Origin of the sequence: Achromobacter arsenitoxydans SY8 (assembly GCF_000236785.1) — a bacterium.
In the GTDB taxonomy this organism is placed as follows: Bacteria; Pseudomonadota; Gammaproteobacteria; order Burkholderiales; family Burkholderiaceae_B; genus Achromobacter; species Achromobacter arsenitoxydans.
Genome location: NZ_AGUF01000085.1, coordinates 1 through 56,692 on the forward strand (window position 1 = coordinate 1; position 56,692 = coordinate 56,692).

Here is a 56,692-nt window from a genome sequence, read left to right on the forward strand (position 1 = left end):
AAGGGCATCCTTCTTCATTTGCCGTATTCGTGACGCCCCGGCATGCCGGGGCGGCAGAATGGCTTAGGCCAGCGCCTTGATGGCGGCAGCCAGGCGGCTCTTGTGGCGAGCGGCCTTGTTCTTGTGGATGATGTTCTTGTCAGCCACGCGATCGATCACGCTGGAGGCCTTCTGGAACACTTCGCCAGCCGCAGCCTTGTCGCCAGCGGCGATGGATTGGCGAACGCGCTTGATGGCGGTGCGCAGCATCGAGCGCAGGCTGGAATTGTGCTTGTTGCGCTCAACGGATTGGCGAGCGCGCTTGCGGGCTTGGGCGGTATTGGCCATGTTGCTTTGTAAGTTGAATTCGGCAAAGTCGAACATTGTAGCAAGTCCCTGAGGGAATGCAAGCTTTTAATGTTGCTTTAACCGATGGGGGCGCCCGTCAACCGGGCGGGGGGCGCTGAGGGGAGTGACTCCCGGGCTGGAGAACCCTTGCGGCTGGTCCTCAAATATTGCCTTGAGGAAAATCCGCGGCGCCTACTGGTAAAACACTGGATAAAAACGCGGTACCGATTATACAACGGAAGCGGCCGCCGGGGTCGTTATCGCGGCGACTTCGTTGTCAGGCGGCGACGTTGATGGAAACGAACCAGGGCGTAAACCGGCGCACCTGGATGGGCATCTGGTCGCGCAGGCTGTCCAGCGCGGCATCGGTGTCGTCCAGCGGGAAGTGTCCGGACACGGGCAGGCCGCCTGCAGCCATCGAAACGCGCAGCGTGCCGCTGCGATAGGGGCGCAGGGCTGCCACTACCTCGGCCAGCGGGCGGCCGCGGGCCTCGACCCAGCCGGATTCCCACGCGGCCTCGGCCATCAGTTCGGCCCGGGGCGTGTCGATACGGGCGTTGTCGAATCGCGCGCCGGTGCCGGCCCGGATGGTGCCGTGGGCCCCGGCCATGGTTTCGACTTCGACTTCATGTTCGTGCACCACGACGACGGTGCGCTGGGCCTGCTGGCGCACCATGTAGCGGGTGCCCAGGGCCCGGACCGTGCCTTGAGCCGTCTGCACCAGGAACGGGCGGCGCGAATCGGGCGCGACCGACACCGTGACCGCACCGTCCAGCAGTCGGACCTGGCGATAGGCCGGGGAGAAATCCAGGTTGACGCGGCTACGCGCGTCCAGCAGCAACTGGCTGCCGTCGGACAGGACGTAGCGGCGGCGTTCGCCGGTGGCGGTGGCGGCGTCGGCGGCCACGTTGTTCAGCGGATAGAACGCATTGCCAACATAGGCGGCGCAGGCGCCCGCACCGACGAGCGCAAGCGAGCCGGTCAGGAAACGGCGGCGCGCGGGCGCGATGGCGGGCGGAGGAGGGATCAGGGGCTGGGCCGCAGCGGCGTCGCCGGTGGCATATGCGTCACCGAGCCGGCCGAACGTCGACCCCGCCAGGGTGCCTGTCAACTGCTGCCAGGCGTTTTCATGGACGGGATCGGCCGCGCGCCAGGCCAGGAAGTCGTTGTAGTCCTGCGCGGTTGCCTTGCCTGACCGCAGCAGCAACAGCCAATTGATCACCTGGTCCGCCATGGGTTGTCCTTGGGCGTACTTCACTTCATGTTCCCGCAGGCATGGCCAGCGGGGGTCCTTTCTATGGCAATTTTTAAATAATAAGGGTTTTTTACCAAAGATTACGGCCTGGTTGTCAATTCTTGACGAATTTCATGCAAAAAGCCGACCTTTGGCCGGCTTTTGGATGGGAATGTAGCCCGTACAGCTGAAATTACCGCTTTGGACGCCGCCCGAAGTCTCTGGGGCGAAAGCCAAATAGTAACAACATTCCGAAGTACACCACCCCGCTGGCCGCCAGCACCCCGGCCAGCAATGCGGCCCGCTGCCCCGCATGGGCCTGCAGCGCCAGCCAGTCGATCCGGTCGCCCGCGTACCAGAGCAGCGCAGCCAGTGCGGCCAGAGCGGGCAGCAGGCGCAGGGTGAACGAGGTCCAGCCTGCGGCGGGCTGGTAGACGCCCCGGCGCCGCAGGCCGATCAGCAGCGCAAGCGCATTCAGGCAGGCGCCCAGGCCGATGGCCAGCGCCAGCCCCGCATGCGCCATCAGCGGCACCAGGACCAGGTTCAGGAGCTGCGTCAGCACCAGCACGGCGATGGCGATCTTGACCGGCGTGCGGATGTCCTGCTTGGCGTAGAAGCCGGGGGCCAGGATCTTCACCGCCAACAGGCCGATCAGGCCCGCGGAATACGAGATGACGGCCAGCCGGGTCTGCAGGACGTCCTGGGCGGCGAAGGCGCCATAGTGGAAGAGGGTGGCGACCAGGCCGTCGGACAGCAGCGCCAGGCCCACCGCGGCGGGCAGGCCCAGCAGCAGCACCAGGCGTAGTCCCCAGTCCAGCAGCGCGCTGTAGCCGCCGTGGTCGTCGCGCGCATGGGCCGCGGACAGGCTGGGCAGCAGCACCGTGCCCAGGGCCACGCCCAGCAGCGCCGTGGGAAATTCCATCAGGCGGTCGGCGAACGACAGCCAGGTCACGCTGCCCGGGGTCAGCCAGGTGGCGATGTTGGTGTTGATCAGCAGGGAGATCTGCGCCACGGACACGCCCAGCGTGGCGGGCGCCATTTGCTTGAGGATGCGCTGCACCGTGGGATCGGCCCACGCCTGCCGAAAACGCAGGGAAAAGCGCGGGGTCAGCCCCAGCCGGGCCAGGGCCGCCCACTGCACCGCCAACTGCGCCACGCCGCCGATCATCACGCCGATGGCCAGGGCGTAGACCGGCACGTCCATGCGCGGCGCAAGCCAGATGCAGGCGGCGATCATCGACAGATTGAGCAGGACTGGCGTGAAGGCGGGCACCGCAAACCGCCGCCAGGTATTGAGCACGCCGGACGCGAAGGCGATCAGGGACATGCAGAGGATGTAGGGGAACATCATCCGCGTCATCCAGACGGCCGCGCCGAATTCGGTGTCGCGGGCCGCCCCGCGCAGGCCGCTGGCCATGGCGGACACGACCCAGGGCGCCGCGACGATGCCGATCAGTGTCACCAGCATCAGCGCCGCGGTCAGCAGCAGGGCCACCCGGTCCAGCAGCGTGCGGACCTCTTCTTCGGAGCGGTTGTTGCGCGCGGCGCCCAGGATGGGCACGAACGCCTGGGCGAACGCGCCCTCGGCGAACAGGCGGCGCAGCAGGTTGGGAATGCGGAAGGCGACCCAGAAGGCGTCGGTGAGGGGGCCGGCGCCAAAGGCGCGGGCCACCAGGATGTCGCGGATCAGGCCGGAAATGCGAGACAGCAGAGTGAAGCTGCTGACCGTGGCCGCCGAACGGAACAGGCTCATGGATTGACTACAGGAGAAAGTGCGGGCCGGCGCGCCGCGAAAATGGGGGCGCAATGCCGGCCACTGGAAAGGTGGCCCATGCCGTGGGCCAGCCTTTGTACTGCATTTACTTTGGCGGCATGCGGATGGCGCCATCCAGGCGGATCGTTTCGCCATTGAGCATATCGTTGGTGATGATGCTCTGGACCAGCTTGGCGTAGTCTTCCGGGCGGCCCAGGCGGGCGGGGAAGGGGATGCTGGCGGCCAGGGAGTCCTGCACTTCCTGCGGCATGCCGAAGATCATGGGCGTGCCGAAGATGCCCGGGGCGATGGTCATGCAGCGGATGCCGGTCTTGGCCAGGTCGCGCGCGATGGGCAGCGTCATGCCCGCGACGCCGGCCTTGGATGCGGCGTAGGCCGCCTGGCCGATCTGGCCGTCGAACGCGGCGACAGAGGCCGTGTTGATCATCACGCCGCGTTCGCCGGTGGGTTCCGGGGTGTTCGCGCTCATGGCCTCGGCGGCCAGGCGCATCATGTTGAAGCTGCCGATGAGGTTGATCGTCACGACCTTCTGGAACAAGTCCAGCGGATGCGCGCCGTTCTTGCCGACGATCTTGGCGGCGGGCGCGACGCCCGCGCAGTTGACCAGGCCGAAGAGCGAGCCGAGTTCCAGGGCGGCGGCGACGGCGCTCTTGCCGTCGGCTTCCTGGGTCACGTCGCAATGCACATAGCGCTGGCCGAGTTCCTTGGCCAGGGCTTCGCCCGGGGCGTCCTGCAGGTCGGCGATGACGACCTTGGCGCCGTTTTCCACCAGCATGCGGACGGTGCCCGCGCCCAGGCCGGATGCGCCGCCGGTAACGATGAATACCTTGTTCGCGATTTCCATGTATCTATCACCAGATCAGTTCAAGGGAGAGAAGCCGGCGCGGCAGGCGCCGGATATGACAAGGCCTTCGGGCCGGGGCGGGACGCATCGCGTCCGGCCGGCGCCGAAGGCCTCTGGGCCATCGAGGCGCCGGTCAGCTCTTGACGGCCTCGAACAGGCGCGACCGGATTTCGTCGACCGCGCCCACGCCGGAGATCTTGCGGTACTTCGGCGCCGCGGCGGCGTCCTGCTGCGCCCAGGCCGAGTAGTAGTCGACCAGGGGGCGGGTCTGTTCGCGGTAGACGGACAGGCGATGGCGTACGGTTTCCTCGCGGTCGTCGTCGCGCTGGATCAGGTCTTCGCCGGTGACGTCGTCCTTGCCTTCGGCCTTGGGCGGGTTGAAGCGCACATGGTAGCTGCGGCCGCTGGGCTGGTGCACGCGGCGCCCGCTCATGCGTTCGATGATGTCTTCTTCGGGGACGGCGATTTCCACGACGTAGTCCAGCTTGACGCCGGCGCTCTTGAGCGCGTCGGCTTGCGGGATGGTGCGCGGAAAGCCGTCGAACAGGTAGCCGTTGGCGCAGTCGGGCTGCGTCAGGCGGTCCTGCACCAGGCCGATGATGATCTCGTCGGAGACCAGGCCGCCGGCGTCCATGACCTTCTTGGCTTCAATACCCAGCGGGGTGCCCGCCTTGACCGCCGCACGCAGCATGTCGCCGGTGGAGATCTGGGGAATGCCGAAGTGCTGCGTTAGAAACGCGGCCTGGGTGCCTTTGCCGGCGCCGGGGGGTCCGAGCAAGATGAGACGCATGAGTGCTCCTGATGGGGTTTATTTTTTGTGATCCGGGGGATTATGCCGCAACGCAGCAGCCTATGCGGGGCTGCGCCATGCGAAATAACCCTTATATAGGTTTGCTGTAGATCAACCGGACGCGCTCCAGGTCCGCCGGAGTATCGACTCCCGCGGCAGGAGGGGTGGATGCCCGGTGTACGACGATAGTGTGGCCGTGTTCCATGGCGCGCAACTGCTCCAGCGATTCAAACCGTTCCAGCACGCCTTGCGGCAGGGTCGGGTAGCGGCGCAGGAACGAGGCGCGGTAGGCATACAGGCCGATGTGGTGCAGGGCGGGCAGGCCGTCGGCCAGCACGCGTTCGCCGCCGGCCAGCGCGTCGCGCGCCCAGGGGATCGGCGCACGAGAAAAGTACAGTGCGCGATCGTCCGCGGCGCAGACCACCTTCACGACGTTGGGGTTGAACAAGGCCTGGGCATCGGCAAGCGGGCTGGCGCAAGTGGCGATGTCGGCCTGTGGGCAGGCCTGGAGCTTCGCCGCCACGGCGTCGATGAGTTCGGGCTCGATCAGGGGTTCGTCGCCCTGCACGTTCACCACGATGGCGTCATCGGGAAGGCTCAGCAGCTCGACGGCTTCCGCCAGCCGGTCGGTGCCGGTGGGGTGGTCGGCGCGAGTCATCAGGGCGTGCAGGCCGTGCGCCTGGACCGCCTGCTGAACCCGCGCGTCGTCCGTGGCGATGTACAGCCGGGAGGCGCCGGACTGAGCGGCCCGGTCGGCGGTGCGCACGACCATGGGCTTGCCGGCGATGTCGGCAAGCGGCTTGTCGGGCAGCCGGGTCGAGGCGGTGCGCGCCGGGATGATGGCGATGAAGCTCACGATGCGGCGGTCAGCGGGCAGGTGCCGCGTCGTCGAGCACGCGGGCTTCCGATTCCAGCATGACGGGGATGCCGTCGCGCAGCGGAAACGCCAGGCGGTCGGCGCGGCAGACCAGTTCGGCCTGTTGCCGGTCGTGTTCGAGGCGGCCCTTGCACAAGGGGCAGACGAGGATGTCGAGAAGGCGGGATTCCATGACCGGAATTCTAAAACAGTTTTACGGCGTCGCCGTGTCGGTCAGGCGCGCAAAAAATTCTGGCGGCGTCTCGCGCGGCTAGCGTGGCGCGGGGGTTCTGGCGCGCAGCGTCTGCGCCAGCCAATCGAACAGTCCGGCGTCGGAAAAGGCGGCCCGCACCGGCACTTCCCAGAGGCGGGCTTCGTTCAGCGCGCCGCATTTGATCGCGTCCTTGGACGTGACCAGGATGGCGTCGGCCTTCATGTCCTGGAACGGCGAGGTCGCGTAGTCGTAGTGGTCGGGCAGGGCGAGCGTGTCCGCCAGCGTGATTCCGGCGGCCCGCAAGGTGGCGAAAAAGCGCTCCGGATTGCCGATGCCAGCCGCTGCCGCGATCCGCGGCTGGCCGGCAAACTCCGAAAGGGGACGGGTCGCGTGCCCGCCGATCAGCCGGGCGTCGCCCGGTTCCAGCCACATGCGCACCTGGCGCGGGCCGCTGGCGCCGCGGGCGTCGGGTCCGGGGGCGGGGATGCCGGTGTTGGTCACCACGGCGTCCACCTCGGCGAGCCGGCTGGCCGGCTCGCGCAGGGGACCGGCGGGCAGGAGGCGGCCGTTGCCGATGCCGCGCTGGTCCTGCACCACGATCTCGACGTCGCGCGCCAGGGCCAGGTGCTGCAGCCCGTCGTCCGACACGATCACGTCGACCTGGGGATGGGCCTGCAGCAGCGCCTGGACGGCCAGGGGGCGCCTGGGATGGATGGAGACGGGCGCGCCGGTGGCGCGCGCAATCAGGGCCGGTTCGTCGCCGAAGCGGGCCGCTTCCAGGTCGCCCAGCCCTACGCGAGGATGCGGGCCGACCTTGACGCCGTAGCCGCGGCTGACAACGCCGGGGGTGTAGCCACGCGCCCGCAGGCCTTCGACAGTGGCGATCACCATGGGAGTCTTGCCGGTTCCGCCGACGTAGATGTTGCCGATCACGACGACGGGGACGGGCGCCCGGTAGGCGGCCGCCTCGCCGCTGGCGTAGCGCGCGCGCTTGCGCGCCACCGCCCGCGCGGTCAGCGCCGACAGGGGTAGCAGTGCGGTGGAGAGCCAGCCGCCGAGCTGCCATTGGCGAGCCAGCAGCGATGCGCGTTTCGAAGTCACCGGGTGGTCTGGGCGGCGAAATTGACGCGGCCGATGCCGGCCAGGCGGGCGGCTTCCATGATGTTGATCACGGACTGGTGCGTGGCCTGGGCGTCGGCGTTGATGACGACGAGAGGCTCGGTCTTGCCTGCGGCGGCCTGGCGCAAGGCGTCGGCGATTTCAGGCGGGGTGGAGACGTCGATCAGGGTGCCGTTCAGGGCATAGCGGCCGTCCTGGCTGACGGCGACTTCGAGCGCCGGCGGCGTGTCCTGTTCGGATGACGCCTGCGGCAGCGTCACCTTCAGCTGCGTGAAGCGCGCGAACGAGGTGGTCGCGGCCAGGAAGATCAGGATGACCAGCAGGACGTCGATGAGCGGGATCAGGTTGATGTCCAGCTCGTCGCGGTCGCCCCGGGATCCGCGGAAATTCATGGGCGTGCCTCGCGCGCGGCGCGCGCCGGCGAGACGGCGCGGATCAGGCGGGAAGCGGCCTGTTCCATGGCGCTGAGGTAGCCGTCGACGCGGCCGCGCAGGTAACGGTGGGCGATCATGGCGGGAATGGCGATGAGAATGCCGAAACCGGTGTTGTACAGGGCGATCGAGATGCCGCGCGCCAGTTGCGCGGGGTCGCCGCCGCCGGGCGTGTAGGAACCGAAGATCTCGATCATGCCGACCACCGTGCCGAACAGGCCCATGAGCGGCGCGACGACCGCGATGGTCCCGATGGCGGAGATATAGCGGCTGAGGTCGTGCGCGACCGCGCGGCCCGCGTCCTCGACGACGCTGCGCAGTTCTTCACGGGGAAGGTGGCGGTGGCGCATCACTTCGGCCAGCACCCGGCCCAGGGGCGAGTTGCGTTCCAGGCGATGGATGGAGTCCGGCGTGTCCTGGTGGTTGCGGAGCATTTCGGCAACCTGCTCGTTCAGGCCACGCGGCAGGACCAGGTTTCGGCGCAGGGACAGGAAGCGCTCGAAGATCAGCGCCAGGCCCAGCACGGATGTCGCCAGCAGGGGCCAGATCGGCCAGCCGGCCTCGCGCAATATGGAAAGCAAAGCGGTCAACTCCTGGGGGGCCGAGGGCGCCGGAGGGCGCGCATTGGCAACTGAACAAGCCGAAACTGTAACGGCGCGGCGCACTTGTGGCAAGGCGGGGTGACCCCGAATCTATCCACAGAAACTGTGGATAATTCTGTGTAAAACTCCGCCGAAAGGCTGATGGGCACAGGGCTTGCGCTTGTTTGCTTCAAAATCGCGCATCCCTTCTTCCTATAAAAACGTATAAAAATCAAATACCTGCACCGAATTTGCTTGTTATCTGGGCAGGCGCTGCAAATTCCTGGGAACGCGGTATCATTGCGGCCCGCTATGCATGCCCTGTGGACAGGTTCGCGTCGGAAAGCCCCATGACAATTGAATTCCCAGTCACAAACAACGCATTCACGCGGGATATCCTTACAGTTGCCCAGCTGAATCAAGCGGTGGGGCAGTTGTTGGAGCGCAGCATCCCGGCCCTGTGGGTTCGCGGCGAGATTTCCAACTTCACGCAGGCGGCTTCCGGGCACTGGTATTTCACGCTCAAGGACAGCCGGGCCTCCGTGCGGGCTGTCATGTTCCGCAGCCGCGCCAGCGCGGTGGGTTTTGTTCCCCGGGCGGGCGATCAGGTCGAGATCCGGGCGCGAGTGTCCCTGTACGAGCCTCGCGGCGATTATCAGCTGCAGGCTGACGCCATGCGGCGGGCTGGCTTAGGCAATCTGTACGAGGCCTTCCTGAGGCTGAAGGAGCAACTGGCTTCCGAAGGTCTTTTCGATCCCGCCCGCAAGCGCGAGCCGGTTCGCTTGCCGAGGGCGATCGGGGTCATCACGTCCCTGCACGCTGCCGCGTTGCGGGACGTTCTGTCCGCGTTGGCGCGGCGCGCGCCCCAGGTGCCTGTTGTCATCTATCCGGCCCCGGTGCAAGGGGCGGATGCCGCCGGCAGGCTGGCTGCGCAGCTGCGCGCTGCCAACGAGCGCGCCGAGGTGGATACGCTGCTGCTCGTGCGCGGCGGCGGCAGCATCGAAGATCTCTGGAGCTTCAACGACGAAGACCTGGCGCGCGAGGTGGCGGCCAGCGAGATCCCCGTCATCAGCGGCGTGGGGCACGAAACCGACTTCACCATCGTGGACTTCGTGTCGGACCTGCGCGCGCCGACGCCGACGGCCGCGGCAGAGCTGGCGTGCGCGCCGCGTTCCGAACTGCTGGGCCAGGTCATGCAGGCCGCGCAGTCCATGGCGCGCGGCCAGCAGCGACGCCTGGAGCGGGCCGCGCAGCGTCTGGACCGGGCGGCCGCGCAGCTGGTGTCCCCGGCCCAGCGGCTGGAGCATCAGCGCGAACGGCTCAACAGCCTGCGATTCCGGCTGGCCTCGGCCTGGTCGGCGCCGCAGGGCCGGCGTGTCGCGCGCGTGAACCTGCTTGCGCAGCGGCTGACGCACCGCGTACCCGACACCGGCCGCGCCGCCGACCGCCTGGCGGGCGCCGCGCGCCAATTGGGGCAGGCCCACGCGCGTCTGCTGGTGCAGGGCCGCAACCGCCTTGCCGCCGCCACCGCCCAGTTGCGCGCCCTTGATCCGGGCAACACGCTGGCGCGCGGCTACGCGATCGCGCGCGATGCCGACGGGCGCATCGTGCGCGACGCAGCCGGCCTGTCCGTCGGCCAGCCGCTGCACCTCCGCTTCGCGCAAGGCGGCGCGCAGGTGCAGGTTCAAGAAACGCGCAAGACGCGCGACGAGGCCTGACGCCTGGCGGCCGCCCGGCCGCAAAACAAAGACATCGGCGGCATATGCATGTGCCCGTTAACCCCGCGCCAGCGCGGGGTTAACACGGTATCCTCATTAGTTGCCGATACAATTGACCGGCTTGATCGTGCACTCAACAGAAGGAACCATCACATGGCACACACTCTTCCCCCCCTGCCTTACGAACTCGACGCGCTGGCGCCGCACATCTCCAAGGAAACGCTGGAGTTCCACTACGGCAAGCATCACCAGACCTACGTCACGAATCTGAACAACCTGATCCCGGGCACCGAATTCGAAACGCTGTCGCTGGAAGACATCGTGAAGAAGTCCTCGGGTGGCATTTTCAACAACGCAGCCCAGATCTGGAACCACACGTTCTACTGGAACAGCCTGGCTCCCAAGGCCGGCGGCGCGCCCTCGGGCAAGCTGGCCGACGCCATCAACGCCAAGTGGGGCAGCTTCGACGCGTTCAAGGAAGCGTTCAACAAGTCGGCCGCCGGCAACTTCGGCTCGGGCTGGACCTGGCTGGTCAAGAAGACCGACGGCACGGTCGACATCGTCAACACCAGCAACGCCGCCACCCCGCTCACGACGGCCGACGTGCCGCTGCTCACCTGTGATGTCTGGGAACACGCGTACTACATCGACTACCGCAACGCCCGTCCCAAGTACCTGGAGAACTTCTGGGCGCTGGTGAACTGGGAGTTCGCCGCCAAGAACTTCGCCTGATAAGACAGCTGTGGGCAGGCCAACGGCCTGCCTGCTGCGGTCCGCGATAAAAGCCCTTCAGCAATGAAGGGCTTTTTTTGTTGCCGTAATAATTTTGTATAGAAAATTATGTCGACTGTATATTTCATTTTGTCGAAATGAAGCGCGAACAGGTTTATTTTCCGGGTAATCCCTAGGTTCCTGGCCCGCTATCGTTGCCTGCTGCATGTGGCCGAGCCTCGGGTCGCATGAGGGCGGCAAGCCTGTAACAAGCCGGGGCACTTACAGGGAAGAAAAGCATGTTGCGGTTATTTTTGGGGTTGCGCATCGGTGCTCGCCTGACGGGCGCGTTCTTGCTGGTGGCGGTGATAGGTGCTGCGGTCGGGGCCTTTGGCATCTGGGGGCTGGCCCAGATCGACGAAATGAACGACCGGCTCTACTACACCGAGCTGCGCGGAATTTCCGATCTGAAAGAAGCCAATATCAATCTGATTTACGCGGGCCGTGCTCGCAGCGGCTACCTTGCTGCGTCCACGGAGCAAGAGCGTGAGGAGTTGCGTAAGGAGTTCGATACCGCCGTCACCAATATGGAGACGCTGCGCCAGACGGCCGCCGAGCATTTCTATTCCGAAAAAAACAAGCGTCTGTTGGCGCAATTCACGGAGAAGGAACAGAAGTGGAAGCGGGAGTCGGACGTATTTTTCGAGGTGGCCGGCTCCCAGCCGCTGACGCAAATCGAGCCGCGCCTGGCCGAAGTGGAAAAACGCGTCAATGTATCGTCGGATGAGCTGGACGCCCTGATGACCGACCTGGCCATGGGCAAGGAGGAGATGGCCGCACAAACTGTGCAGGAAGGCACGGATCTTTACGTCTGGGTCCGCCTCATCATGATCGTCCTGGTGGTGGCGAGCGTAGTCATCAGCATGCTGCTGGGCTGGCTGGTCACGCGCGGCATCGTGCGCCCGCTGGGGCAGGCGGTCCACACGGCCCGTCAGGTGGCCGAGGGTGACCTGACGACGGACATCACAATTGCGACGCGCGATGAAACCGGCGACCTGATGCGTGCGCTCAAGGCCATGAACGAGAGTCTGGTCCGCATCGTCAGAGACGTGCGTGACGGCTGTGAAAGCATCGCATCGGCATCGTCAGAAATTGCCGAGGGCAACTCGGATCTGTCGCAGCGCACTGAGCAGCAGGCTGCCTCACTGGAAGAAACCGCCGCGTCGATGGAACAGTTGACCAGCACCGTGCAACAGAACGCCAGCAATGCAGGTGAAGCGGACAGGCTGGTCGGTCAGGCATCCGGGGTGGCGATACGGGGCGGCGAGGTGGTCGATGCCGTGGTTCAGACCATGAACGCGATTTCGGAAAGCTCGCACAGGATTGCGGAAATTACAGGCGTAATCGACGGAATTGCATTTCAGACCAACATTCTTGCGCTGAACGCCGCCGTGGAAGCGGCGCGGGCGGGCGAGCAGGGGCGCGGGTTTGCTGTCGTTGCTGGGGAAGTGCGCGCGCTGGCGCAGCGTTCCGCCGTGGCCGCCAAGGAAATCAAGGCCTTGATCGACGAATCGGTCACACGCGTCGAGAGCGGAACGCGCCAGGCGGACGAGGCGGGCAGCACAATGCGCGACGTGGTGGCCAGTGTGCGTCAGGTGGCCACCCTGGTGCGCGAGATCGCGAGCGCGTCGGAAGAGCAGTCCTCTGGCATCGCTCAGGTGAATCAGGCCGTGTCGCAGATGGACAGCGTGACCCAGCAGAACGCGGCGCTGGTCGAAGAGGCGGCGGCCGCCGCCGCCAGCATGCAGGATCAGGCGGGCCGCCTGGCTCAGGAAGTGCGCCGCTTCAAGGTGGATGCGGACGCCGATCATGCGCAGGCGCGGCTGATGCCCGCGGGAGCCCCGCCGGCGCGCAAGCCCGTCGTGGCCAAGGCTCGCCCGGTCCAGCCGCAGCGCACGCTGGCGAGGGCGGCGCAGGACGACGACTGGTCGGCTTTCTGACCGACGCGGCCGCGGGCTTTAGGCTACGGGTCAGGACGGGATGGTAAGGTTAGCAACCTTCCAGCCGCCCTAGCTCTGTCCATGAGTCTGCCCGACCCCGTCCGCCGAGTCATCGCCAGTACACGACGTCAGGCGCGCCGCAAGGTGCGCCAGATCAATCGCCTGTCTCGCAAGAGCGTGCAACTGGCGCTGCTGCTCGGCGGGGCCGCGCTGGTGGCCCTGATGTCGCTGGGCTTCGCCTATCTGGCCGACACGGCGCTGGCCTGGAACCGGCAGTGGGTGGCCTACAACGGCTGGCTGGCGCTGCTGGTGCTGCCTTTCAGTCTGGCCGCCTTGCGCTGGCTGACGCTGCGCTTTGCCCCCAACGCGGCTGGCAGCGGCATCCCCCAGGTGATCGGCGCGCTGTCCCTGCCGCCGGGCGCCAGCCAGAACAGCCTGGTGTCGCTGGCGCAGACGCTGTGGAAGATCCCCCTGGCTTTTTTCGGCATGCTGGCCGGCGCGTCCATCGGGCGCGAGGGGCCATCGGTGCAGGTCGGCGCCGCGCTGATGCTCGCCTGGGGCGACTTCTGGAAGCGGCGCGGCGTGCAGCTGCGGGGCTTCCACGCCAACGAACTCATCGCTGCGGGGGCCGCAGGCGGCCTGGCCGCCGCGTTCAATGCGCCGCTGGCCGGCGTCATCTTCGCCATCGAAGAGCTCGGTCGCGGCACGGTGCTGCGCTGGCAGCGGCTGGTGCTGATCGGCGTGCTGGCCGCCGGTTTCCTGGTGGTGGCGGTGGAAGGCAACAATCCCTATTTCGGAGTGTTCGCCGGGGCGCCCCTTTCAGAAAACATGGTCATGTGGATCATCATCTGCGGGGCGCTGAACGGCGCGCTGGGCGGCATTTTCGCCCGCCTGCTGGGCAAGGGGCCGGTGGCCGCGGCCCCGCAGTCCTGGCGCGCCTGGATCCGCGCCCATCCCATCTGGACGGCTTTCGTCATGGGCCTTGCGCTGGCCGTGATCGGCCTGTGCACCGCAGGCAGCGTTTATGGCACCGGCTACGGCGTTGCCGCAGACCTGCTGAACGGCAAGGAGTCGGTGCCGGACGGCTTCGGACTGGCCAAGCTTGCCGCCACCGTCGCGTCGTACTGGGCCGGTATTCCTGGCGGCATTTTCACGCCCGCGCTAACTACCGGTGCGGGCATCGGACACCACATATGGGAACTGGCGGGCGAGGGCGTGGACCAGCGCGTGCTGGTCCTGCTGTCAATGGCCGCCTTCCTGGCCGCCGCCACGCAGGCGCCGCTGACGGCCAGCGTCGTGGTGATGGAAATGACGGGCAGCCAGCCGATGCTGTTCTGGCTGCTGGTGGGGTCGCTGCTGGCCTCCGGCGTGTCGCGCCAGTTCTGCCCGCAGCCCTTCTACCATCTGGCGGCGGGTCGTTTCCGCCGCCAGGCCATCGTGGACGCGGGGCGCGCGGCCAAGTCCGCCACGCACTGAAATCGGGCATCGCGCTGCCCGATTCGGTGCGCGACGCCGTCCGCTATATGTGAACGGCCATTGGACACTGTCCGTGCTGCGGACATCGCCGCCACGCACCAACTTGGCGCGAAAGCCCTGCGTTAAGATCGGCTGATTCCGAGTTTCCTCACTTCACTCCGAGCTTCCCATGACCGTGAATGCCTTTATTTGTGATGCGATCCGTACCCCCTTCGGCCGTTACGGCGGCGCGCTGGCTTCCGTGCGTCCCGACGACCTGGCTGCCGTAGCCATCAAGGCCCTGGTGGCGCGCAATCCCGGCGTGCGCTGGGAAGAGCTGGACGACGCCATCATGGGCTGCGCGAACCAGGCCGGCGAAGACAACCGCAACGTGGCCCGCATGGCCACGCTGCTGGCGGGCCTGCCGATCGAAGTGCCCGGCGCCACGGTCAACCGCCTGTGCGGGTCGGGCCTGGACGCCATCGGCACCGCCGCACGCGCCATCCGCGCCGGCGAGGCCGGTCTGATGCTGGCGGGCGGCGTTGAAAGCATGAGCCGCGCGCCTTTCGTCATGGGCAAGGCCGACAGCGCGTTCTCGCGCAACGCCGCCATCTTCGACACCACGATCGGCTGGCGTTTCGTCAACAAGCTGATGAAGGCGCAATACGGCGTGGACTCGATGCCTGAAACGGCCGAAAACGTCGCCGACGATTTCAATATCAGCCGCGCCGACCAGGACCTGTTCGCGCTGGCCAGCCAGCAGAAGACGGCTCGCGCCCAGAAGGAAGGCTTCTTTGACGCCGAGATCGTGCCTGTGTCCATCGCCCAGAAGAAGGGCGATCCCATCATCGTCTCCAAGGACGAGCATCCGCGTGAAACCTCGCTCGAATCGCTGGCCAAGCTCAAGGGCGTGGTCCGCGAAGGCGGCAGCGTCACCGCAGGCAACGCGTCCGGCGTGAACGACGGCGCAGCCGCGTTGCTGCTGGCTGACGAAAAGGCCGCAGCCCGCCACGGCCTGACCCCGCGCGCGCGCGTGGTCGGCATGGCCACCGCCGGTGTCGCGCCGCGCATCATGGGCATCGGCCCGGCGCCCGCCACGCAGAAGGTCCTGGCCCAGACTGGCCTGACGCTGGACCAGATGGACGTGATCGAACTGAACGAGGCGTTCGCCGCCCAGGGCTTGGCCGTGCTGCGCCAGCTTGGCATTGCCGACAACGACCCGCGCGTGAATCCCAACGGCGGGGCCATCGCCCTGGGCCACCCGCTGGGCGCCAGCGGCGCGCGCCTGGCCACCACCGCGATCAACCAGCTGCATCGCACGGGCGGCCGTTATGCGCTGTGCACGATGTGCATCGGCGTCGGCCAGGGCATCGCGCTGATCATCGAGCGCGTCTAAGCCGTCATGTCCGCGTTCCTGGCCGCAAGGCCGGGGCGCAATTGAAAAGGGAGCCTCGCGGGCTCCCTTTTTTCATGCGGCTGCTCAGGCGGCGGACCCGCCGCGCGTTCAGGGCAGCCCGTCGAGTTTCTTGCCGGCGGCGATGCCGTGCTGCTTGAACCAGCCCTGCGACATTTCCAGCGCGTAGCGCACCGGCTTCTTGGCGCAATGCGGGTCTTCGGTCTGCGGCGCCATGTCTTCGATGTTGACGATCGTGCCGTCGTCGGCGATAAAGGCAATCGAGAGCGGCAGCAACGTGTTGCGCATCCAGAAGCACTGCACGTCCGGCTGTTCGAATACGAACAGCATGCCGTCGTTGCCGGGCAGCTCCCGGCGGAACATCAGCCCGTCGCGGCGGGTGGCGTCCGTATTGGCGACTTCTGCGCGGATAATATGGATGCCGGCCGACAATTGCGTCGTGGGCAAGGCAGGCTGCGGGCCTTGGCGCTGGGCGCCGGCAGGCAGGGGCAGTGCGAAGGCCGCAGTGGCCAGCACTGCCGCGATTGCCGCCGATGCTCCCCGCCGGGTTGCGCGCCTTGCAGAGGCTGCTTGGGTAAACGTCGTTTTGAACAACGCATGAACGATCGGAAGCAATACGGCTTTCTTCAGCATGGCCAGGCGAGGTAATTAGAAAATAGCAAGGCGGGGCCCGAAAGCCCCGCCTGGATCAATGGCGCAACCTTACCGTTGCGCTTTAAAGGGTAACTCAGGCAGCCGTTATATTAAGCGCCTGTTTGCCTTTAGGCCCCTGAATAATCTCGAAGGCCACTTTCTGGCCTTCTTTCAGGGTTTTAAAACCATTCATCTGGATGGACGAGAAATGGGCGAACAGATCTTCACCGCCGTCGTCGGGCGTAATGAAGCCAAACCCCTTTGCATCGTTGAACCATTTGACGGTGCCCGTCGATTTGGGATTGTCCCCTTGGACGGCGGTTGCGGTCGTATCAGACATGCGGCCTGCCTCATTGAATCGTATGTTGACAGAAGGGCAATGCGGCCTAGACCCCTGTCCCCCCTCCGGCTTCCTGGCAGATTTTCGATGAATTGAAAACCCCAGAATGCGTGGATAATGCGCCGCTTTTCTTCGTTCAGTCAAGTATGGATACTACGTATTTCTGCGTGTAATTTTCAGTAAGTTGAGTGGTTGCCGTCCCCAGTTTAAATAGAATACCCGCCCTATGAGTTCTACCTTGGATACCCAGCATGATTTGGTCGTCGAAAAGGCGCCGGCTCGCGCTGCGCCGCCTCCGATGTACCAGGTGTTGTTGCTGAATGACGACTACACGCCGATGGAGTTCGTCGTGAAAGTGCTGCAGAAATTCTTCAATAAGAATCAGGAAGAGGCGACGCGGATCATGTTGCAGGTCCATCACGAAGGGCGCGGCGTGTGCGGGGTTTACCCGCGCGATCTCGCCGCGACGCGTATTGCGCAGGTCGGGCAATACGCGCGGGCGCGCCAGCACCCGCTTCAATGCGTGATGGAACCGGTTTGAAATAAAAAAGAAACAACGCCGCCAGCAATGGCGGCGTTGTGCTGCCCACTGTCTGGTGGGTTTCAGGGTCGACAGGTCCTGGCCGCGCAACGGGAAGCGCGCGGCGCACGTCGGGTCGGCAGCTCCGCCGCTAAGGAGCGTTGCATTCTAGTAAGGCGGGGAGGTTGGCCGTGAGTGGAAAGATCAGCAAGACCTGGCTGGCGGTAGCAGGTGTCGCGGTGTTGGCCGGCGCCATCGGCGTGGGCTGGTGGATGGGCAAGGAGCGCCAACCGGTGAATCCGGCGCCCGCTCCGGTCGCGCAGGCAGCGGCGGGCGCCGCTCAGCAAGCAGGCACGCCGGCGTTGCCCGCCAGCGCCGTGGTCGGCAACGCCGATCCTTTCGCGGCCTTGAACTGCCAGCCGCGTCAATTTAACGACGCGCTATCTCTGGCCGTGACCTTCACCCAGCCGGTCGATGCCAAGGCCAATCTGGATTCCTTCCTGCAGGTCACGGACACGGGATCGACCGTCGGCAAGTCCGACCAGGACAGCGAATCGGCCGCCTCCGCGGGCCAGCAGCCGGCCTCGGTCCGGCCGGGCGATTCCGCGCCCAAGGGCAAGATCGTCAAGGGCAACTGGGTTGTCGGCGACAACCCGCGCGTCGTCTACTTTCCTTACGTGCAGCCGCAGCGCTCCTACTCGATCACGGTGCGCTCGGGCCTGCCCGGCGCAGGCGATAAGGTCGCGCTGGCCGAAGCCTCGCATTGCGACGTCAGCACGCAGGCCATGCCGCCTTCGTTCTATTTCGCCAGCCGCGGCGTGGTGCTGCCGGCCGGCCAGAATGGCGGCCTGCCCGTCGCCACGGTGAACGTGCCCGAGGTGGACGTGCAGTTCCTGCGCGTGTCCCCCGAGCGTGTGCCCGAACTGTTTGAAACCGTGCTGGGCGTCGGCCGCAGCGCCGCCCAGGCGGAAGACGATGACGGTGGCGACTATGACGAAAACGACTGGCGCTACGCCGGTAACCGCAGCCTGAAGGGCTCGGTCAGCAATTGGGATCTGGACCGGCTCAACACGCTCACGACCAGCGTCTACCAGGGCCGCTTCGTCACCGACGACAAGCCCAATCGCCGCCACGTCACGTTCCTGCCGGTCGAAGGCATCAAGGAATTGCAGGAGCCCGGCATCTACGTCGCGGTCATGAGCCAGCCCGGCCGTTTCCGATACGAATACCAGGTCACGTATTTCTATGTCAGCGACATCGGGCTGCATGCGCGTCGCTACAGCGACCGCATCGAGGCCTATTCGGTGTCGTTGAAGTCGGGCCAGGCGATTTCTGGCGCGGTGTTCGAACTGGTGGACGGCGCGGGCAAGTCGCTGGCCAAGGCCGCCGCCGATGCGCAGGGCCACGTCCGCTTCGATGGCAGCTTTGCCAACGCGCGGGTCATTCGCGCGTCGCGTGACAAGGAAATGACGGTCCTGGCGTTGGGCGAACCCGCGCTCGACCTGTCCGAATTCGACACCGGCGGCCACGCATCGCGCGCCAATAATCTTTTCGTCTATGCCGGCCGCAATCTCTACCGCCCCGGCGAAACCTTCAACGTGTCGGTGCTGCCGCGCGACCTGGACGGCCGCGTCCTGACGCCGTCGCCCCTGACCGCAACCCTGAAGCGTCCCGACGGCCGCACCGTCCAGACGGCGCTGTGGCAGCCCAGGAAAGATCTGCCCGGCTATGTCGAGCGCGCGATCGACCTGCCGCTGGACGCGCAGACCGGCACGTGGCTGCTGGAGCTGCGGGTCGATCCCGCCTCGAAAGCGGCGGACGCGTCCTGGAAATTCCAGGTCGAGGAATTCCTGCCCGAGCGCATGAAGATGACGCTGACGTCCGGGCAGCAGGTGCTGTCGCCCAACGAGGAACTGACGGTGGACGTGCAGGGCGACTACCTGTACGGCGCGCCCGCGGCGGGCAATCGCCTGCTGGCGACGTTCCAGGTCAAGCGCGACCGATATGCGCTGGCCCAGCAATGGCCCGGCTTCATCTTCGGCGACGTGGCGGACGACACGCGCCGCAGCTTCGGCGAATTGCCCGAGGCGGCGCTGGACAGCAAGGGCTACGCCCAACTGGAAGTCAATCCGAACGCGGACGGCGCGCATTCGCCGATGAAGGTCCGGGTGTCGGCCAGCCTGCTGGAATCCGGCGGCCGCCCGGTAGTGCGTTCGATCGAGCGCAGCGTCTGGCCCGCCAGCAAGCTGATCGGGGTGCGGCCGCAGTTCGACAGCGACGTGACCCGCGAAAGCGCGCCCGCCGCCTTTGAAGTGATCCGCGCGAACGCCGATGGCAAGATCGAACCGCTGGCCCAGGCCCAGATGCGCCTGTTCCGCGAAGAACGTCAGTACTACTGGCGTTTCGACGATCAGCGCGGCTGGAACAGCGGCTATACCGAGACCGAGGAACTGGTGGATTCGCGCGAGATCGCGCTGAAAGACCGCACCCAGCTCACCGTGGCGGTCAAGTGGGGCCGCTATCGCCTGGAGATTTCCGATCCGGAAACCGGCGAAACCATGCGCTACCGCTTCTATGCGGGCTGGAATGCTCAGGACGCCGATGCCATGGGCAATCGGCCGGACCGCGTGCAGATGAAGCTCGAGGGCGTGCCGGCCAAGCCGGGCGACAGCGTCAAGCTGACCCTCACGCCGCCGCATGACGGCCAGGCGCTGATCACGGTCGAAGGCGACCGCATGCTGTGGTCCAAGTGGGTCGCGGTGAAGGCGACCGGCACGGAAGTCGAGATTCCCGTCGACAAGGACTGGAAGCGCCACGACCTGTACGTCGCCGCGGCAGTGTTCCGCCCGGGCAGCGAGGGCGACCGCGTCACGCCGGCCCGCGCGCTGGGCCTGGCTTTCCTGCCGATCGCCAGCGCCGACCGCAAGCTGGACGTCAAGCTCACCGCCCCGCAGAAGGTGGTGCCCGAGACCAAAACGACCGTGCGCGTCAAGGTGGACGGCGCCCAGGGCAAGCAGGCCACCGTCACGCTGTCCGCGGTGGACGTCGGCATCCTGAACATCAACCAGTACGCCACGCCCGATCCGCTGGACTACTTCTTTGGCAAGCACCGTTACGCGCCCGAACTGCTGGACATGTACGGCAAGCTGATCGAGAAGATGGACGGCACCAAGGGCAAGCTGAAGTGGGGCGGCGACGCCGCGATGCGCGGCGACAGCAAGAGCCTGCCCAAGAAGGTCAAGCTGGTGGACTTGTTCTCCGGCCCGGTGGCGCTTAACGCTCAAGGCGAGGCGGACATTCCGCTGGACCTGCCCGACTTCAACGGCACGCTGCGCCTGATGGCCGTGGCCTTTACGCCGGACAACTACGGCAGCACCGACGCCGAAATGGTGGTGGCGGCCCCGATAGTGGCTGAACTGAATACCCCGCGCTTCATCACGCCGGGCGACCAGGCCGCCATCGCGCTGGACGTGACCAACCTGAGCGGCGCCGAACAGAAGGTGTCGGTCAAGCTGGAAGCGCTGGATCCGCTGGCCATCATCGACGGCGTGCGCACCATTACCCTCAAGGACAAGCAACGGACCACGCTGCGCTTTACCGCGACCACCACGGGCTCGTACGGCCTGGGCCTGATGCGCCTGACCGTGGACGGGCAGGGCGGCGCCAAGCCGGTGCATATCGTGCGCGAATCGGTGCTGCAGGTGCAGCCTGCCCATGCGCCCGAGCGTCAGGTTCGTCGCCTGCGCCTGAACCCCGGCGAAACGCAGTCGCCGCAGGCCTCGTGGGTGGCGTCCTACTATCCGGATTCCACGACCGTCAGCCTGACGGTGTCGAACCGCCCGCCGTTCAACGTCAACCGTCTGGTCGAGGGCCTGCTCAACTATCCGTACGGATGCACCGAGCAGACCATCAGCGCGACCCTGCCGTGGGTGATGCTGGACGAAGACGCGGCCAAGCAGTTCGGTCTCAAGCCGCGCACGCAGGCTGAACGCGAGGCCAAGGTGGCGGGCGCGCTCGGCCGCCTGGCAGGCATGCGCAACGCCGTGGGCTCCTATAACCTGTGGAGCAGCTCGTCGTCTCGCGACGTGTGGCTGACGGCCTACGCCGTGGGCTTCATGCAAGATGCGCGCGACAAGGGCTTCGAGGTGCAGGAAGCCACGCTGGACCGTTCCCGGACCTGGCTGCTCGAACAGGTGCAGCAGGGCACGGGCGGCTTCGGCACGTGGTCGGCAAACCTGCGCCGCAACGTCGACGCGGGCCGCATCGACAGCGGCGACGCCAACATCCTGCGCGAAGACCACCGCCGCTTTGCCGGCCTGGCCACCGCCGCGCTGGTGCTGGCGCGCGACAAGAAGGCGCCGCTGTCGACCGTGCGCCAGATCTTCGACAACTACCAGGAGCGCGCGCGCTCGCCGTTGCCGCTGGTGCAGCTGGCCGCCGCCTTCAAGCTGATGGGCGACGAAGGGCGCATGAAGCAGGCGCTCGATCTGGCGATGAATCGCGCCTACGGCATCAACATCAACAACCGCAACAGCGCCTACTACGACGAGTGGATGGGCGACTACGGCAGCAGCGTGCGCGACTATGCGCTTGCCTATGCGCTGGTCGACCAGTACGAGCTTCGCCACGAGCGCAGCGAGAATCTGCTGACGCAGCTGTCGAGCCGCCTGGGCAACCGCTCCTATCTGTCCACCCAGGAACAGATGGCGTTGTTGCTGGCAGCCCGCGCCGCCGGCGGCAGCAAGAACACGCCGTGGGAAGCGGCGCTGACGGTCAACGGCCAGCGCAAGCCGCTGTCGGGCGGCAAGAGCGACCAGACTGTGGCGCTGACGGCGGCCGACCTGGCGAACACGCAGCTCCAGAACACGGGTAGCCAATCGCTGTTCGTCGAATACGACATCCAGGGCAGCCCGACCGCCACGCCCGCGCCGCGCAACGACGTCATCCAGCTCAAGCGCGGCTGGTATCGCCCGGACGGCAAGCCTTGGGACGGCGGCACGTTGCAGACCGGCGATATGCTGGTGGTGTGGGTGCAGGCCAGCGCCAATCAGAATATCCCTGACGGGCTGCTGGTGGATCGCGTGCCGGCCGGTTTCGAGGTCGAGAACCTGAACCTGTCGCAAAGCCCCGAGATGCAGGATTGGAGGATCGGCGGACGCCGCGTGGCCGACGCCATGTCCGATTCCAACATCAAGCATCGCGAATTCCGCGACGACCGCTACGTGGCCGCAGTGTCGCTGGGCCGCGGCAAGGTGGACGTGTTCTATCTGGTGCGTGTCGTCACGCCGGGCCGCTATGCGGTGCCGTCGACGGTGGCCGAAGACATGTATCGCCCGGAAATCCGGGGTGTAGGTGAGCAATGGAGCACGGTCGAAATCCGGGATCGCGGCGCCAAGCGTCCTTGAACCCCGATGTCGCTGCAACGGCGGGCGCCGCGCGCGCCCGCCGCTGGCGGCGGCGCGGGATCCTCGCGGCCAGCGCGTTGTCAGCGCTGGCCGCGTTGCTATTCGCGCTGGATCGCCTGTATCCGCTGCCGCCCATTGATTCGGGCGGGGCGGCGGTGGTCGTCGCCGACGACGGCACGCCGCTGCGCAACTATCCCAGCCGCGACGGCATCTGGCGCTACCCGGTCACGCCGGACCAGGTGTCGAAACCGTATCTGGAAACGCTGCTGACCTATGAGGACCGCTGGTTCTACTGGCATCCCGGGGTGAACCCGGTGGCGCTTGCGCGCGCGGGCTGGCAGTGGGCCACCAACCGCCGGATCGTGTCGGGCGGATCGACATTGACCATGCAGGTGGCGCGGCTCATCGACCCCCAGCTTGCCGGCAAGCCGTCGCGCTCGATGTCCGCCAAGCTGCGTCAGGCCTGGCGGGCCGTGCAGCTCGAGATGCACTACAGCAAGGATGAAATCCTGTCGCTCTATCTGACGCATGCCCCCATGGGCGGCATCGTGGAGGGGGTGGAGATGGGATCGCGGCTCTGGCTGGGCAAGCCGGCCCGCGACCTCGGTCCGGCCGAGGCCGCCATGCTGACTGCTTTGCCGCAGGCGCCTTCGCGGCTGCGGCCCGACCGCCATCCCGAAGCCGCGCAGGCCGCGCGCGACAAGGTGCTGGACCGCATGGCCGAACTGGGCCGCTGGACGCCGGAAAAAGTGGCGGACGCCAAGATCGAAACGGTGATCGCTCCGCCGCTGCGGGCGCGTTGGCTGGCGCCCCTGGCGGCGCAGCGGCTTCTGCAGGAGGCGGGCGCCGCGCCCGGCGCGCGCCGTCCGGGCGTGCGGCCGCCGCTGGTGACGTCCACGCTGGACGCGGATATGCAGGCCTCGGTGGAGCAAATGCTGCTGGACCGGGTCGATGGTCTGCCGCCTAAGGTGTCGATGGCGGTGTTGGTGATGGACAACGACAGCCTGGAGATCAAGGCCTACGCGGGGTCTGCGGACTTCTCCGACGATACCCGCTACGCCCATGTGGACATGGTGCGGGGCGTGCGGTCGCCGGGTTCCACGCTCAAGCCGTTCCTGTATGCCCAGGCCCTGGACGAAGGGCTGATCCATTCGGAAAGCCTGCTGATCGACGCGCCGATGTCGTTCGGCGGCTACGCGCCGGGCAATTTCCAGGCGGCTTTCTCCGGCCCGATCAGTGTGGCGCAGGCCTTGCAGCGGTCGCTGAACGTGCCGGCGGTGGACCTGCTGGACCGCGTCGGCCCCGTCAGTTTTGCCTCGGTCATGCTGTCGGGCGGGGTCAAGTTACGTTTGCCCGCTGGCGCGGAACCGAATTTGAGCTTGATTTTGGGCGGGGGCGGCACCACATTGGAAGAACTGGTCGGCGCTTATCGCGCGCTGGCCCGTGGCGGCGTCTCGGGGCGGCCGCGGCTCAGGGCGGAGCAGCCCAGGGTCGAGTCCCGTATGATGAGTCCTGGTGCGGCCTGGATCGTTCGAGATATCCTGGAAGGCGGCGGTCACCCCGACCGCCCGTTCTATCAGCCGGGCAGTCCCGGGCGGCAACTGGCCTGGAAAACCGGGACCAGTTTCGGATTTCGGGATGCCTGGGCCGTCGGAGTGACCGACAGATGGACGATCGGCGTCTGGGTAGGACGCCCGGACGGCACGCCGAACCCGGGGTTTTTCGGGGCGAATGTGGCGGCGCCGCTACTGCAGGACATCGTGTCGGCGTTGCCGGAAGGCGCCCAGCAGGTCCGCGTCAAGCCCGAAACGGTGCAGGCGGCCGTGACGTGCTGGCCCTTGGGTTACCGGCTGGGTAGCGTGCCCTCGGGAACGTGTCCCGAACAGCGTGCGGCCTGGACGCTCAACGATACGGCGCCGCCGTCGTTCGCGGGCTACGCCGATGCCGCCAAGGGGCCCTTGCGCCTGGGGGGCGTCGCCAGCGGCTCGGTGCTGCGGCCCGTGCCCGGCATGCGCCAGGTGGCGGTGGACGTGGACGTCCAGGGCGCAGAAGGCGAAGTATGGTGGATGCTCGATGGCCGTGTCGCGAGTCACGGTCAGGCGGGTCATCCGTTTAATTTGGTGCTGGCGCGGGACGGTCGGTATACGCTAACCGTCATGGATACACATGGCCGCCACGACAGCGTGGTTTTTGAAATCGCTGGCGTTACGCCATGATCGGCATAGAATATGAATCGTGTATTTGCCCGCTTCGATGCGTTACGGAGGAAGCGTGATTTCTCAAGAGCTTGAAGTCAGCCTGCATATGGCTTTCGTCGAGGCCCGTTCGGCCCGGCACGAATTTATTACCGTCGAGCATCTGCTGTTGGCGTTGCTCGACAACGCTTCGGCAGTCGAGGTTCTGCGCGCATGCGCCGCCAACCTTGACGACTTGCGCCGCAACCTGCGCCAGTTCGTTTCGGAAAACACTCCGGTGATTCCCAGCGGCGCCGAAGTCGACACGCAACCGACATTGGGTTTCCAGCGCGTTATCCAGCGCGCGATCATGCATGTTTCGGCCGGCGGAACGGGCAAGAAGCCCGTTACCGGCGCCAACGTGCTGGTGGCCATTTTTGGCGAAAAAGACTCGCATGCCGTTTATTACCTGCAACAGCAGGGCGTGACGCGGCTGGACGTCGTCAATTTCCTGTCTCATGGCATTACCAAACAGCCGCAGGTGGAGTCCGCCGCCGTGCAGAAAGAGCAACAGCCTAATGGCGAAGAGCAGGGCGACTCCCGCCAGTCGCCGCTGGATCAGTACGCCACCGACCTAAACGCCGCCGCGCTTGCGGGCCGCATTGACCCCCTGATCGGCCGCGAGCACGAAGTCGAGCGCGTCATCCAGGTGCTGTGCCGCCGCCGCAAGAATAATCCGCTGCTGGTCGGCGAAGCCGGTGTCGGCAAGACCGCCATCGCCGAAGGCCTGGCCTGGCGCATCACGCGCGGCGAAGTGCCCGAAGTCCTGCAGGCCGCCCAGGTCTATTCGCTGGACATGGGCGCGCTGCTGGCCGGCACCAAGTACCGCGGCGACTTCGAACAGCGCCTGAAGGGCGTGCTCAAGCAGATCCGCGGCAACCCCGACGCCATACTGTTCATCGACGAAATCCATACGCTGATCGGCGCCGGCTCGGCCTCGGGCGGCACGCTGGACGCCTCCAACCTGCTCAAGCCGGCTTTGTCGTCCGGGCAGCTCAAGTGCATCGGCGCGACCACCTACACCGAATACCGCGGCGTCTTCGAAAAAGACCACGCCCTGTCGCGCCGGTTCCAAAAGATCGACGTGCCCGAACCCAGCATCGAACAGACCGTGCAGATCCTGCGCGGCCTGAAGAGCCGCTTCGAAGAGCACCACAGCGTGCGCTATTCGGCTGCCGCGCTGTCGGCCGCCGCCGAGCTTTCGGCCCGCTTCATCAATGACCGCCATCTGCCCGACAAGGCCATCGACGTCATCGACGAGGCCGGCGCCGCCCAGCGCCTGCTGCCGCGTTCGCGCCAGAAGAAGGTGATCGGCAAGGTCGATATCGAGAACATCGTCTCCAAGATCGCGCGCATTCCGCCGCAGTCCGTCTCCAACGACGACCGCAGCAAGCTCGCCACGCTGGACCGCGACCTGAAAACGGTGGTGTTCGGCCAGGACGGCGCCATTGATGCGCTGTCGGCCGCCATCAAGATGGCGCGCTCGGGCCTGGGCAAGCCGGAAAAGCCGATCGGCGCCTTCCTGCTGTCGGGTCCCACCGGCGTGGGCAAGACCGAAGTCGCCCGCCAGCTCGCCTTCACACTGGGCGTGGAACTGCTGCGCTTCGACATGTCGGAATACATGGAACGCCACGCGGTGTCGCGCCTGATCGGCGCGCCGCCGGGATACGTAGGGTTCGACCAGGGCGGGCTGCTCACCGAGGCCATCACCAAGCAGCCGCATTGCGTGCTGCTGCTCGATGAAATCGAAAAGGCGCACCCGGATGTCTTCAACATCCTGCTGCAGGTCATGGACCACGGCACCCTAACCGACAATAACGGGCGCAAGGCCGACTTCCGCAACGTCATCCTCATCATGACGACCAACGCGGGCGCCGAGACCTTGAATCGTCCGTCGATCGGATTTGCGAATTCGCGCATGGTGGGCGACGAAATGGCGGAAATCCGCCGCATGTTCACGCCTGAATTCCGCAACCGCCTGGACGCGATCATCCCCTTCGCCTCGCTGAACCACGAAGTCATCATGCGCGTCGTGGACAAGTTCCTTATGCAGCTGGAAGACCAACTGCATGAGCGCCGCGTGGAAGCCGTCTTCACCACGCGCCTGCGTGAACACCTTGCCAAGGAGGGGTTCGACCCGCTCATGGGCGCGCGTCCCATGCAACGCCTCATCCAGGACACCATCCGGCGCGCGCTGGCCGACGAGCTGCTCTTCGGCAAGCTGGTCGACGGCGGTTCGGTCACCGTGGACCTGGACGAGTCGGGCAAGGTTACGCTGGACTTCGACGACAGCGGCAAGCCGCCGTCATCGGACGCGCCGGACAAGCAGGAAGTCGAACTGGTCGACTAATCTGATGACCGCGGACCGCCAGCCGCTGATCGAGTGCGAACACTGCGCGAGCATTTATCGCCGACATCAGCTTGAACCTGGCGAGACCGCCAATTGCGCCCGCTGCGGCGCCACCCTGTGGCGCTACAGCGGGCTTACTTTGTCCAATTGGCTGGCGCTCGCCATCTCCGCCCTGATCGTCTTCGGGGTGGCCAACGCCTACCCGGTCGCTTCGATGTCCGTCCAGGGCATGGTCCAGCAGGCGTCCTTGCTGGATGCCATTTCCATCACCTGGCGCCAGGGGCACTGGGTGGTCGCCGTCATGACCGGCCTGGCCGGCTTTGGGCTGCCGCTGCTGCAGCTCTCGGTGTTGCTTTGGGTCCTGGGGCCGCTGTCGCAGGGCCGTGAACCGGCCGGCTTTCACGGCGCCATGCGGCTGCTGGGCTTGCTCAGGCCGTGGTGCATGGTCCCGGTGTTCCTGCTGGGCGTGCTGGTGGCCGTGGTCAAGCTGGCGGGCATGGCGGCCGTATCGCCGGGCATCGGACTGGGCGCGTTCGGCGTCCTGACCATTCTGCTGACCATGCTGGGCCGCCTGTCGCCTCACGTGATATGGCGCTACGCCGAAAGCGTTGACGTGGTGCCCGTGCATGTGCCGGAGGCCGGGCCGGACGTGGTCCTGACCAGTTGCCACGTGTGCGGGCAGGTACAGGCGCTTCCACGCGACGCCGATCCCGAAGCGCACCATCATTGCGTGCGATGCGACGCGGTGGTGCACTTGCGCAAGCCGGATCACCGGGCACGCGCCTGGGCGCTGCTGCTTGCCGCCGTGGTGTTCTACATACCCGCCAATGTGCTGCCGGTGATGCAGGTAAGTTCGGTGCTGGGCGACAGCGCCCACACGATCCTGGGCGGCGTGGTGGAACTCTGGGAAATGGGTTCCTGGGATATCGCCCTGATCGTCTTCATCGCCAGCGTGGCGGTGCCGCTGACCAAGCTGCTTGCGCTTATTCTGTTGCTGCTGACGGAGCAGTGGCGCAGCACGACCAACCTGCGGCCGCGCACGCGTCTGTATCAAATGGTGGAATTCATCGGCCAGTGGTCAATGCTGGACGTATTTGTCGTTATATTGCTGGCGGCGCTGGCCGATTTTCAGGGCTTGATGGAAATCAGCGCGGGCGCAGGCGCCGCCGCGTTTGGCGTCGTCGTGATCCTGACCATGTTGTCGGCCATGAGCTTCGACCTTCGCCGCAGCTGGGACCTTGAAGGCCAGAGCGAAATCGAATCAGCGCCGGTGCAGGCCCGGCGTTCGCCGGCGCAGGTCGCCGGCAAGGAAATGGGCTAGGAAGGCCGTTATTCCCCGCTCAATAAAAGGAAGAGTAGATGTCCGAGCAAGCACCCGGATCTGGTGAAGAGAAGTACGCGTCGCCCTCGATCTCGCGCAAACAGAAAAGCCGGGTCTCCTGGATCTGGCTGGTGCCTGTGGTTGCCGCGCTGATGGGGCTGTCGCTGGTCGTTCGGACGTGGATGCAGGCCGGACCCGATATCTCGATCTCCTTCAATACCGCGGAAGGCCTTGAGGTCGGCAAGACCCAGCTCCGCTACAAGGACGTGAACATCGGCACGGTCAAGTCCATCGGATTCAATAGCGACCGCAGCAAGGTGGTCGTGCAGGCCGAGCTGGCCAAGGAAGTGTCCGACCTGGCGCGCGAAGGCACGAACTTCTGGGTCGTGCGGCCGCGCCTTGACGTCAGCGGCGTGTCCGGCCTGGGCACGCTGTTGTCCGGCGCCTACATCGGCGTGGATGCGGAAGAGGGTAAGGGCGAGTCCAACAGGGCCACCAAGCGCAGCTTCGAAGGGCTCGAAGTCCCGCCCGCCGTCACGCATGACCGCGCAGGCAAGCGCTTCAAGCTCCGGGCCTCCGACCTGGGGTCGCTGGATATCGGTTCACCGGTGTACTTCCGCCGCATCAACGTCGGCCGCGTGATCGGCTATGCCCTGGACAAGGACGGTGCCGCCGTGAATGTCGAGGTGTTCGTCGATGCGCCCAACGACCGGTTCGTCACCAACGGCACGCGTTTCTGGAACGCCAGCGGCGTGGATTTCAGCGTCAACGCGGACGGCCTGAAGGTGCGCACGCAGTCGCTGGTGTCGATGGCCGTGGGCGGTGTCGCCTTCGAGCCGGTGCAGACCGTCCGCGACGGCGGCGCGCAGGCGCCGGCCGATTCCAATTTCGACCTGTACCCTACCGAGGCGGCCGCCAAGGCCAATCCCGACGGCGAAGCCTTCCCGATCCGCATGCGTTACGACCAGTCCATCCGCGGCCTGGCGGTCGGCGCGCCCATTGATTTCAACGGCATCACGCTGGGCAACGTCACGCAGATCACGCTGGACTTCGATCCGGAATCCAAGCGCTTCTATTCGCTGGTGGACGCCACGCTGTACCCGGAACGCCTGGGACGGGTGTACGAAGAAGTGCGCGAGCGCGCCCTCAAGGACGGCGATGTGGCGGGCGGCCGCCTGCTGGGCGTCATGATCAAGCACGGCTTGCGGGCGCAGTTGCGCACCTCCAACCTGCTGACCGGCCAGCTCTACGTGGTGCTGGACGACTTCCCCAATGCCAAGCCGGTCGAATTCAAGATGTCCGAGCCCGCGATGATTCCGACGGTGCCGGGCAATCTGGACCAACTGCAGCAACAGGTCAGCAACATCGTCGCCAAGATCGAGAAGATTCCGTTCGACAAGATCGGCGACGACCTGCGCACCACGCTGGCCAGCACCTCCAAGCTGATGAACCGCCTGGACAAGCAGGTGGCGCCCGAAGCGCAGAAGGTGCTCAAGCAGGCCAAGGAGTCGATGGCGAACATCAATTCGATGCTGGCCTCGGACGCGTCGCTGCCGGTCAACGCGGAAAAGGCGATGCAGGAACTGAGCCGTGCGGCGCGCTCGCTGCGGGCGCTGGCCGACTTCCTGCAATCCAATCCCGAAGCCTTGCTGCGCGGCCGGGGCGAGGATCCGATCCCCGGCGCTGGCCCTGTCAGGAACTAGATGCCCATGAAAAGCCGATTCTCACGCTGCGTCCGCGTCGCAACCCCGTCCCCGATGAATGGCGCGTCGCGGCCGCGAGCCGCTCTGGCGGCGCTGGTCCTGGCCGGGGCGCTGGCGGCCTGCGGTTCGTCGCCGCCCGTGCATTACTACACGCTGCAAACGCCCGCCGCAGGCCAGGCGGCGCAGGGCGCTCCGGCCGCGTCCTTTCTGATCGAGGTGCTGCCGGTCTCCATTTCGACCCAGGCCGATCAGCCTCAACTCATGGTGCGCACCGGCGACGGCAGCGTGTCGGCCCTGTATTCCGAGCGCTGGAGTTCGCCGTTGGGCGATGAGCTGCGGGGCGCCTTGTCGGACGCCTTGAAACGCGAGCTCGGCGCGCTGGACGTGCAGGTGGTCAAGCCCGGCCCGGGAGCGCCCGTCTGGCGCGTGCAGACTGACGTGCAGCGGTTCGAGCTGGTGTCCGGCAGCATGGCGCAGCTGGACGCGACGTGGCGGGTGCGTCCGGTCAATATGAAGGGCTCGGGCCTGCTCTGCCGCAGCGTCGTCACCGAACCGGTGTCGGATGACGCGGTGCCCAGCCTGATCGCCGCGCAGCAGCGGGCGGTGGTCAGCCTGGCCGGCGCGATGGCCTCGGCTATCCGGGGGCAGTCGCCTGCCGGCAGCGCCTCGGTACAGATGATGGGATGTTCCGCGCTGAAGGACTGAATTTAGGTCGGTACGGGATAAACCCCGCGATCTCAAGCGGTTAACTCCGGTTTAACCTAGGGTTAACCTTAATACAAACGCGGTTGCAACCTGTCTAGCATACGGTCCTACCCATACTGGGCTTCGTTCGGGCCCAGTGTTACCTTTGCCATGCGACAGGAAGCAATCTCTTATGGCCAGCACGACCCTCGGCGTCAAAGTCGATGACGCACTCCGCGACCGCCTGAAAGCCGCCGCCCACAAGCTCAACTGCACGCCGCACTGGCTGCATAAGCAGGCGATCCTTTCCTACCTGGACAAGATCGAGCGCGGCCATCTTCCCGCCGAGATGTCCCACTTGGGCGCCGATGCAGCCGCCGAGGAAGACAACGCCGAAGGCCATTTGGCGCCGACCCCGCCGTTTTACGAGTTTGGCCAGGACGTACAGCCGCAGTCCGTGCTGCGCGCCGCCATCACCGCGGCCTACCGCCGGCCCGAACCTGAATGCGTCCCGCTGTTGCTGGGCCAGGCCCGCATGCCCAACCTGGAAAAGGTGCATGCGATGGCGGCCGGCCTGGTCAGGAAGCTGCGCGGCAAGCGCAGCGGCGGCGGCGTGGAAGGTCTGATCCAGGAGTTCTCGCTGTCCAGCCAGGAAGGCGTGGCGCTGATGTGCCTGGCCGAAGCGCTGCTGCGCATTCCCGACCGCGCCACCCGCGACGCGCTGATCCGCGACAAGGTTGCGCGCGGCGACTGGAAGTCGCACATGGGCGGTTCGCAATCGCTGTTCGTGAACGCCGCCACCTGGGGCCTGATGATCACCGGCAAGCTGGTGGCCGTGAGCAGCGAGCAGTCGCTGTCCAAGGCGCTGACGCGCCTGATCGGCAAGGGCGGCGAGCCCCTGGTGCGCAAGGGCGTGAACATGGCCATGCGCATGATGGGCGAACAGTTCGTGTCGGGCCAGACCATTTCCGAAGCGCTGGCAAACAACCGCAAGATGGAATCCCGCGGCTTCCGCTATTCCTACGACATGCTGGGCGAGGCCGCCACCACGGCCGAGGACGCCGAACGCTATTACGCGTCCTACGAGCAAGCCATCCACGCCATCGGCAAAGCCGCCGCCGGCCGGGGCATCTATGAAGGGCCGGGCATCTCGATCAAGCTGTCGGCCCTGCATCCCCGCTATTCGCGCGCTCAGCGCGAGCGCGTCATGGCCGAACTGCTGCCGCGCGTGAAGGCGCTGACGGCGCTGGCCCGCAGCTACGACATCGGCCTGAACATCGACGCCGAAGAGGCCGATCGCCTGGAGATCTCGCTGGACCTGTTGGAGGCGCTGTGCTTTACGCCGGAACTTGAAGGCTGGAACGGCATCGGCTTCGTCATCCAGGCCTACCAGAAGCGCGCGCCGTTCGTGATCGACTACGTGATCGACCTGGCCCGCCGCAGCCGCCACCGCGTGATGGTGCGCCTGGTCAAGGGCGCCTACTGGGACAGCGAGATCAAGCGCGCCCAGGTGGACGGCCTGGAAGGCTATCCGGTCTATACGCGCAAGGTGTACACCGATGTGGCCTACCTGGCCTGCGCCCGCAAGCTGCTGGGCGCGCCCGAGGCCGTGTATCCGCAATTTGCCACGCACAACGCCTACACGCTGTCGGCCATCTACCAGCTGGCCGGCCAGAACTACTATCCGGGCCAGTACGAGTTCCAATGCCTGCACGGCATGGGCGAGCCGTTGTACGACGAAGTTGTCGGAGCGCTGTCGCAGGGCAAGCTCAATCGTCCGTGCCGCATCTACGCGCCGGTCGGCACGCACGAAACCCTGCTGGCGTACCTGGTGCGCCGCCTGCTCGAAAACGGCGCCAACACCTCGTTCGTGAACCTGATCGGCGATGACAGCATTCCGGTCGAAACGCTGGTGGCCGATCCGGTCGAAGCGGCCGCGCGCATCGTCCCGCTGGGCGCGCCCCACGAGAAGATACCCTTGCCGCGCGAGCTCTACGGCAATCCGCAGCAGGGCGCCCGCGCCAATTCCGCGGGCCTGGATCTGAGCAACGAGCATCGCCTGGGTTCGCTGTCCGCTGCGCTGCTCGCCAGCGCGGGCACGCCCTGGCGCGCCGCGCCCATGCTGGGCGAAGGCGGCGACGTCTGGGACGCCGCCCGCGCCATCGAAGTGCGTAACCCCGCCAACCTGCGCGACGTGGTGGGCCACGTGATCGAAGCCCAGGCCGACGAGGCGGAACTCGCCCTGCGCGCCGCCGCCAACGCCGCGCCTATCTGGCAGTCCACGCCGGTGGCCGAGCGGGCCCAGTGCCTGCGCCGCGCCGCCCAGCTGCTGGAAGAGCAGATGCAGACCCTGCTGGGCCTGATCGTGCGCGAGGCCGGCAAGTCGCTGCCCAACGCCATTGCCGAAGTGCGCGAGGCCGTGGACTTCCTGCGCTACTACGCCGACCAGGCCGAGCGCGAGTTCGGCAATGACACGCACCGTCCGCTGGGCACCGTGCTGTGCATCAGTCCCTGGAATTTCCCGCTGGCCATCTTCACGGGCCAGGTCGCGGCCGCGCTGGCCGCGGGCAATACCGTGCTGGCCAAGCCGGCCGAGCAGACGCCGCTGATCGCGGCGCAGGCCGTGGCCATCCTGCGCGCGGCGGGCGTGCCCGCCGGCGCGGTGCAGCTGTTGCCGGGCCGCGGCGAGACCGTGGGCGCCCAGCTGGTCGCCAACCCGGGCGTGCGCGGCGTGATGTTCACGGGGTCCACCGATGTGGCGCGCATCATCGCGCGCACGCTGGCCGATCGCCTGGACGACGACGGCCACACCATTCCGTTGATTGCGGAGACGGGCGGCCAGAACGCCATGGTGGTGGATTCGTCGGCCCTGTCCGAGCAGGTCGTCTTCGACGTGCTCAGCTCCGCCTTCGATTCGGCCGGCCAGCGCTGCTCGGCACTGCGTGTGCTGTGCGTGCAGGACGACAACGCCGACCACGTGCTGACGATGCTGCGCGGCGCCATGCGCGAACTCGCCGTGGGCAACCCCGACCGCCTCTCGGTGGACGTGGGTCCGGTCATCGACACCGAGGCGCGCAACGGCATCCAGCGCCACATCGAATCAATGCGTACTGCGGGCCATCGCGTCGACCAGGTCGAACTGGCCGGCGAATGCCGCCACGGCACCTTCGTGCCGCCGACTATCATCGAGATCGACCACATCAGCGAGCTGACCCGCGAAGTGTTCGGCCCGGTGCTGCACGTGGTGCGCTACCAGCGCGATGAGCTCGATGCGCTGCTCGACGCCATCAACGGCACGGGCTATGGCCTGACGTTCGGCGTGCATACCCGCATCGACGAGACCATTGCCCATGTGACCGGCCAGGTCCATGCCGGCAACGTTTACGTCAACCGCAACATCGTGGGCGCGGTGGTGGGCGTGCAGCCGTTCGGCGGCGAATGCCTGTCCGGCACTGGCCCCAAGGCCGGCGGCCCGTTGTACATGTACCGCCTGTTGGGCACGCGCCCGGCTGGCCTGCCGCCCGCGCTGGACGCCGCGGCGCCGCTGCCGCAGCGGATCGCGCTGCCGGGGCCCACGGGCGAGACCAACACTTATATGGTCGAGCCGCGCGGCGCGGTGTACTGCGTGGCGGCCACCGATGCCGGCGCGCGGGCCCAGTGGTCTGTCGCGCGGTTGACCGGCAACCATGCCTGGTTCGCCGACACCCCCGCGGCGCAGAAACTGCTGTCCGGCCTGGACGCCGAGCAGCAGGGGCAGGCGGGCATCCTGGCTGACGCCGAAGTCGACCAGGCGGACTACCACGCCGTGCTGTTCGAAGGCGACGGCGATGCGCTGCAGGCGCTGAACCAGCGCATCGCACAGCGCCCGGGCGCGATCCTGGCGGTGCATGGCCTGACGCCCGACGCCCTGGCGGCAGGCGCCGCCTACGTGCCGGAACGCCTTTTGACGGAGCGCTCCATCAGCGTGAATACGGCAGCGGCGGGCGGCAACGCCAGCCTCATGACCATCGGGTAGTTCCCGCCTGGGGCAACCCTTGGGCATCCAAGGGTTATCTCTAATATCGGGCTGGGTTGCACTGGATCGAAAATCCGGTCGCACCTCTGGCCTGGCTGTCGCAATCCGGCAGCCGGGCATTGCAGAAAATGCATACGCGGGACCTGGCGATCACCGGGCCCGCGGTAGTAAAAAGAACCAAAAGCCTGGCTAAAAGCTCAGGTATGACAAGGCCTTAAGTCCGACCTATTCGGAGGAGACCCCCATGAAGTTCCGCACCACTTTGAAGCTGCTTACCGCCAGCATCGCTGCTGCCGGCTTGACCGCCGCGGCCCAGGCCGCCGACATCAAATTCGGCTTCGCCGCGCCGCTGACCGGTCCGCAGTCCCACTACGGCGAGGACATGCAAAATGGCCTGAATCTGGCCCTGGAAGAAGCCAACAAGAAGGGCATCAAGGTTGACGGACAGCCCGCCAAGTTCGTGCTGGTGTCGCGCGACGATCAGGCCGATCCGCGCGTCGGCGTGCAGGTCGCCCAGCAGCTCGTCGACCAGGACGTGGTCGGCATCCTGGGGCACTTCAACTCGGGCACCACCATTCCGGCTTCGCGCGTCTACCATGAGGCGGGCCTGCCGCAGATCGCCATGGCCACGTCGCCGGAATACACCAAGCAAGGCTACGAAACCACGTTCCGCATGATGACCAGCGACACCCAGCAGGGCGCCGCGGTCGGCAAGTTCATGGTTGAAAACCTGAAGGCCAAGAAGGTCGCGATCATCGACGACCGCACCGCCTACGGCCAAGGCCTGGCCGACGAGGTCGAAAAGGCGGTCAAGGCCGCCGGCGGCCAGGTCGTGCGCCGCGAATACACCACCGACAAGGCCAACGATTTCACGGCCATCCTGACCAACATCAAGGGCTCCGCGCCCGACGCCATCTTCTACGGCGGCCTGGACGCGCAGTCGGGCCCGATGAAGCGCCAACTGGCCACGCTCGGTCTGAAGGCGCCGCTGGTTTCGGGCGAAATGACCCGCAGCGACACCTTCATCAAGCTGGCGGGCGACGCCGCCGACGGCACCTACGCATCGCTGGCGGGCGTGCCGCTGGACAAGATGGCCGCGGGCAAGGACTTCGAACAGAAGTACCAGACGCGCTTCAAGAAGGCGCCCGGCGTCTATGCGCCGTACGCCTACGACGGCGCGTGGAACATGATCACGGCCATCGAGCAGGCCGGTTCGGCCAAGCCCGAAAAATACCTGCCGGCGCTCGCCAAGCTGAACCGCAAGGGCGCCACCAGCGAACACATCTCGTATGACGACAAGGGCGACCTGAAGGAAATCTCGGTCACCATCTACGAAGTCAAGAACGGCAAGTGGGAGATGGTTGAAACGATGGTCAGCCAAGCCAACTGAGGCGGGTTGAACGAGGGGGGATCCTGGCTGCGCCAAGGTCCGCCCGCTCCGTCCGCGGGCGCCGTCCGGCGCCGCGGCGCGCGCACGCCAAGCCAGGCCTTTGCGCCCTGGCCGCAACGCGCATTATTTCCAGGCTTATTCAGCGGCCCCTATGGATATCTTCATTCAACAACTGATTAACGGCGTCACGCTAGGCAGCGTGTACGCCCTGGTCGCCCTAGGCTACACCATGGTGTACGGCATCATCGGGCTGATCAACTTCGCGCATGGCGATGTCGTCATGATCGGCGCGATGGCGGCTACGACGATCGCCATTTCGCTGGTGGGCGGCGATCCCGGCGCATCGGCCTTCGTGGTGCTGGGCATGGGCCTGCTGGTCTCGGTGCCGCTGTGCATGGCGGTGGGCTGGACGGCCGAGCGCGTGGCATATCGGCCGCTGCGGCGCGCGCCCCGCCTGGCCGCGCTGATCACGGCCATCGGCGTGTCCATCATCCTGCAGAACGTGGCCATGATGGGCTGGGGCCGCAATTACCTGAACTTTCCGCAAGTGCTGTCGCCGCAGGTGTTTGAGTTTGCGGGCGCGCGCATGAGCACGCTGCAGATCGCCATCGTCGTGATCGCGGCGCTGATCATGGGCGGCCTGCTGGCCGTGGTGCACAAGACCCGGCTGGGCACGGCGATGCGCGCCACCGCGCAGAACCGTGAAGTGGCCGGCCTGATGGGCGTGAACATCAACACCGTGATCTCGGCGGCGTTCCTGATCGGCTCTGCGCTGGCCGCCGTGGCGGGCATGATGGTCGCCACCTATTACGGCGTGTCGCAGTACACCATGGGCTTCATGCTGGGCTTGAAGGCCTTTACCGCGGCGGTGCTGGGCGGCATCGGCAACCTGGTCGGCGCCATGGCCGGCGGCCTGTTGCTGGGCATCATCGAATCGCTGGGCGCGGGCTACATCGGCGACCTGACCGGCGGGTTCCTCGGCAGCCACTACCAGGACGTGTTCGCGTTCTTCGTGCTGGTGCTGGTGCTGATCTTCCGTCCTTCGGGGCTGTTGGGCGAACGCGTGGGAGATCGCGCATGAGCACAACTCTCAAGAACAGCGGCTTCTCGACCCGCAACCTGATCGGCATCGCCCTCATCGGCATCGTACTGGCCGTGCTGCCCTTCGTGATCGGCATGGCCGGCCAGAGCTGGGTGCGCATCCTGAACTTCGCGTTGCTGTACGTGATGCTGTCGCTGGGCCTGAACATCGTGGTGGGGTTCGCGGGTTTGCTGGACCTGGGCTATATCGCGTTCTACGCCGTGGGCGCGTACACCTGGGCGCTGCTGGCGTCGCCGCACTTCGGGCTGCATCTGCCGTTCTGGGCCATCCTGCCGATCGCGCTGGCGGTGGCGTGCCTGTTCGGGGTGCTGCTGGGGGCGCCAACGCTGAAATTACGGGGCGACTACCTGGCTATCGTGACATTGGGGTTCGGCGAGATCATCCGGATCTTCCTGAACAACCTGAATGCGCCCTTCAACATCACCAACGGGCCGCAGGGCATCAACCGCATCGACACCTTCAAGGTGGGCGAGTTCGCGTTCGGCCGCACGCAGAGTCTGCTGGGCATCCGTTTCACGGGGCCGGAAAAGTACTACTACCTGCTGCTTGCGCTGACGCTGATCATCATCGTGGTCTGCGTGCGCCTGCAGAATTCCCGCATCGGCCGCGCCTGGGAAGCCATCCGCGAAGACGAGATCGCCGCCAAGGCGATGGGCATCAATACCCGCAACATCAAGCTGCTGGCGTTCGCGATGGGCGCGTCGTTTGGCGGCGTGGCGGGCGCGCTGTTCGCGTCGATGCAGGGCTTCGTCAGTCCCGAGAGCTTCTCGCTCATGGAGTCCATCTCCATCCTGTGCATGGTGGTGCTGGGCGGCATGGGCCACATCCCCGGCGTGATCCTGGGCGCGCTGATCCTCGCAGCCCTGCCCGAATTCCTGCGCGCGGTGGTCGAACCCATCCAGCACATGGTGTTCGGCGCCGTGGTGCTGGATCCCGAAGGCATCCGCATGCTGCTGTTCGGCCTGGCCATGGTGTGCGTCATGCTGTTCCGTCCGGCGGGCCTGTGGCCGTCGGCGGTGCGCAAGCGCGAACTGGTGACCAAGACGCAGGGAGGCGCGGCATGAGCAAACTGCTGCAAGCCCAGGGACTGGGCAAGCGCTTCGGCGGCCTGCAGGCCTTGTCCGACGTCAGCTTCGACATCGAGCAGGGCGAGATCTACGGACTGATCGGTCCGAACGGCGCGGGCAAGACGACGCTCTTCAACGTGCTGACCGGCCTCTACATTCCGGAAGAGGGCGCCTGCACCTTCAATGGCGAAACGATGACGGGCAAGAAGCCGCATGAGGTCGCCTTTGCCGGCTTGGCGCGCACCTTCCAGAATATCCGCCTGTTCGCCAACCTGAGCGCCATTGAGAACGTGATGATCGGCCGCCACATGCGCACCAGGGCCGGCGTGTTTGGCGCCGTGCTGCGCACGCGCGCCACGCGCGCCGAAGAGGCTGCTATCGAGGCGCGGGCGCAGGAACTGCTGGACTACGTCGGCATCGGCCATCGCGCCAACGACGTCGCGCGTTCGCTGCCTTACGGCGACCAGCGGCGCTTGGAGATCGCCCGCGCGCTCGCCACGGATCCCAAGCTGCTGGCGCTGGACGAGCCGGCCGCCGGCATGAATGCATCGGAAACGGTAGTGCTGCGCAAGCTGGTCGAGAAGATCCGCGCGGACGGCGTGACGGTGCTGCTGATCGAACACGATATGAAGCTCGTCATGGGCCTGTGCGATCGCGTGCTGGTGCTGGAGTACGGAAAAGTGCTGGCGATGGGCAAGCCCGCCCAGGTGCAGCGCGATCCCAAGGTCATTGAAGCGTATCTGGGCGCGGGCGCCGCCCAGGACCCGCTCATCCACAACGAGGGCCAGGCAACATGACGGCATCCCAACCCCTGCTGGAGCTGCGCGGCCTGCAGGTGTCCTACGGCGGCATCCGCGCGGTGCGCGGCACCGACCTGCGCGTGGACGAAGGCGAACTGGTCTGCCTGATCGGCGCCAACGGCGCCGGCAAGAGCACCACGCTGCGCGCCATCTGCGGCCTGGTGCCGCTGGCTGGCGGCGAAATCGTCTACGCGGGGCAATCTATCGGCGGCCAGAAGTCGCATGAACTGGTCCGCAAGGGCCTGGTCATGGTGCCGGAAGGCCGCGGCATCTTCGGGCAGCTCACCATCGAGGAAAACCTGGCGATGGGCGGCTACATCCGCCGCGACGCCGCGCAGATCCGGCAGGACACCGACCGCGTCTTCACGCTGTTTCCGCGCCTGGCCGAACGCCGCAAGCAGGCGGCCGGCACGCTGTCGGGCGGCGAGCAGCAGATGGTGGCCATGGGCCGCGCCATGATCGCGCGCCCCAGGCTGCTGCTGCTTGACGAGCCGTCGATGGGCCTTGCGCCGCTGATGGTGGAAAAGGTTTTCGAAGTGGTGCGCACGATCGCCAGCGAAGGCGTGACCATCCTGCTGATCGAGCAGAACGCGCGGCTGGCGCTGGAAAACAGCCACCGCGGCTACGTGATGGAGTCGGGCGAGATCACCTTGTCCGGCCCGGCTCGCGACATGCTGCACGATCCCAAGATGCGCGCGGCGTATCTCGGCGAAACCGAGTAGCCGCAAGGCGCGGGGCGGCGTCTGCCGCCCCGCGCCGCGTTCATTCAGGCGGGCTGCGCCACGACGCGCTTCCTGCCGATCATCAGGGCCAGCACGGCGGCGATGAGGCCGGTCGCGCCCGAAATCACGAAGGCCATCAGATAGCTGCCCTGCGCCTCGCGCAGCGCGCCGGCCATCCACGCGGCGCTTGCCGCGCCCATCTGGTGGCCCGCCACGATCCAGCCGAAGACGATGGAAGCATCGCGTTCGCCAAAGGCTTCCGTCGTCAGGCGCAGCGTCGGCGGCACCGTGGCGATCCAGTCCAGCCCGAAGAAAATCGCGAAGATGGACAGGCTGTAGAACGAGAAGTCGGAGTAGGGCAGGTACATCAGCGACAGGCCGCGCAGCGCGTAGTAGACGAAGAGCAGCTTGCGCGGATCGTAGCGGTCGGTGAGCCAACCCGACGCCGTGGTGCCGAACAGGTCGAAGATACCCATCATGGCCAGCAGGCCCGCCGCCTGCACTTCGGCCATGCCATGGTCGCCGCAGAGCGCGATGAGGTGCGTGCCGACCAGCCCGTTCGTCGTGAAGCCGCACACGAAGAAGGTGGCGAACAGGTACCAGAACGTGCGGGTCTTGGCGGCGCGAGCCAGCGTGCCAAAGGTGGCGGCGACCATGCCGGTGCGCGGTGCGGCGGGCGCGGGCTGGGCGTGCGGATCGCTGCCGAACGGGACGAGCCCCACGCTGGACGGACGATCGGGCACCAGCCACCAGGCCAGCGGCACCAGGGCGGCGGCCGCGCCGGCCACAGTCCACACCACCCGGGTCCAGTCGCCCGAGGAAGCCAGCGCGGCCAGCACAGGCAGGAACACTAGCGTGCCGGTGGCGGCGCTGGCGGTCAGCAGTCCCATCATCAGGCCGCGGTGCTTGACGAACCAGCGGTTGACGACGGTGGCGCCCATCACGATGGCGACCGCGCCGGACCCGATGCCCGAAAAAACTCCCCAGGTCATGATCAGGTGCCAGGGCTGGGTCATGTACGCGCTGACCGCGCTGGATGCGGCCATCAGGATCAGCGCGCAGATCAGCACGCGGCGCAATCCGAAGCGCTCCATCGCGGCGGCGGCGAAGGGGCCCACCAGTCCATACAGGAAGATGCCCAGCGCGGCGGCAAACGAAATGGAGCTGCGGCTCCAGCCGAAGGCTTCCTCCAGCGGCACCAGCAGCACGCTGGGCGAAGACCGCAGCCCAGCCGCGACCAGCAACGATAAAAAGATCACCGCGACGACCACAAACGCGTACTTCTGGCCGGCGCGCCGGAATGGGAAGGGAGGCTGGGCTATACTCATGTTACTGACCGGTACGTATTAGGGTTCGCGAATAGTACGTACCGGTCAGTAACATCGTCAAGCAGTTTTTGGCGACCCTGTTTTCGGGACTGGCCGCGCTGTTATCCGGCCCTCCCGCGGAAAAGGAGCCGACCATGGCCAGCAAGTTTCCCGCCGCCTCCGCCACCTCCGGCAAGCCCGGGGCCAAGCCGCTGCTTGCGGCGGACCGCATACGCAAGACCGCGCGCGAAATGTTCTACCGCGACGGCATACGCGCAGTGGGCGTGGACGCCATCGTCACCCAGGCCGGTGTGACCAAGCCCAGTCTCTACCGCAGCTTTTCGTCCAAGGACGAACTGGCGGCCGCCTATCTGCGCGACTACGACGCCGAGTTCTGGGCGCGATTCGACGCCGCGTGCGCCGCCCATCCGGGCGATCCCAGGGCGCAATTGCTGGACTATCTGTCCGGCCTGGGCGGCAGGGCGGTGCAGAACGGCTACCGTGGCTGCGGCCTGACGAATGCGGCGGTGGAGTATCCCGAGCAGGACCATCCCGCCCGGGCGGTCGCCGTGGCCCACAAGCACGAGCTGCGCCGCAGGCTGAACGCCATGGCGGCGGAAATGGGCGCCGCCGACCCCAACGCGCTGGCCGACGGCCTGCTGCTGCTGATCGAGGGCGCGTTCGTCTCCAGCCAGCTATTTGGCGAAGGCGGGCCGGCTGGCCGGGTGGCGGACATGGCCGACAAGCTGATCCAGGCCCACCTTCCCGCCTGAATGGAGGAGGGCTACGCACAAAACTAGTGCGAAATAGGGTGCCGCATGCACCGTAATGGTGGTGTTTGTACCCATTGCGCAACGCCAAAAAAAATGTTTGTTATTTTTATTGCGGCGCAACAAACGCGGATCTAACATGAAGTCGTGTTGTTCCACATCGCGCTTTCTCAAGGAGAGAATCATGAGCGATACCGCGTTGAAAAATGCCCGTATGTCGGATGCGCTGGAGCGGTCCCTGATCCGCGAGGCCATCAAGGCGGAAACCCTGTCCGGTCCGACCCCACGCTCGGCTTGGCTGCGCTTGAAAGTGCGCCTCGCGGCACTGGGTGGCGCAGTGGGTGAAGTCCTGCACGACATGGACGCGGGCCGCAGGCAGCATCCGGTGGTTTCCGCCCACCACTGAGCCCCAGCGTCAGCCTGAAAAAAACGCCAGCATTGCTGGCGTTTTTTTTGTTGGGCAACACTTACGCCACCATGTCCACCAGCAGATAGCCGTCCAGCACGATGATGCTCACGGTTGCGCCGATCGCGGCCCAGGCCCAGGCGCCGCGCAATACATGCTGGCCCATCAGGCTCTTGCGGCAGGCCAGCACCACCAGCGGCCCCAGCGCGAAAGGCAGCGCCAGGCTCAGGATCACCTGGCTCAGCACCAGCAGACCGTCCGGGTCCTGCCCGCCCGTGAAGGCCAGCAGGCCCACGGCAGCCAAGCCGGCCACCAGCCGCGTCGCCAGCGCGCGGCGACGGTCCGACCAGTTGCTGCGAACCTGGAATCCGCGCGACAGGATGCGGCCGGCCAGTACGCCGGTGATGGTGGAACTCTGCCCAGCGGCATAGAGCGCCACGGCGAACACGACGGCCGCGCCGACGCCCAGGGTGTGGCCGATCACCGCGTGGGCATCGTCCAGGCTGGAGACGGCCATGCCGGAGCCCGACAGGGACGCGGCGGCCACGATCATGATGGCCGAATTGATAAGCATGGCCACGCCCAGCGACACGATGGTGTCGTTGCGCGCCACGCGCATCGCAAAGCCGCGCGCGTCGGCGGGAAGATCCCGGGCGCGCTGGGCCAGCGAGCCGGAATGCAGGTAGAGGTTGTGCGGCATGAGGGTCGCGCCCAGAATGCCCAGGGCGATCAGGAAGCCCTGCGGGTCGCGCAGCGCCTTGCCCGTCTCCGTCACGCCGTGCGCCACCTCGGTCCAGGCCGGGTTCGCCTTGAACAGCAGAAACACGAACGACAGCGCCACGACGGACAGCAGCAGCGCGATCACGCGCTCGTGCCGGTCGGCATTGCCGCGCGTCATCGTCAAGACCGCGAATGTGCCGATGCCCGTGACGGCTACGCCGGCAATGAGGGGCAGGCCGAACAGCAGCCGCAAGGCGATCGCGCCGCCGATCAGTTCGGCCAGGGCCGTGGCAAGAATGGCGGCTTCGCCCGCCACCCATGCGGCTTTGGAGAGGCGGGGGGACAGATGCCGGGCCGTGAGCGTGGCCAGGTCTTCGCCGGTGGCCAGCGCCAGCCGCGATACCAGGACCTGAAAGCCCAGCGCCAGAAAGGCGGACGTGATGACGACCATCAGCAGTCCATAGCCGAAGCCGCTGCCGCCCGCGATATCCGTGGCCCAGTTGCCCGGGTCGATGTAGCCCACGGCGACCAGGATCCCGGAACCGACCATGCGGCGCAGGTTTGCCGTGACCCGCGCGTCATGGGCCACTGCGGCGTTGCCGCCCGATATCGCGTAGATGAATCCGGTCATGCGACACTCCTGAGAATGGTTCTCATTTTCCAGAAGCGGCCGTCGACCGTCAAATTGATTTTGACCAAGCCCGGAATAGGGCGGGCCAATGATCCGGCCCCATTCGGGACCGGACCGGACATGCTGCCAATCAGGACTTGAGTTTGGCGTCCATGGAGATCTTGGCGTTGAGCACCTTGGAGACCGGGCAGCCCTTTTCGGCCTTGCGCGCCGCTTCCTCGAAGGCTTGCGCGGAGGCGCCCGGGATGACGGCTTCCACGGTCAGATGGACGGCGGTGATCGAAAAGCCGTCATCAACCTTGTCCAGCGTGACTTCGGCCTTGGTGTCCAGGCTCTGCGCGACCATGCCGGCCTCGGACAGTATGTTGGACAGCGCCATGGTGAAGCACCCGGCGTGTGCGGCGCCCAGCAGCTCTTCGGGGTTGGTGCCCGGCGTGTCGCCGAAGCGGGTATTGAAACCGTACGGCTGGCTCTTGAGCGCGCCGCTCTGCGTGGAAATCGTGCCCTTGCCAGTCTTCAGATCGCCCGACCAGGCGGCGGTTGCGGTTTTCTTCATACGTGACTCCTGTGTAGGGACGCAGCCGCTTGCGGCGCGTCCGGGGTGGGTAGGAGATCCGCCAGCGGGGGCGGACAGCCTTGCCTCAGGCGGCATCGTCGATGATACGGCGCGCCCGGCCGCCTGACGCGGAAAACGGCCGTACGCAACGGCAAGCCGATGTAACGGACGAGCCGGGCCATGCGCCCATGCGGCCGCGCAAAAGCTGCGCGCCGTGCATCAGGCAAAATAGCGGCATCCCTCAACACCATCCCGAGAGCCGTTTTCATGTCCCGCATCCTTGCCCGCTACGCCTGCGCCGTTGCGCTGGCCGTTCCCGTCCTGTCCGCCCAGGCTGAAATCGTCATCGGCGTGGACGTGTCCACGACGGGCCCGGCCGCCGCCATCGGCATCCAGACCAATAACGCGATTCGCCTGTGGCCGAACACCCTGGGCGGAGAACCCGCGCGCTACGTGGTCCTGGATGACGGCACCGATGTCAGCCGCGCGGTGAAGAACATGCGCAAGCTGACCTCGGAAGACAAGGTTGACGCCATTGTTGGCCCCAACACGACGGCCGCCGCGCTGGCGGGCCTGGATGTGCTGGCCGAGACCAAGACGCCGATGATCGCCCTGGCCGCGTCCAGCGTCATTGTCGAGCCGCTGTCCGATCCCAAGCGCGCCTGGGCGTTCAAGATGCCGCAGAACGATTCGCTGATGGCGACCGTCCTGGTCGAGGACATGAAGAAGAAGGGCCTGAAGAACGTGGCCTTCATCGGCTTCGCGGATTCCTATGGCGATAGCTGGTGGAAGGAGTTTTCCGCCGCGGCCGGATCTGACCTGAAGATTGTGGCGCAGGAGCGGTTCCAGCGCACCGACGCGTCGGTGGTGGGCCAGGTGCTGAAGGTCATCGCCGCCAAGCCGGACGCCGTCCTGGTCGCCGGCGCGGGCACGCCGTCGGCCCTGCCGCAGAAGACGCTGCTGGAACGCGGCTACACGGGCGCCATCTACCAGACGCACGGCATCGGCACGCTGGAGTTCCTGCAGGTCGGCGGCAAGGACGTCGAGGGCACGCTGTTCCCGACCGGCCCAGGCGTCGTGGCGCGCGAACTGCCGGATTCCAACCCTGTGAAGAAGGTGGCCGTTGAATTCGCCGACAAATATGAGCGCCAGTACGGTCCCAACACGCTGACGCAGTTTGCCGGCGACGCCTACGGCGCCTGGATGCTGCTGGATTCGGCCGTGGCGCGGGCGCTGAAGACGGGCGCCAAGCCCGGGACGCCGGAGTTCCGCCTGGCGCTGCGCGACGCGCTGGAAAGCACGCGCGACCTGGTCGTGCCCAACGGCGTGCTCAATATCACGAAGGACAACCACCAAGGCTTCGACGAGCGCGCGCGCGTGATGGGCATCGTCAAGAACGGACGGTTTTCGTACGCCGAATAATAGGTGCCATATCTCCCTACCGTTTGTAACGTGTCCTAACCCGTCATAGGGCAACAGACCCCAAAAGCAGGCTTAGGCCTGCTTTTTTTCGTCTATATCATTCGTGTAGAAATCATTTAATAGCGTATTATTTTTAGTGAAGCCATGCACCTAGAAATAAATACGGGAGAAATATTCATGACCTTGCTTCGATCCAGACGACTGTTGTTGGCCTTGAGCCTGGGCGTCCTGGCCGCCTGCTCCGACTCGGGTTCGGACAAGCCGGCGCCCGCGGCCGGCGCTGCGCCGGCCGCGGGCGGCAGCACCCTTGAGGCCGCCAAGGCCGCTGGCAAGATCCGCATCGGCTATGCCAACGAGGCGCCGTTCGCCTATATGGACAGCAAGGAAGCCAAGGTGACGGGCGAATCCGTCGAGATCGCCCGCGTCGTGCTCAAGCGCATGGGCATCAATGAGGTCGAAGGCGTGCTGACCGAATTCGGCTCGCTGATCCCTGGCCTTGCCGCCAAGCGCTTCGACATCATCGCGGCTGGCATGTACGTCACCCCGGAGCGCTGCAAGCAGGTGGCGTTCTCGAATCCGACCTACGGCGTAGGGGAGGCCTTCCTGGTGAAACAGGGCAATCCGAAGAACCTGCACAGCTATGAAGACGTCGCCAAGAACCCCGACGCGAAGCTGGGCGTGGTGGTGGGTGCGATCGAGGGCGAGTACGCCGAGAAGGTGAAGATTCCGTCGGGCCAGGTCGTGGTGTTTCCGGACGCGGTCAGCGCCTTGTCCGGCGTCCAGGCCGGCCGCGCCGACGCCTATGCCGCCACCGCGCTGACCGTCAACGACCTGATGGGCAAGACGCAGGCCGGCAGCGGGCTGGAAAAGGCCGACCCCTTCACGGATCCCGTGATCGACGGCAAGGGCGTGCGCGGCTATGGCGCCTATGCCTTCCGCACCGACGACAAGGCTTTCGCCGACGCGTTCAACGCCGAGCTCGCCAAGTTCATCGGCACCGACGAACACAAGAAGCTCGTGGAACCGTTCGGTTTCACCGAGCAGGAACTGCCCCAGGGTGTCACGGCGGACAAGCTCTGCGCCGGCAACTAAGGGGCGCCGATGCAGCTGATCTCAGAACATATCGCGGAGCTGGTGCCGCCCCTGCTGGAGGGGCTGGCCGTCACGCTCCAGATCATGGCCGGGGCGGTCGTGCTGGCAGTGCCGCTGGCGCTCCTGGGCGGCATGGGCCGCCTGTCGTCCCTTCGGCCGGTGCGGTGGGCGGCGTCGGTCTATGTCGAAGTCTTCCGGGGCACGTCCGCCCTGGTGCAGCTCTTTTGGTTTTACTTCGTGCTGCCGCTGTTCGGCGTGCAGCTGCCGGCCATGCTGGTGGGCATCGTGGTGCTGGCGCTGAACGCCGGGGCCTACGGCGCGGAAGTGGTGCGCGGCGCCATCCGCGCGGTGGCGCCGGGCCAGCGCGAGGCAGGCGTGGCGCTGAACCTCACACGCGGCCAGATCATGCGCCGCATTGTGCTGCCGCAGGCGGTCCCGGCCATGCTGCCGCCCGCCGGCAACCTATTGATCGAACTGCTGAAGAACACTGCGCTGGTGTCGCTGATCACCATCACCGATCTGACCTTCCGGGGCCAGCTGCTGCGCAGCGAAACCCTGCGCACCACCGAAATCTTCACCCTGATGCTGCTGATGTACTTCGCGGTGGCCTTGCTGATCACGGCGGGCGTGCGCCTGCTTGAGCGGAGGGTCCGAGTCCGATGACACCGATATTCGATTGGTCCTTCGCGCTGGAAATCCTGCCCACCCTGGGTTCCGCGCTCGTCATCACGATCCAGGCCACCGTGCTGGGGATGCTGGTGGCCGTCACGCTAGGCCTGGCGCTGGCGATGTTGCGCCGCTCTCGCCTGCGCATCGTGTCCCTGCCCACGGCCTTTTTCATCGAGTTCGTGCGCAGCACGCCGCTGCTGGTGCAGATGTACTTCCTGTTCTACGTGCTGCCATTGACGGGGGCGCGGATGTCGCCGCTCATGACCGGCATCGTGGCGCTGGGCCTGCACTACGCCACGTATTGCGCCGAGGTCTACCGCGCCGGCATCGAGGCGGTGCCGCGCGGGCAATGGGAAGCGGCCACGGCGTTGAACATGTCGCGCTGGCGCACCGCCATCGGCGTGGTCTTGCCGCAGGCGATTCCGCCCGTGGTGCCCGCGCTGGGCAATTACCTGGTGGCGATGTTCAAGGACACGCCGCTGTTGTCGGCCATTACCGTGGTGGAACTGCTGCAGCAGAGCAAGATGATCGGGTCCGCCACGTTCCGGTACACCGAACCCCTGACGCTGGTGGGCGTGCTGTTCCTGGCGCTGAGCCTGGTCGCGGCCTGGGGAGTGCGCGGCCTTGAGGCCCGCCTGCAACGATATGGAGGAAAGCGATGAGCGCCAGCCTGAACATCAAGAATCTGCATAAGCGCTACGGGGAACTGGAGGTGCTGCGCGGCATCAATCTGGAGATTCCGGCAGGGCAGACAGTCGCCGTCATCGGTCCTTCGGGGTCGGGCAAGTCCACGCTGCTGCGCGTGCTGATGACACTGGATCGGCCCAGCAGCGGCGACATTGAGATCGACGGTCAGCCGATGTGGACGGACGAGCAGGGCCGTCCTGCGGGCCCGAACTCCGAGCATCTGCGCAAGGTGCGCGGCAAGATCGGCATGGTGTTCCAGCACTTCAATCTGTTCCCGCACATGACCGCGCTGGGCAACGCCATGGAAGCGCCGGTGCATGTGCTCGGCATGTCGCGGGACCAGGCGCGCGAGCGCGCGGTCGAATACCTGGACATGGTGGGCCTGGGCGACAAACTGGATGTCTACCCCGCGCAGTTGTCGGGCGGGCAAAAGCAGCGCGTGGGTATCGCGCGCGCGCTGGCGATGTGTCCTGAGATCATGCTGTTTGACGAAGTCACGTCCGCGCTGGATCCCGAGCTGGTGGGCGGCATCCTGCAGATCCTGCGCGACCTGTCGGCCCGCCGCAGCATGACCATGATCATCGTCACGCACCAGATGAAATTCGCCGAACGCAGCTCGGACCGCACCTTGTTCTTCGATCAGGGCAACATCGTCGAGGACGCGGAATCGTCCGTGCTGTTCAGCCAGCCCAAAGAGGAGCGCACGCGCCAGTTCCTGGATTGCGTGATCGAAGGGCAATAGTCGATGGCCGGGGCTGCGGAATTTAACCCTGCCGCAGGCCCCGGGATTGCCGCCATTTCGACGCGCGGGCGCTATGCTGTGGCGTCCAACGCTCCGGAGCTTCACCCATGAGTCACCTGTTCAGCACCACGTCAATCGGCAACGTACCACTGGCCAATCGCATCGTCATTGCGCCCATGTGCGAATACTCCGCGGAAGAAGGCCGTGCGACCGACTGGCACATGATCCATCTGGGGCACCTGGCACTGTCCGGCGCCGGACTGCTGTTCACGGAGGCCACCGCGGTGGAGCCCGACGGCCGCATTTCTCCGGGAGACCTCGGCCTCTGGTCCGACGAAACAGAGGCCGCGCTGGGCAAGGTGGTCGCCGCTGTGCGCCGTTACTCGCCCATCAAGCTGGGCATCCAGCTGGGCCATGCCGGCCGCAAGGCATCCAGCGACGCGCCCTGGAACGGCGGCCAGCTCGTGCCCGCCAGCGAAGGCGGCTGGCAAGGGTGGGCGCCGTCGGCCTTGGCGCACAATGCGCATGAACCCGCGCCCCATGCCCTGGACGCAGCGGGCCTTGAGCGCGTTCGCGATGCGTTCCTCGACAGCGCGCGCCGCGCCTTGCGCCTGGGCTTCGACGCCATCGAACTCCACGCCGCGCACGGCTATCTGCTGCACCAGTTCCTGTCGCCGCTGTCGAACCGGCGCGAAGACGCTTATGGCGGTTCGCTGGAAAACCGCATGCGCTTTCCGCTGGAAGTGTTCCAGGCCCTGCGTGAAATCACGCCGCCGGAGGTTGCGCTGGGCGTGCGCGTGTCCGCCACCGACTGGGTCGACGGGGGCTGGGACCTGGAGCAGACGCTGGTGTTTGCGCAGGCGCTGAAGGACCGCGGCTGCGAATTCATCGACGTGTCGAGCGGCGGCGTGTCGTCGCAGCAGAAGATCCCGGTGGGCCCGAACTATCAGGTGCCGTTTGCCGAAGAGATCAAGCGCAAGATCGGCCTGCCCACCATCACGGTCGGCCTGATCACCGAGGCGCAGCAGGCCGAGGACATCCTCGCGCAGGGCAAGGCCGATATGGTCGCGCTGGCGCGCGGCATGCTCTACGATCCGCGCTGGCCCTGGCATGCCGCCGCGCAACTGGGCGGCCAGGTCGATGCGCCGCGCCAGTACTGGCGTTCGCAGCCGCGCGAATTGAAGGCCCTGTTCGGCGAGACGCGCTTCGGCCAGCGATAGGCAAGGCCGGCGCCAACAAAAAAACGCCGCGATGCGGCGTTTTTCATGACCCGGTTCCGCGCGGCTTACAGGCGCGAATACGCGAGTTCCAGTTCGCGGTGCAGGACGTCGGCGAAGTCGGCGCTGGCGGGATCCTGCTGCGACAGCAGGCGGGCCAGCACGACGTTGTCTTCTTCGCCGTTCCAGATCTTGATGTAGGTGCCTTCCTTGTAGCCGTGCTGCTGGCGGAAGATGTTCAGGACGTTCTTCGACACGTATTGCGTGTAGGCGTCGTTCCAGCTCATGTCGCAGGCGGTCATGGTCTGTTCCAGGACCTTGAAGCTGGCGCGTCCGCACACCGCCAGGCCGCCGATGAGCTCCAGCAGTTCGGGCACGTTCAGCGCGTCCAGGGCGTAGGACTTGCCGTCCAGCGCGACCGTGGCGGGGGAGGCCAGGTCGGCCACCAGCGCGCGCGCGGCGGCTTCGACGTCGCCGCCCGCCTGGACGATGGTGTGCGACAGGTAGAAATGCAGGATGTCCACCAGTTCCATCTGCACCTGGGGCAGGTCGATGGTCTGCTTCTTCCACCACTTCCAGCCGTAGTGTTCCAGTGCTTCGGCCGACTCGACGAAGGCGGCGCGCAGGAAGCGGGCTCCGCCATTGATCCAGTCCGGATTGATCATGCTGTTCAGGTGGCCTTGCAGCTTCAGCATCGTGGCCGCCTGGGCCTGGTTCAATCCGACAACGTTGTTCACTTTCTCTCCGGGAATCGTGGGGGTCTTTGCGACTGGGCGCAGATGTTAGCACCATTGCGCCAGCCGCCCGCCGGGTTTCAGCCGCCGTCCTTGCGGTAGGAAGAGGGCGTCAGCGGCGGCAGTTTTTCCAGGGGCGTCTTGCGCGGATTGCGCGCGCCGCTGGCCGCCTTGAACAGCATGAAGGCAAAGAAAGCCAGGAAGATGGCGGGGATCATCTCGTCCATGTCGAACCGGGGGTTGTGCAGCGCACGGAACCCGATGTTGACGGCGGCCCAGCCGGCCAGCATGCCTGCAATCGTCAGCACAACGCCGATTTTGCGCTGGCGCGCATGCCGGGCCAGCGAAACCGTGCCTTCGTCGGCCTGCGCGGGCGCAGTGGCGCCGGGGGCGGTCCGCGACTGCAGCGGGGGCGGGGCGGTATTGCCCCAAGGGGCGTCGGACAGCGAGCCAGGCGCCGTGGGCGCCTCGCGGCGGGCGCTGCCAGTATCGGAAGCCCGTCCGGGCGCGGCGCCGCCCGCGCGTGTCAGGTTTTCGATGTAACGCGCGAAATCGCCGTTCTTGGGCTCGCCATCAATGGCCATCAGGCTCTCCGGTTCAGTTGCCCCGCCGTACCCGCACCGGTTGGCGGCGCTTGCGCAGCATGGCTAGCAATAGCCCGCATCCTAGCAAAACGGAGAGGCCCGCGCCGATCATCATGGCGATCTGCTGGGCGTTTTCGGCGGCGCCCAGGCTGCGCGCGGTAATGTAGCCCGGCGCCAGCATCAGCGGCATCCACAGCACGGCCGACAGCACGTTCGCCAGCTGGAACTTGCCATGCGCCATGCCCATCACCCCCGCGACGGTGGGGATGGTGGAGCGGATGGGGCCAAGGAAGCGGCCGATCAGGACCGACGCGAAGCCGTAGCGGTAGAAGAACAGCCGGGCCCGCGCCACGCCGGTGCGCTGCTGCTTGAGCGGCCAGCGGCGCAGCACGCCCGGCCCCAGCCAGCGGCCCAGCCCATAGGACAGGGCGTCGCCCACGATGGCGCCGGCGATACCCCAGACCAGGATGCCCCAGGGCGGCAGCGTGCCGGACCCGATCAGGCCGCCCGTCAGCAGCATCAGGGCGGTCGCGGGAATGAAAAGGCCCAGGAGTACCATGGACTCGCCAAGCGTGAGCAGAAAAGTGATCGGGCCGGCCCAGGCCTGGTTGGCTTCGATGAACTGGCCGATCGCGGTGATGTATTGGTCCATGAATGGGAAGTTGAAAATTAGCTGAACGCAATCGGGTATGTTAACGCCTGCGCGGGCCGCCCACAGGCGGCTAGGCCAAATGGCGGACGCTCAACGTTGGAGAACCATGGATTCAGTTACACAAGCGGTGCTGGGCGCCGGCATACAGGGCGCCATGCTGGGACGCGTCCAGGGCAGGCGGGCGCTGATCTACGGCGCGGCCCTGGCCACCCTGCCGGACCTGGATGTCCTGATGAGTTATCCCGATCCCGTGTCGCTCATGACGTATCACCGGGGTTTCTCGCATTCGGTCTTCGTCCTGACCGGGCTGGCGCTCCTGCTGGCCTGGCTGATCCGCAAATACTGGCCCCAGGCGCCCTATAGCGGACGAAGGCTCTTCCTGACCATCTGGCTGGTTCTGGTGACGCATCCCATCCTGGATGCGTTCACGGTCTATGGCACGCAATTGTTCTGGCCGCTCGCGACCATTCCAGAAAGCTGGTCGGCCATTTTCATCATCGACCCGGTCTACACCGTGCCCCTGCTGCTGGCCGTGCTGTTCGCCATCGCTTTCGGGCTGAAACGAACCGCGCGCCGGCTGCTGGTCGCGGCCCTGGTCTTCAGCACGGCCTACCTGGGGTTCGGCCTGGCGGGGCGCATGGCGGCGGAACACCGCGTGCGCGAGGCCATGCAGGGGCAGGGCATTGCCGTTGCCGAGCTCAGGGCCACGCCGATGCCCTTCAACACGCTGGTGTGGCGCGTGATCGCCAAGACCCCGGACGGCCACTATTACGAGGCAGTCAGCAGCCTTTTCGACCGCGAGACGCCGGAATGGGTGCGCCTGCCGCTGAACCTGGATATCGGCCAGGCCCTGGCGGGCGTGCCGCTGCACGAACGGCTGCGCTGGTTCACGGATGACTGGCTGCGCTACGACGCCATCGGCGATGCCCTGGTGGTGTCGGACCTGCGAATGGGCATGGCCGGGCACTACACCTTCCGCTTCAAGATGGCCGAGCGGGCCGCGGACGGCGCCTGGAAGCCGGTGACGCCTTCCGTCTGGCCGACCGACCGTGGCGGGTGGTCCGAACTGAAGCTGGTGCTGAGGCGCATTCTTCACGCCCAGCCGCCGTTGCCCCTGGCCCAATGGTCGGAGCTGGCGAAAGAATAGGAATAGCGGAATAGGAATAGCGCCCCGTTTTCGCGCTCCTTGCCCCAAGCCCCTTGTGTGAACAGCACCCCAAAAGTTGGATACCGGTCCAACTTTTGGGGTGTTTTTCATGGTCCGCGCGTATTGACCAGTTTCCTTCGCTTGCATTATTCTTGTTCTCTAATAAGGAACTTAGGTTCCGTTTTATGGAACAAGCATGAGTATTCTAGACGGCGTCCAACGCGTGCTCTCGCTCTATGCGGAAGGCGCGGCCGAGCTGAGCTTCACCGAAGTCGCCGCTCGCCTGGCCATGCCCAAGAGCACGGCGTCGCGCCTGCTCAACCAGATGCAGAACTACGGCATGCTGGACCAGGATGCGGCCACGCGCCGCTATCGCCCCGGCGCGCTGCTGACTCAGGCCGTGCGCGCGGGCATGGCGGCCACACCGCTGGATGAGGCCTGCCGCGCCGTGCTGGCCCGGCTTTCGGACGACAGCGGCCTCACCGCGTATCTCTCCACCCTTAATCAGCGCGAAACCGTCGTGCTGCAGCGGCTGAACGGTTCACATCCCGTGCAAGTGCTGTCGCCGCCCGGATCGCGCCGCGCCGCCTCGGGCACGGCGATGGGCCGGGCGCTGCTGTCGCGGCTGACCGACACCGAATTCCAGGCGCTGTATGGCTCGGATGCTTCGCTGCCCCTGCCGGTGGAAGGGCGCGATTGCCCCGCAACCGTCGGCGACCTGACCCGGCTGGTGGCGCAGACCCGCGCGGACCATTGCGGCGTCGCCATCGACCAGGCCATGCCTGGCATCGGCGCCGTGGCCGCGGCGGTGCGCGATCCGGCCACCGGCGAACTGCGCGGTCTGTGCCTGTCGTTTGTGTCCTTCCAGGCGGACGCCGCGCGGGTGGCGCGCCTGCGCGAATCCGTGCTCGACCAGGTGGCCGCGCTGGGCCGCGAACTGAACGATCCCTATTGGCTGAACTGACTACCTGAATCCGCGGAGGCGCCCGTCCGGGCCGCCTTCAAAAAATCTCCCTACCGGAAACCTTCTCCATGAACCTCCTGCTTCTCAGCAATTCCAGCAGCGACGCCGGCTACCTGGTCCACGCCATGGCCGACATCCGCGAACTGATCGAGTCCCTGCCGCAGGGCGCCCCGGCCGTGTTCGTGCCCTACGCGGGCGTCACGCGCAATTGGGACGACTACACGGCGCTGGTGGCGTCGGCGCTGGCTGATACCGGCCTGGATATCCAGGGCCTGCACCTTGCCCAGGATCCGGTCGCGGCGCTCGAAGGCGCGGCGGTCATCATCGTCGGCGGCGGCAACACGTTCAACCTGCTGGGCCAGCTGCGCCGCCAGGGACTGCTGGAAGTCGTGGCGCGCCGCGTGCGCGAAGGCGCGGCCTACCTGGGCTGGAGCGCCGGTTCCAACCTGACGTGCCCCACCATCTGCACGACCAACGACATGCCCATTACGGACCCGCAGGGCTTCGATGCGCTGGGCCTGCTGTCCTTTCAGATCAATCCGCACTACACCAACGCCCATCCTCCGGGCCACCGCGGCGAAACGCGCGCCCAGCGCCTGGCCGAGTTCTGCACGCTGAACCCGTCCATGCCCGTCCTGGGCCTGCCGGAAGGCGCCGCGCTGCGCGTGCGCGGCCACAAGGTCGCGCTGGTCGGTCCGCACGATGCGCCGCTGTTCAAGGGCCACGAAGAGCCGCGCATGTTCCGTCCCGGTCCCGTGGAGATCTCGGCATGAAGCAGGTCATCGACACCATCGAACTGCTGTCGTCGGCGCACGTCACGGGCGAGGCCGTCGCGCAGGTCCTGCGCGACGCAGGAGACTGCGACGTGGAGGTGACTCGCCTGGAGCGCGACGGCGCCGCCACGGAGTTCCTGTCCATCGTCATTCCCGGCGCCGATGCGTCGGCGCCGCAACTGGGCATCGTGGGCCGGCTGGGCGGCATCGGCGCCCGTCCCGCGGTGACTGGGCTGGTTTCCGACAGCGACGGCGCCGTGGTCGCCATTGCCGCCGCGCTCAAGCTGATGGCCATGGCCCGGCAGGGCGATGTGATGCCGGGCACCGTGCGCATCCGCACCCATATTTGCCCGCGCGCCGGCACGCGGCCGCACCATCCGGTGCCGATGATGCGTTCGCCGTTTCCCATGCGCGAAATGATGTCGCACGAAGTCGACCCCCGCATGGACGCCATCCTGTCCGTGGACACGACGCGCGGCAACCGCCTCGTCAACAAGCGCGGTGTCGCGCTCACGCCGGTCGCCAAGCAGGGCTACCTGCTGCGCATCCCCGAAACCATGCTCGACGTGATGGGCTGGGTCAGCGGCGAACTGCCGGTGACGCTGCCGCTGACCACGCAGGACATCACGCCTTACGAGAACGGCCTTTGGCACGTGAACTCGCTGATGCAGCCGACGATCGTCACGGACGCGCCTGTTGTGGGCGTGGCGCTGACGGCGCAGACCACCGTTCCGGGCTGCGCCACGGGTGTTACGAATGCCGTCGACGCCGACGTCGCCATGCGCTTCTGCATCGAGATCGCCAAGCTGTACGGCCAGCGCACCATGACTTTCTTCGACGACGCCGAATGGGGCGCGCTGCAAGCCCGCTATGGTTCGATGGCGCACCTGCAGACCGTGGGCCGCGCCGACGGAGCCGCGCAATGAGCGCGCGCACGCCTCGCCGCGTGGCGTTTTTCACGATCGGGCAATCGCCGCGCAGCGACGTCGTGCCCGAAATGGCGCCGCTGCTGGGCGCGCACGTGCGCATTGACGAATTCGGCGCGCTGGACGGCCTGGATGCGGCGGCGCTGGCCGCGCTGGCGCCACGCCCGGGCGAATACCGCTTCGCCACGCGCATGCGAGACGGCGCGCAGATCGAACTGGATGCGGCCGCCGCCGAGGCCCGCCTGGCGCAGGTGATGCGGCAGGCGGACGGCGAGGGCTATGACGTGCTGGTGCCGTTGTGCACCGGCACGGCTATCGCGCCGATGCGCACGCTGGTGGTGGAGCCGCAGCAGGTCGTGGACCACCTGGTCGCCGGGCTGTCGCAGCACTGCCGCAAGGTGGGGCTCGTGGTGCCGCTGGAAGCGCAGGTCGACGCCTTCCACATGGTCGTGCCGCTGGAATGCGAAACGCACGTGGTGCATGCGTCGCCGTACGAGGCCGACGCCGGGCAGGCCGCGCGAAATTTCGAGGCCGCCGGCCGCGACCTCGCGTCCTGCGATCTGATTGTCATGCATTGCATGGGCTACGCCGAACACATGCGCCAGGCCGTGGCGCGCGCGTCGGGCCGGCCCGTCTTGCTGTCCAACCGCATGGTCGCGCAATCGCTGGCGCAAATACTGGAATAACGCCGCCGGACGCAATCCCGAAGCCCCGGCCGCATGAACAGAGTGCGGCGGGTCCGGGCGAGCGGCGAGAGGAGACGAAGCTGTCTTCGTCAATCATTTGTTGGGAGTGTTTTTTTATGTTCAGCCGTACCCTGCACCGCGCCGCTGGCGCACTGTTCGCCGTTACCGCGCTGTCGGCCACGCCGGCGCTTGCCGCCGACGCCTGGAAACCCGCCAAGCCGGTGCGCCTGCTGGTCGGCTTCGCGCCGGGCGG

At 66.4% G+C, this 56,692-nt stretch carries 50 protein-coding genes (1 of these 50 cut by a window edge); 32 read left to right on the forward strand and 18 right to left on the reverse strand.

What is annotated here, in order from left to right:
• Positions 1–63: 63 nt before the first annotated feature.
• From rpsT to KYC_RS25725, 10 genes are all read right to left on the reverse strand, one after another.
• On the reverse strand, positions 64–327 hold the full coding sequence (gene rpsT / locus KYC_RS25680) for a 30S ribosomal protein S20 (RefSeq protein WP_006396042.1): 264 nt from the start codon (positions 325–327) through the stop codon (positions 64–66).
• A 277-nt stretch (positions 328–604) separates the two neighbouring features.
• Positions 605–1,561 carry a FecR domain-containing protein gene (locus KYC_RS25685; RefSeq protein ID WP_008167989.1) on the reverse strand — a complete coding sequence of 319 codons (957 nt, stop codon included), beginning with the start codon at positions 1,559–1,561 and terminating at the stop codon, positions 605–607.
• Positions 1,562–1,754: 193 nt separating this feature from the next.
• A complete protein-coding gene (murJ, locus tag KYC_RS25690; RefSeq protein WP_008167992.1) occupies positions 1,755–3,314 on the reverse strand; it encodes a murein biosynthesis integral membrane protein MurJ in 1,560 nt (519 codons plus the stop codon).
• 106 nt (positions 3,315–3,420) lie between these two features.
• Positions 3,421–4,179, reverse strand: coding sequence for a 3-hydroxyacyl-CoA dehydrogenase (locus KYC_RS25695; protein ID WP_008167994.1), 759 nt, complete (start codon positions 4,177–4,179; stop codon positions 3,421–3,423).
• Between the two features lie 133 nt (positions 4,180–4,312).
• Entirely contained in the window at positions 4,313–4,969 is a 657-nt protein-coding gene (adk, locus tag KYC_RS25700; RefSeq protein ID WP_008167996.1) for an adenylate kinase, read from the reverse strand.
• A gap of 91 nt (positions 4,970–5,060) precedes the next feature.
• On the reverse strand, positions 5,061–5,825 hold the full coding sequence (gene kdsB / locus KYC_RS25705; RefSeq protein WP_008167998.1) for a 3-deoxy-manno-octulosonate cytidylyltransferase: 765 nt from the start codon (positions 5,823–5,825) through the stop codon (positions 5,061–5,063).
• Positions 5,826–5,835: 10 nt separating this feature from the next.
• Positions 5,836–6,018 (reverse strand): Trm112 family protein, encoded by a 183-nt coding sequence (locus KYC_RS25710; RefSeq protein ID WP_008168002.1) that lies wholly within the window; start codon positions 6,016–6,018, stop codon positions 5,836–5,838.
• Between the two features lie 78 nt (positions 6,019–6,096).
• The gene (lpxK, locus tag KYC_RS25715; RefSeq protein ID WP_008168003.1) at positions 6,097–7,140 is read right to left on the reverse strand and encodes a tetraacyldisaccharide 4'-kinase; all 1,044 of its coding nucleotides are present in this window, start codon (positions 7,138–7,140) and stop codon (positions 6,097–6,099) included.
• On the reverse strand, positions 7,137–7,550 hold the full coding sequence (locus KYC_RS25720; protein WP_008168005.1) for an ExbD/TolR family protein: 414 nt from the start codon (positions 7,548–7,550) through the stop codon (positions 7,137–7,139). Before KYC_RS25720 ends, lpxK begins: the two co-directional genes overlap by 4 nt.
• Positions 7,547–8,170 carry a MotA/TolQ/ExbB proton channel family protein gene (locus KYC_RS25725; protein ID WP_008168007.1) on the reverse strand — a complete coding sequence of 208 codons (624 nt, stop codon included), beginning with the start codon at positions 8,168–8,170 and terminating at the stop codon, positions 7,547–7,549. The genes KYC_RS25720 and KYC_RS25725 overlap by 4 nt, the downstream gene beginning before the upstream one ends.
• Before the next feature lie 350 nt (positions 8,171–8,520).
• Between KYC_RS25725 and xseA the strand changes: the two genes are divergently transcribed.
• The 5 genes from xseA (at position 8,521) to pcaF (ending at position 15,450) form a co-directional block, all read left to right on the forward strand.
• Complete coding sequence (xseA, locus tag KYC_RS25730) at positions 8,521–9,888, forward strand: exodeoxyribonuclease VII large subunit (protein WP_008168009.1); 1,368 nt, start codon at positions 8,521–8,523, stop codon at positions 9,886–9,888.
• A gap of 153 nt (positions 9,889–10,041) precedes the next feature.
• Positions 10,042–10,620, forward strand: coding sequence for a superoxide dismutase [Fe] (gene sodB / locus KYC_RS25735; RefSeq protein WP_008168011.1), 579 nt, complete (start codon positions 10,042–10,044; stop codon positions 10,618–10,620).
• 278 nt (positions 10,621–10,898) lie between these two features.
• Positions 10,899–12,599, forward strand: coding sequence for a methyl-accepting chemotaxis protein (locus tag KYC_RS25740; protein WP_043519276.1), 1,701 nt, complete (start codon positions 10,899–10,901; stop codon positions 12,597–12,599).
• An 81-nt stretch (positions 12,600–12,680) separates the two neighbouring features.
• Complete coding sequence (locus tag KYC_RS25745; RefSeq protein ID WP_081478109.1) at positions 12,681–14,075, forward strand: chloride channel protein; 1,395 nt, start codon at positions 12,681–12,683, stop codon at positions 14,073–14,075.
• 169 nt (positions 14,076–14,244) lie between these two features.
• The gene (gene pcaF / locus KYC_RS25750; RefSeq protein ID WP_008168017.1) at positions 14,245–15,450 is read left to right on the forward strand and encodes a 3-oxoadipyl-CoA thiolase; all 1,206 of its coding nucleotides are present in this window, start codon (positions 14,245–14,247) and stop codon (positions 15,448–15,450) included.
• Between the two features lie 108 nt (positions 15,451–15,558).
• Here the strand turns inward: pcaF and KYC_RS25755 are convergent, their stop codons facing one another.
• Both KYC_RS25755 and KYC_RS25760 read right to left on the reverse strand, forming a co-directional pair.
• The gene (locus KYC_RS25755) at positions 15,559–16,101 is read right to left on the reverse strand and encodes a DUF192 domain-containing protein (protein WP_081478110.1); all 543 of its coding nucleotides are present in this window, start codon (positions 16,099–16,101) and stop codon (positions 15,559–15,561) included.
• 94 nt (positions 16,102–16,195) lie between these two features.
• Positions 16,196–16,441 (reverse strand): cold-shock protein, encoded by a 246-nt coding sequence (locus tag KYC_RS25760; protein WP_006220277.1) that lies wholly within the window; start codon positions 16,439–16,441, stop codon positions 16,196–16,198.
• A gap of 226 nt (positions 16,442–16,667) precedes the next feature.
• Here KYC_RS25760 and clpS point away from each other — a divergent pair, with 226 nt between their 5' ends.
• The 13 genes from clpS to KYC_RS25825 all read left to right on the forward strand — a co-directional run bounded on the left by clpS (position 16,668) and on the right by KYC_RS25825 (position 39,754).
• Entirely contained in the window at positions 16,668–16,982 is a 315-nt protein-coding gene (gene clpS, locus KYC_RS25765) for an ATP-dependent Clp protease adapter ClpS (protein ID WP_008168033.1), read from the forward strand.
• A 170-nt stretch (positions 16,983–17,152) separates the two neighbouring features.
• Positions 17,153–22,366 carry an alpha-2-macroglobulin family protein gene (locus KYC_RS25770; RefSeq protein WP_420796128.1) on the forward strand — a complete coding sequence of 1,738 codons (5,214 nt, stop codon included), beginning with the start codon at positions 17,153–17,155 and terminating at the stop codon, positions 22,364–22,366.
• The gene (gene pbpC / locus KYC_RS25775) at positions 22,321–24,582 is read left to right on the forward strand and encodes a penicillin-binding protein 1C (protein WP_238531995.1); all 2,262 of its coding nucleotides are present in this window, start codon (positions 22,321–22,323) and stop codon (positions 24,580–24,582) included. The genes KYC_RS25770 and pbpC overlap by 46 nt, the downstream gene beginning before the upstream one ends.
• Before the next feature lie 55 nt (positions 24,583–24,637).
• Complete coding sequence (gene clpA, locus KYC_RS25780; RefSeq protein ID WP_008168041.1) at positions 24,638–26,950, forward strand: ATP-dependent Clp protease ATP-binding subunit ClpA; 2,313 nt, start codon at positions 24,638–24,640, stop codon at positions 26,948–26,950.
• Between the two features lie 4 nt (positions 26,951–26,954).
• The gene (locus KYC_RS25785; RefSeq protein WP_008168043.1) at positions 26,955–28,271 is read left to right on the forward strand and encodes a paraquat-inducible protein A; all 1,317 of its coding nucleotides are present in this window, start codon (positions 26,955–26,957) and stop codon (positions 28,269–28,271) included.
• A 38-nt stretch (positions 28,272–28,309) separates the two neighbouring features.
• Positions 28,310–29,974, forward strand: a complete 1,665-nt coding sequence (locus tag KYC_RS25790) for a PqiB family protein (protein WP_008168045.1) — start codon at positions 28,310–28,312, stop codon at positions 29,972–29,974.
• Between the two features lie 54 nt (positions 29,975–30,028).
• The gene (locus KYC_RS25795; RefSeq protein ID WP_008168047.1) at positions 30,029–30,679 is read left to right on the forward strand and encodes a PqiC family protein; all 651 of its coding nucleotides are present in this window, start codon (positions 30,029–30,031) and stop codon (positions 30,677–30,679) included.
• A gap of 172 nt (positions 30,680–30,851) precedes the next feature.
• Positions 30,852–34,673 (forward strand): trifunctional transcriptional regulator/proline dehydrogenase/L-glutamate gamma-semialdehyde dehydrogenase, encoded by a 3,822-nt coding sequence (gene putA / locus KYC_RS25800; protein ID WP_008168050.1) that lies wholly within the window; start codon positions 30,852–30,854, stop codon positions 34,671–34,673.
• A 244-nt stretch (positions 34,674–34,917) separates the two neighbouring features.
• On the forward strand, positions 34,918–36,063 hold the full coding sequence (locus tag KYC_RS25805; RefSeq protein ID WP_008168052.1) for a branched-chain amino acid ABC transporter substrate-binding protein: 1,146 nt from the start codon (positions 34,918–34,920) through the stop codon (positions 36,061–36,063).
• Positions 36,064–36,292: 229 nt separating this feature from the next.
• A complete protein-coding gene (locus KYC_RS25810) occupies positions 36,293–37,144 on the forward strand; it encodes a branched-chain amino acid ABC transporter permease (RefSeq protein ID WP_420796129.1) in 852 nt (283 codons plus the stop codon).
• Positions 37,141–38,229, forward strand: a complete 1,089-nt coding sequence (locus KYC_RS25815) for an ABC transporter permease subunit (protein WP_008168057.1) — start codon at positions 37,141–37,143, stop codon at positions 38,227–38,229. Before KYC_RS25810 ends, KYC_RS25815 begins: the two co-directional genes overlap by 4 nt.
• Positions 38,226–39,029, forward strand: coding sequence for an ABC transporter ATP-binding protein (locus KYC_RS25820; protein ID WP_008168059.1), 804 nt, complete (start codon positions 38,226–38,228; stop codon positions 39,027–39,029). Before KYC_RS25815 ends, KYC_RS25820 begins: the two co-directional genes overlap by 4 nt.
• Positions 39,026–39,754 carry an ABC transporter ATP-binding protein gene (locus KYC_RS25825; protein ID WP_008168062.1) on the forward strand — a complete coding sequence of 243 codons (729 nt, stop codon included), beginning with the start codon at positions 39,026–39,028 and terminating at the stop codon, positions 39,752–39,754. The genes KYC_RS25820 and KYC_RS25825 overlap by 4 nt, the downstream gene beginning before the upstream one ends.
• Positions 39,755–39,798: 44 nt before the next feature.
• Here KYC_RS25825 and KYC_RS25830 read toward each other — a convergent pair whose 3' ends face one another.
• Positions 39,799–41,082: an MFS transporter gene (locus tag KYC_RS25830; protein ID WP_043519278.1), complete on the reverse strand. Its 1,284-nt coding sequence runs from the start codon at positions 41,080–41,082 to the stop codon at positions 39,799–39,801.
• A gap of 134 nt (positions 41,083–41,216) precedes the next feature.
• Here KYC_RS25830 and KYC_RS25835 point away from each other — a divergent pair, with 134 nt between their 5' ends.
• Positions 41,217–41,834 (forward strand): TetR/AcrR family transcriptional regulator, encoded by a 618-nt coding sequence (locus KYC_RS25835; protein ID WP_043519290.1) that lies wholly within the window; start codon positions 41,217–41,219, stop codon positions 41,832–41,834.
• Positions 41,835–42,015: 181 nt separating this feature from the next.
• Complete coding sequence (locus KYC_RS25840) at positions 42,016–42,237, forward strand: hypothetical protein (protein ID WP_008168065.1); 222 nt, start codon at positions 42,016–42,018, stop codon at positions 42,235–42,237.
• Between the two features lie 61 nt (positions 42,238–42,298).
• On the opposite strand, the gene KYC_RS25845 is transcribed toward KYC_RS25840, so the two are convergent.
• Both KYC_RS25845 and KYC_RS25850 read right to left on the reverse strand, forming a co-directional pair.
• On the reverse strand, positions 42,299–43,588 hold the full coding sequence (locus KYC_RS25845) for an Nramp family divalent metal transporter (RefSeq protein ID WP_008168066.1): 1,290 nt from the start codon (positions 43,586–43,588) through the stop codon (positions 42,299–42,301).
• 130 nt (positions 43,589–43,718) lie between these two features.
• Positions 43,719–44,144, reverse strand: coding sequence for an OsmC family protein (locus KYC_RS25850; protein WP_008168067.1), 426 nt, complete (start codon positions 44,142–44,144; stop codon positions 43,719–43,721).
• Positions 44,145–44,411: 267 nt separating this feature from the next.
• Here KYC_RS25850 and KYC_RS25855 point away from each other — a divergent pair, with 267 nt between their 5' ends.
• The 6 genes from KYC_RS25855 to KYC_RS25880 all read left to right on the forward strand — a co-directional run bounded on the left by KYC_RS25855 (position 44,412) and on the right by KYC_RS25880 (position 49,976).
• Positions 44,412–45,566, forward strand: coding sequence for an ABC transporter substrate-binding protein (locus tag KYC_RS25855; protein WP_008168068.1), 1,155 nt, complete (start codon positions 44,412–44,414; stop codon positions 45,564–45,566).
• 177 nt (positions 45,567–45,743) lie between these two features.
• On the forward strand, positions 45,744–46,658 hold the full coding sequence (ehuB, locus tag KYC_RS25860) for an ectoine/hydroxyectoine ABC transporter substrate-binding protein EhuB (protein WP_081478111.1): 915 nt from the start codon (positions 45,744–45,746) through the stop codon (positions 46,656–46,658).
• Between the two features lie 9 nt (positions 46,659–46,667).
• The gene (gene ehuC / locus KYC_RS25865; RefSeq protein ID WP_008168072.1) at positions 46,668–47,321 is read left to right on the forward strand and encodes an ectoine/hydroxyectoine ABC transporter permease subunit EhuC; all 654 of its coding nucleotides are present in this window, start codon (positions 46,668–46,670) and stop codon (positions 47,319–47,321) included.
• Entirely contained in the window at positions 47,318–47,989 is a 672-nt protein-coding gene (ehuD, locus tag KYC_RS25870) for an ectoine/hydroxyectoine ABC transporter permease subunit EhuD (RefSeq protein ID WP_008168075.1), read from the forward strand. The genes ehuC and ehuD overlap by 4 nt, the downstream gene beginning before the upstream one ends.
• Positions 47,986–48,756: an ectoine/hydroxyectoine ABC transporter ATP-binding protein EhuA gene (gene ehuA, locus KYC_RS25875; protein WP_008168077.1), complete on the forward strand. Its 771-nt coding sequence runs from the start codon at positions 47,986–47,988 to the stop codon at positions 48,754–48,756. The genes ehuD and ehuA overlap by 4 nt, the downstream gene beginning before the upstream one ends.
• A 107-nt stretch (positions 48,757–48,863) precedes the next feature.
• Positions 48,864–49,976: an NADH:flavin oxidoreductase/NADH oxidase gene (locus KYC_RS25880; RefSeq protein WP_008168079.1), complete on the forward strand. Its 1,113-nt coding sequence runs from the start codon at positions 48,864–48,866 to the stop codon at positions 49,974–49,976.
• A 65-nt stretch (positions 49,977–50,041) separates the two neighbouring features.
• Here the strand turns inward: KYC_RS25880 and KYC_RS25885 are convergent, their stop codons facing one another.
• The 3 genes from KYC_RS25885 to KYC_RS25895 all read right to left on the reverse strand — a co-directional run bounded on the left by KYC_RS25885 (position 50,042) and on the right by KYC_RS25895 (position 51,943).
• A complete protein-coding gene (locus tag KYC_RS25885) occupies positions 50,042–50,692 on the reverse strand; it encodes a dUTP diphosphatase (RefSeq protein WP_043519293.1) in 651 nt (216 codons plus the stop codon).
• Between the two features lie 95 nt (positions 50,693–50,787).
• Positions 50,788–51,291 (reverse strand): hypothetical protein, encoded by a 504-nt coding sequence (locus tag KYC_RS25890; protein WP_008168083.1) that lies wholly within the window; start codon positions 51,289–51,291, stop codon positions 50,788–50,790.
• 13 nt (positions 51,292–51,304) lie between these two features.
• Positions 51,305–51,943 (reverse strand): DedA family protein, encoded by a 639-nt coding sequence (locus KYC_RS25895; RefSeq protein WP_008168085.1) that lies wholly within the window; start codon positions 51,941–51,943, stop codon positions 51,305–51,307.
• Positions 51,944–52,049: 106 nt separating this feature from the next.
• Between KYC_RS25895 and KYC_RS25900 the strand changes: the two genes are divergently transcribed.
• The 6 genes from KYC_RS25900 to KYC_RS25925 form a co-directional block, all read left to right on the forward strand.
• Positions 52,050–53,090, forward strand: coding sequence for a metal-dependent hydrolase (locus KYC_RS25900; protein ID WP_043519280.1), 1,041 nt, complete (start codon positions 52,050–52,052; stop codon positions 53,088–53,090).
• Positions 53,091–53,286: 196 nt separating this feature from the next.
• On the forward strand, positions 53,287–54,054 hold the full coding sequence (locus tag KYC_RS25905; protein ID WP_008168089.1) for an IclR family transcriptional regulator: 768 nt from the start codon (positions 53,287–53,289) through the stop codon (positions 54,052–54,054).
• Between the two features lie 68 nt (positions 54,055–54,122).
• The gene (pepE, locus tag KYC_RS25910) at positions 54,123–54,827 is read left to right on the forward strand and encodes a dipeptidase PepE (RefSeq protein ID WP_008168091.1); all 705 of its coding nucleotides are present in this window, start codon (positions 54,123–54,125) and stop codon (positions 54,825–54,827) included.
• The gene (locus tag KYC_RS25915) at positions 54,824–55,753 is read left to right on the forward strand and encodes a DUF1177 domain-containing protein (protein ID WP_008168092.1); all 930 of its coding nucleotides are present in this window, start codon (positions 54,824–54,826) and stop codon (positions 55,751–55,753) included. Before pepE ends, KYC_RS25915 begins: the two co-directional genes overlap by 4 nt.
• The gene (locus tag KYC_RS25920; protein WP_008168093.1) at positions 55,750–56,439 is read left to right on the forward strand and encodes an AroM family protein; all 690 of its coding nucleotides are present in this window, start codon (positions 55,750–55,752) and stop codon (positions 56,437–56,439) included. The genes KYC_RS25915 and KYC_RS25920 overlap by 4 nt, the downstream gene beginning before the upstream one ends.
• Positions 56,440–56,555: 116 nt before the next feature.
• On the forward strand, positions 56,556–56,692 hold the 5' end (the start) of the coding sequence (locus tag KYC_RS25925) for a Bug family tripartite tricarboxylate transporter substrate binding protein (RefSeq protein WP_008168094.1). 853 nt of this gene lie beyond the right edge of the window; only the first 137 of its 990 coding nucleotides appear in the window; it begins with the start codon at positions 56,556–56,558; its stop codon lies beyond the right edge, outside the window.

What these genes read in the sequence shown, in the direction of transcription:
- KYC_RS25905 (WP_008168089.1), top strand. Translation starts at nt 53,287, where the DNA reads ATGAGTATTCTAGACGGCGTCCAACGCGTGCTCTCGCTCTATGCGGAA.
- ehuB (WP_081478111.1), top strand. Translation starts at nt 45,744, where the DNA reads ATGACCTTGCTTCGATCCAGACGACTGTTGTTGGCCTTGAGCCTGGGC.
- KYC_RS25915 (WP_008168092.1), top strand. Translation starts at nt 54,824, where the DNA reads ATGAAGCAGGTCATCGACACCATCGAACTGCTGTCGTCGGCGCACGTC.
- KYC_RS25855 (WP_008168068.1), top strand. Translation starts at nt 44,412, where the DNA reads ATGTCCCGCATCCTTGCCCGCTACGCCTGCGCCGTTGCGCTGGCCGTT.
- KYC_RS25845 (WP_008168066.1), bottom strand. Translation starts at nt 43,588, where the DNA reads ATGACCGGATTCATCTACGCGATATCGGGCGGCAACGCCGCAGTGGCC.
- KYC_RS25755 (WP_081478110.1), bottom strand. Translation starts at nt 16,101, where the DNA reads ATGCTGAAGAAAGCCGTATTGCTTCCGATCGTTCATGCGTTGTTCAAA.
- putA (WP_008168050.1), top strand. Translation starts at nt 30,852, where the DNA reads ATGGCCAGCACGACCCTCGGCGTCAAAGTCGATGACGCACTCCGCGAC.
- KYC_RS25815 (WP_008168057.1), top strand. Translation starts at nt 37,141, where the DNA reads ATGAGCACAACTCTCAAGAACAGCGGCTTCTCGACCCGCAACCTGATC.
- sodB (WP_008168011.1), top strand. Translation starts at nt 10,042, where the DNA reads ATGGCACACACTCTTCCCCCCCTGCCTTACGAACTCGACGCGCTGGCG.
- KYC_RS25830 (WP_043519278.1), bottom strand. Translation starts at nt 41,082, where the DNA reads ATGAGTATAGCCCAGCCTCCCTTCCCATTCCGGCGCGCCGGCCAGAAG.
- KYC_RS25740 (WP_043519276.1), top strand. Translation starts at nt 10,899, where the DNA reads ATGTTGCGGTTATTTTTGGGGTTGCGCATCGGTGCTCGCCTGACGGGC.
- clpS (WP_008168033.1), top strand. Translation starts at nt 16,668, where the DNA reads ATGAGTTCTACCTTGGATACCCAGCATGATTTGGTCGTCGAAAAGGCG.
- KYC_RS25785 (WP_008168043.1), top strand. Translation starts at nt 26,955, where the DNA reads ATGACCGCGGACCGCCAGCCGCTGATCGAGTGCGAACACTGCGCGAGC.
- ehuA (WP_008168077.1), top strand. Translation starts at nt 47,986, where the DNA reads ATGAGCGCCAGCCTGAACATCAAGAATCTGCATAAGCGCTACGGGGAA.
- KYC_RS25745 (WP_081478109.1), top strand. Translation starts at nt 12,681, where the DNA reads ATGAGTCTGCCCGACCCCGTCCGCCGAGTCATCGCCAGTACACGACGT.
- KYC_RS25825 (WP_008168062.1), top strand. Translation starts at nt 39,026, where the DNA reads ATGACGGCATCCCAACCCCTGCTGGAGCTGCGCGGCCTGCAGGTGTCC.
- rpsT (WP_006396042.1), bottom strand. Translation starts at nt 327, where the DNA reads ATGGCCAATACCGCCCAAGCCCGCAAGCGCGCTCGCCAATCCGTTGAG.
- KYC_RS25790 (WP_008168045.1), top strand. Translation starts at nt 28,310, where the DNA reads ATGTCCGAGCAAGCACCCGGATCTGGTGAAGAGAAGTACGCGTCGCCC.
- pepE (WP_008168091.1), top strand. Translation starts at nt 54,123, where the DNA reads ATGAACCTCCTGCTTCTCAGCAATTCCAGCAGCGACGCCGGCTACCTG.
- KYC_RS25795 (WP_008168047.1), top strand. Translation starts at nt 30,029, where the DNA reads ATGAATGGCGCGTCGCGGCCGCGAGCCGCTCTGGCGGCGCTGGTCCTG.
- KYC_RS25695 (WP_008167994.1), bottom strand. Translation starts at nt 4,179, where the DNA reads ATGGAAATCGCGAACAAGGTATTCATCGTTACCGGCGGCGCATCCGGC.
- KYC_RS25760 (WP_006220277.1), bottom strand. Translation starts at nt 16,441, where the DNA reads ATGTCTGATACGACCGCAACCGCCGTCCAAGGGGACAATCCCAAATCG.
- adk (WP_008167996.1), bottom strand. Translation starts at nt 4,969, where the DNA reads ATGCGTCTCATCTTGCTCGGACCCCCCGGCGCCGGCAAAGGCACCCAG.
- KYC_RS25880 (WP_008168079.1), top strand. Translation starts at nt 48,864, where the DNA reads ATGAGTCACCTGTTCAGCACCACGTCAATCGGCAACGTACCACTGGCC.
- KYC_RS25810 (WP_420796129.1), top strand. Translation starts at nt 36,293, where the DNA reads ATGGTGTACGGCATCATCGGGCTGATCAACTTCGCGCATGGCGATGTC.
- KYC_RS25900 (WP_043519280.1), top strand. Translation starts at nt 52,050, where the DNA reads ATGGATTCAGTTACACAAGCGGTGCTGGGCGCCGGCATACAGGGCGCC.
- KYC_RS25820 (WP_008168059.1), top strand. Translation starts at nt 38,226, where the DNA reads ATGAGCAAACTGCTGCAAGCCCAGGGACTGGGCAAGCGCTTCGGCGGC.
- KYC_RS25710 (WP_008168002.1), bottom strand. Translation starts at nt 6,018, where the DNA reads ATGGAATCCCGCCTTCTCGACATCCTCGTCTGCCCCTTGTGCAAGGGC.
- pcaF (WP_008168017.1), top strand. Translation starts at nt 14,245, where the DNA reads ATGACCGTGAATGCCTTTATTTGTGATGCGATCCGTACCCCCTTCGGC.
- KYC_RS25805 (WP_008168052.1), top strand. Translation starts at nt 34,918, where the DNA reads ATGAAGTTCCGCACCACTTTGAAGCTGCTTACCGCCAGCATCGCTGCT.
- murJ (WP_008167992.1), bottom strand. Translation starts at nt 3,314, where the DNA reads ATGAGCCTGTTCCGTTCGGCGGCCACGGTCAGCAGCTTCACTCTGCTG.
- KYC_RS25895 (WP_008168085.1), bottom strand. Translation starts at nt 51,943, where the DNA reads ATGGACCAATACATCACCGCGATCGGCCAGTTCATCGAAGCCAACCAG.
- KYC_RS25920 (WP_008168093.1), top strand. Translation starts at nt 55,750, where the DNA reads ATGAGCGCGCGCACGCCTCGCCGCGTGGCGTTTTTCACGATCGGGCAA.
- ehuD (WP_008168075.1), top strand. Translation starts at nt 47,318, where the DNA reads ATGACACCGATATTCGATTGGTCCTTCGCGCTGGAAATCCTGCCCACC.
- KYC_RS25890 (WP_008168083.1), bottom strand. Translation starts at nt 51,291, where the DNA reads ATGGCCATTGATGGCGAGCCCAAGAACGGCGATTTCGCGCGTTACATC.
- KYC_RS25685 (WP_008167989.1), bottom strand. Translation starts at nt 1,561, where the DNA reads ATGGCGGACCAGGTGATCAATTGGCTGTTGCTGCTGCGGTCAGGCAAG.
- pbpC (WP_238531995.1), top strand. Translation starts at nt 22,321, where the DNA reads ATGGAGCACGGTCGAAATCCGGGATCGCGGCGCCAAGCGTCCTTGAAC.
- KYC_RS25840 (WP_008168065.1), top strand. Translation starts at nt 42,016, where the DNA reads ATGAGCGATACCGCGTTGAAAAATGCCCGTATGTCGGATGCGCTGGAG.
- KYC_RS25850 (WP_008168067.1), bottom strand. Translation starts at nt 44,144, where the DNA reads ATGAAGAAAACCGCAACCGCCGCCTGGTCGGGCGATCTGAAGACTGGC.
- ehuC (WP_008168072.1), top strand. Translation starts at nt 46,668, where the DNA reads ATGCAGCTGATCTCAGAACATATCGCGGAGCTGGTGCCGCCCCTGCTG.
- KYC_RS25835 (WP_043519290.1), top strand. Translation starts at nt 41,217, where the DNA reads ATGGCCAGCAAGTTTCCCGCCGCCTCCGCCACCTCCGGCAAGCCCGGG.
- KYC_RS25720 (WP_008168005.1), bottom strand. Translation starts at nt 7,550, where the DNA reads ATGAATTTCCGCGGATCCCGGGGCGACCGCGACGAGCTGGACATCAAC.
- xseA (WP_008168009.1), top strand. Translation starts at nt 8,521, where the DNA reads ATGACAATTGAATTCCCAGTCACAAACAACGCATTCACGCGGGATATC.